The following is a 57,671-nucleotide window of genomic DNA, read 5'->3' as shown; positions in this document are numbered from 1 at the left end:
TCTGAAGCGGCTTCAGGAAAATCTGGATCGTCTGCGTTTCGAGGCAAAGCTGATCGAGGGTAATGCGGGCGAATATAAGCCGGCCGAACTGTTCGATGCGGTGCTTCTCGACGCGCCCTGTTCCTCCACCGGGACCGCCCGCCGCCATCCGGACGTTCCCTGGACCAAGGGCCTGGACGATGTGCGCAAGCTTGCGGGTGTGCAGGAACGGCTGCTGCGCCACGCACTAACCTTGGTCAGGCCGGGCGGAATTGTCGTCTTCTCCAATTGTTCGCTCGACCCGATCGAGGGCGAGGACATGATCGAGGGCCTGTTGCGGAGTATGCCAACCGTGTCCCGCGTTGCCGTTCAGGCTTCGGTTTTGCCGGGTCTCGCTGAAGCGATCACGGCCAAGGGCGAGGTGCGGACGACGCCCGCGATGCTCGCCCGCGACACAACGGCGGCGAGCGGCATGGATGGTTTTTACGCCTGTGTGCTGAAGCGCGACAGCTGATGCCGGACGTTGTCTCCGGATTGGCTAATTTACCATCAACAGCTCTTCCCTGCGTCCTGAATTGACGCAACGTCGGATTATGCCTAGGAATCCTGTTCGGATGCGCAAATGTTGCAGGTGACAACCTGGAACGGTCGCGCTGATCTTCTCGCAATTGAGAACGCATAGCCGCTCCGCGCCTTCGCGGAAATTGTTGTAGAGTTCTGTCAGTATGGCGCCATTGGGCCGCAAGATTCTGTCTACCCTCTACATGAGGAGCGGCATCCGCCAAGTCCATCAGGCGGCAAATGGTGGCGTTTTCCGTTTCCGCCAGACCTTCAGGAAGGCGCCGGAAAAGCTGCTCGTCGCACCCACCGACCTGCGCGCCTCTGACCCCTTCATCGCCGAGGAAATCTTCAACGGGCGATTTACGCTGGCTGGCCGAACGCTCGACGCCAGCAACGAATCGGTTTTCGATCTCGATCCGCCCTCGCCCGAATTCCAGACACGTCTGCATTCCTTCGTCTGGCTTCGCGATTTTCGCGCGACGAAGAGCGACAAGCATTACCAGCGTGCGCAGGAATTGACGCAGGACTGGATCGCCCGCCATCGGTGGCCTGACGACAGCCCCGTCTGGCGGCCGCAGACGGCAGCAATCCGGCTGATGTCCTGGCTTTCACACTCGCCTGTGATCCTGAAGTCGGCACAGCTTGGTTTCTATCGCCGGTTCCTGAAGAGCATCGGTATGCATGTCGATTATCTCCGCTCGGTCGCCCCCACGGCGGGCGACGGCCTGGAGATCATGCGCATTCGCATTGCGCTCGCCATGGCGAGCCTGTCGCTGCCCACCACGCTTGCTGCCGTGCAGCGCGCCGGGGCCAGCCTGGACCGCGAACTCGACCGGCAGGTGCTTCCCGACGGCGGGCATATCTCGCGCAATCCCCGCGCCATACTCGATCTCCTGATGGAACTGCTTCCGCTGAGGCAGACCTATGTGAACCTCGGCTATGAAATGCCGTCGCGGGTGATCCCGGCGATCGATCGCATGTTTCCGGCGCTGCGCTTCTTCCGCCACCAGAGCGGCGAGCTCGGCCTGTTCAACGGAGCGACGGCGACGCTGGCGACCGAGCTTGTCGCCGTGCTGCGCTACGACGAGTCCGCTGGCCAGCCGTTCCGCGCGATGCCTTATATGCGCTATCAGCGCATTGGCACGAGCAGCACGGCGATCATCGTCGATACGGGCTATCCCATCACGCAGGAAACCTCGACGCACGCACATGCCGGTTGCCTCTCGTTCGAATTGTCATCCGGTGGGCATCGTCTGATCGTCAATTCCGGGGCACCGATTTACGGACCGGAGGACTATCGTCAGCTGGCCCGTTCGACTGCTGCGCATTCAACGGTGACGCTGAACGATACGTCCTCCCACAGCTTCGGCCGGCTTTCCGGCATGGGAACAGTGGTGACGGGCGGGGTCAAGCGCGTCGAGGCGACACGCAAGGAAGATCCGCAAGGCGAAATTCTCGTTGCAAGCCATGACGGCTATCTCGACAAGTTCGGCGTCTATCACGAGCGCAGCATCCAGCTCCACCCAAGCGGCACGATCATTCGTGGTGGCGATCGATTCATGGGCAAGGGCGGCGCGGAGCCTCCGGAAAATTGCGGTTTTCAGGCCACGGCGCGCTTCCACATCCATCCTTCGATCCAGATCCGGCCGGTGGATGAAAACGAGGTCCTGCTGGTCGCGCCCGACGCGCAGACGTGGTCGTTTACCTGTATCGACGCCACAATCGAGGTGGGCGAAGACGTGTTCTTTGCCGATTCCTCCGGCATTCGCGGTTCGCGCCAGCTGGAGATTGTCTTCGATGTCGGCAAGCTGCCGGAAATCGGCTGGCGGCTGGAGCAAAAGGGTCGCCTAAAAGCCCGATAATTCGCCCTCTTGCGGTTTTCCGGGACGCGCAACTGTGCTAGGGCGCGGGCAACATGCGCCCCGCGTGAACGGAGCGCTCTTTCCGCCGTCGCAAGAGGTTGAGCCCATGGCTGTCGTTTCCAAGAAAATTCCCGCTCCCGACAAGGTTCGCGTCAAGACCGCGCTTCTGTCCGTCTCCGACAAGACCGGCATTGTCGAGCTCGCCGGGGCGCTGGTGGAACAGGGCGTTGCGCTGCTCTCCACAGGCGGTACGCATAAGGCCATTGCCGATGCGGGCCTCGCTGTGAAGGATGTATCGGAACTCACCGGCTTTCCGGAAATCATGGACGGCCGCGTCAAGACGCTGCATCCGACGGTTCATGGCGGCCTGCTCGCCATTCGCGACGACGAGGAGCACAAGGCGGCCATGGCCGCCCATGGTATCGTCGATATCGATCTCGCCGTGATCAATCTCTATCCGTTCGAAGAGGTTCGCTCCAAGGGTGGCGACTATCCGACGACGGTCGAGAATATCGATATCGGCGGTCCGGCGATGATCCGCGCGTCCGCGAAGAACCACGCCTATGTCACCGTGATCACCAATCCCGCCGACTACGACGCCCTGATCGGCGAGTTGAAGGCGAATGCGGGTTCGACGTCCTATGATTTCCGCCGCAAGATGGCCGCTGCTGCTTACGCCCGCACGGCGGCTTACGATGCTGCGATCTCGAACTGGTTCGCCGATGAACTGAACCTCGGGATGATGCGTCATCGCGCCATTGGCGGCGTGCTCAAGGAAGAGATGCGCTACGGCGAAAACCCGCATCAGGCGGCCGGCTTTTACATTACCGGCGAAAATCGCCCCGGTGTTGCGACGGCAGCGCTTCTGCAGGGCAAGCAGCTTTCCTACAACAATATCAACGACACGGATGCCGCTTACGAGCTGGTGGCCGAGTTCCGCGCCGAGCAGGGTCCGGCCTGCGCCATCATCAAGCATGCCAACCCCTGCGGCGTGGCAACGGCCCCGAGCCTTGCGGACGCCTATCGCCGGGCACTCGCCTGCGACAGCACCTCGGCCTTTGGCGGCATCATTGCGCTGAACCAGGAACTGGATGCCGAAACCGCGCGGGAAATCGTCAAGCTCTTCACCGAGGTCATCATCGCCCCGTCGGTGAGCGATGAGGCCAAGGCCATCATCGCCGCCAAGCCGAACCTGCGCCTGCTGGCGGCCGGTGGCCTGCCGGATCCGCGCAAGGGCGGGATCACGGCCAAGACCGTTTCGGGTGGCCTGCTTGTCCAGTCGCGCGACAATGCGATGGTTGAGGACATGGCGCTGAAGGTGGTGACGAAGCGTGCGCCGACGGCGCAGGAACTCGAAGACATGAAGTTCGCCTTCCGCGTCGCCAAGCATGTCAAGTCGAATGCCGTGGTTTACGCGAAGGACGGCCAGACGGCGGGCATTGGTGCCGGCCAGATGAGCCGCATCGATTCCGCCCGTATCGCCGCCATCAAGGCCGAAGAGGCCGCCAAGGCTGCCGGCTGGGCCCAGCCGATGACCAAGGGCTCTGCGGTGGCTTCCGAGGCTTTCCTGCCCTTCCCCGATAGCTTGCTTTCCATGGTCGCCGCCGGCGCCACCGCGTTGATCCAGCCGGGCGGCTCGATCAAGGATGCGGACGTGATTGCGGCGGCCGACGAGGCCGGCGTCGCCATGGTCTTCACCGGCATGCGGCATTTCCGACATTGATGCCTGGCTAACGAACGACGTAGTTCAAGCAAAAGGGGCCTTCCGGCCCCTTTTTCGTGAATTCCTGTCAAGCGTGATTCACGTGAAACCACAGTTATCTGACATCAGCGGTTAGCCAGGATGTCATCCAGTGACTCGATGAGGCGGTCGCATTCCGCTTCAGTGCCGATGGAGATGCGCAAATAGGGGTCGATGCGCGGCTTGGCGAAGTGGCGGACCAGGACAGCGCGGTCGCGGAGCTTTGCTGCCAGATCCGTACCGGCAAAGTCCGGATGCATGGCGAAGACAAAATTGGCGAGCGACGGCAGGACGCGGAAACCGCGCTGTTCGAGGCCCGAAACGACGCGCGTGCGGCTGTCGATGATGCGATTGCGGCAGGTCTCGAACCACTCCACATCCTCGATGGCCGCTGTGGCGGCGACCTGCGCCAGCTTGTCGAGCGGATAGGAGTTGAAACTGTCCTTGACGCGCTCCAGCGCATCGATCAGCGGGCGCTGACCGATGGCGAAGCCGACGCGCATGCCGGCGAGCGAGCGCGACTTGGAGAAGGTCTGAACGACCAGCAGGTTCGGATATTTCCGGGTCAGAGGAATGGCGCTGTCGCCGCCGAAATCGACATAGGCTTCGTCGATCACCACCGGCTGGTCCGGATGGGCGGCGACGAGCGCCTCTATCTCGGAGAGCGGCAGACCGATCCCTGTGGGGGCATTCGGGTTGGGCAGGATGATCGCGCCACAGGGCTGGCCGTAATCCGATAGCCGGATTCCAAAGTTCTCATCGAGCGGCACCTGCCGGCTCTCGATGCCATAGAGCAGGCTGTAGACCGGATAGAAGCTGTAGGTGATGTCCGGATAGAGAAGCGGCGCGTCGTGGTTCAGCAGGCCCATGAACGTATGCGCGAGAACCTCATCCGAGCCATTGCCGACGAACACTTCGCCGGCGTCCACGCCGTGCAGGCGGGCAATCGATTCTCTCAGTTCCAGCGCGACCGGATCGGGATAGAGCCGGAGACGGTCATCTGCGGCGTTGCGGATCGCATCCAGCGCCTTGGGCGAGGGACCATAGGGGTTCTCGTTGGTGTTCAGCTTCACCAGATTGGCGATGCGCGGCTGTTCGCCGGCGACATAGGGCTTCAGCGTCGAGACGATGTGGGACCAGTATTTGCTCATCAGTCAGTTTTTCCGGTTCGCAACAAAGCGGGCGGCGGCTTTCAGCACGTCGGTCTTCTCGCCATAGGGTGAAAGCAGGGTTTCGGCCTCGTCGACAAGTCGATCCAGCCGGGCGCGCGTCCAGTCGATGCCATGGAGCGCCGGCAGCGTGCCCTTGCCCTTGGCGGCGTCCTTGCCGGCCGCCTTGCCGAGCGTGGCGCTGTCGGCGGTCAGATCGAGAAGATCGTCGGCGAGCTGGAAGGCAAGGCCGATCTTGCGGCCGAATTCGGCCAGTCTCGCGGTGTCCTCCTTCGAGGCACCGGCAAGAATGGGGCCGGCTTCGCAGGCAAAGCGGATCAGCGCGCCGGTCTTCATCGCCTGAAGGGTGACGATGCCGGCTTCGTCCGGTGTCTTTGTTTCGGCTTGCAGGTCAAGCATCTGGCCGCCGGCCATGCCGCCGAGACCGGAGGCACGCGCGAGTTTCAGCGTCAGCGCGACCTTTGCCTCTGCCGGAAGAGCGGTCGCCGTGTCTGCGAGAATATCGAAGGCATAGGTCAACAGCGCATCGCCGGCGAGGATCGCTGTTGCCTCGTCAAATGCCTTGTGGACCGTGGGCTGGCCGCGGCGCAGGTCGTCGTCGTCCATGGCTGGCAGGTCGTCATGGACGAGCGAATAGCAATGGATGCATTCCAGTGCTGCCGCGACGCGGAGCGCTGCCTCTGCCGGGCCGTCAAAGAGACGCGCTGTCTCCAGCACCAGAAACGGGCGCATGCGCTTGCCGCCATTGAGCACGCCGTGGCGCATCGCGGCCATCAGGCGCTCGGGGCGCGCCGTTTCGTCCGGCAGGATGCCGGTGTCAAGCAAATCGGACAGGAGTGTCTGTACGGATTGCGCTGCGGCGTGCAGCCGCTCATCGAAAATTGCGTCTGGTGCTATCATGCCTTTTCATTTGCACTTCGTTTTCGTCGTGGCAATGGCAGGCAAACCGCTTGGCCGCAAAATTTTCTCCGCCACTGGAATTGGCGAACATCAGGCGTTATGCATTTTGTCATGGGGATGATGGAAGACGAAATCCCGGCGCCAGCTGAGAGCGAACGCCAAGAGGCAGAGGTGAGAACCCGCAAGCGACTGATCGACTGGATCTGGCCGCGTGGGCCTCTCTGGCTTCGCGTTCTGAGGCTTCTCTTCGTCGTTCTCCTGCTTCCCTACGCGCTGATCCTTCTCTACTGGCTGCCCTTCGTTCATCCTGTATCGACGCTGATGGTTTCCGATCTGGCGCTTTTCAGAGGCTATGATCGGCGCTGGGTGGATCTGGAGAAGATCGCGCCCGTGCTCGTCAAATCGGTCATGATGTCGGAGGATGGGCAGTTCTGCAGCCATTACGGTGTCGATCTCGTTCAGCTGAAAGGCGTGATCGATGATGCACTCAATGGCGAAGAGACGAGGGGCGCGAGTACGATCCCCATGCAGACGGTGAAGAACCTCTATCTCTTCAACGGCCGTTCCTTCATCCGCAAGGGGTTTGAGCTGCCGCTCGCTTTTGCCACCGATTTTGTCTGGTCGAAGGCGCGGATCATGGAAGTCTATCTGAACATTGCGGAGTGGGGGCCGGGCATCTACGGCATCGAGGCGGCCGCGCAGACCTATTTCAAGGTGCCGGCTTCAAAGCTCTCGGCAAGCCAGGCGGCGTTGCTCGCCGCTGCTCTGCCCAATCCTTACGTTCGGGTGCCGAACAGGCCTTCGCGGGGCATGCGCGCTATTGCCGGCATCATCGCGCGGCGGGCGGCGGCGTCCGGTGAGTATGTGCGCTGCGTCTACCCATGATCGGCGGATGTGACCGCATCGCGACAAAAATTGTTGCGGGGTCTAGCCAAAGTCCACAGCTTTATGTATAAGCGCGCCAATTTCCGACATCGGCAATGTCCATACGGCCAGTCAAACCGGCCTGTGACAGAGCTTTGCCTGACACATTGGAGTACGTTAAATGGCTGTTCCGAAAAGAAAAACTTCCCCGTCCAAGCGCGGCATGCGCCGTTCGGCCGATGCGCTGAAGGCTGCGACCTACGTTGAAGACAAGAATTCCGGCGAACTTCGCCGTCCGCACCACATCGACCTGAAGACCGGCATGTACCGTGGTCGTCAGGTTCTGACGCCGAAGGAAAGCGCATAAGCGCTTCCCATCTGCTGATGGATTAGAAGCCGGCTTTCGAGCCGGCTTTTTTGTTGCCCTGAAGACAGTTACGACCAAAGAAAAACGCCGCGCACCCGAAGATGCGCGGCGTTCTCAGTCGAATCTGTCGCGTCTCAAGCGCCGTAAACGATCAGCAGGTCCTTGGCGTCGATCTGGTCGCCGGTGCGCACCAGAACTTCGGCAATCGTGCCGTCCTTCTCGGCGTGCAGCGCGGTTTCCATCTTCATCGCTTCAATGGAGAGCAGCACGTCGCCGGCCTTGACGGCCTGGCCCGAAGAGACGGCGACCGTCGAGATGACGCCCGGCATCGGCGCGCCGAGATGGGCAGCATTGCCGGCTTCCGCCTTGCGGCGGATGGCACCGCCGGAAGCGCCGTGCGCGCGATCCGGCACCTTGATGCGGCGCGGCTGGCCGTTGAGTTCGAAGAAGACGGTGACCATCCCCTTCTCGTCCGTCGCGCCTTGCGCCTGGTTCAGGATGACGAGTGTCTTGCCTTTTTCGATATCGATAAAGACCTCTTCACCAACTGGTAGGCCGTAGAAATAGGTCGGCGTCGGCAAGGCAGACACCGGACCGTAGAGTTCCGAGGCGGCGGCAAAGTCTGTGAAGACCTTCGGATACATGAGATAGGAGGCGAATTCGTATTCCGAAATCTCGCGTTCCAGCTTCTCTTCGATCGCCTTGCGCTCTGCGGCGAGGTCGGCGTCTTCGAGCAGCGAGCCCGGACGAACCGTATAGGCGGCATCGCCCTTCAACGCCTTCTTCTGCAGCACTTCCGGCCATCCGCCCGGAGGCTGGCCCAGATCGCCCTTGAGCATCGAAACGACCGATTCCGGGAATGACACGTCCTTGGCCGGGTTCTCGACATCTGCGACCGTCAGGTCCTGGCTCACCATCATCAGCGCCATGTCGCCGACCACCTTGGAGGAGGGCGTTACCTTGACGATATCGCCGAACATGCGGTTCGCATCGGCATAGGCCTGCGCCACTTCGTGCCAGCGGGTTTCGAGACCGAGCGAGCGGGCCTGTTCCTTGAGGTTGGTGAACTGGCCACCCGGCATTTCGTGCAGATAAACTTCAGAGGCCGGACCCTTGAGGTCGCTTTCAAAGGCGGCGTACTGGTTGCGAACGGCTTCCCAGTAGAAGGAGATGCGGCGGATCCAGCCGGTATCGAGGCCCGGATCGCGTTCGCCACCCTTCAGCGCCTCGACAATCGAGCCGAGGCAGGGCTGCGAGGTGTTGCCGGAGAGTGCATCCATTGCAGCGTCGACAGCGTCGACGCCCGCATCGACCGCCGCCAGCACTGTCGCGGCAGCAATGCCGGACGTGTCGTGCGTGTGGAAGTGGATCGGCAGGTCGGTCGCTTCGCGCAGGGCCTTGAAGAGCATGGTGGCGGCCGCCGGCTTCAGGAGGCCCGCCATATCCTTCAGCGCGATGATATGTGCGCCGGCGCGTTCCAGCTCGCGGGCGAGCTCGACATAGTATTTCAGGTCGTATTTCGGACGCGCCGAGCTCAGGATATCGCCGGTATAGCAGATGGCTGCTTCGCAAAGCTTGTTCTCTTCCGCCACGGCGTCCATCGAGACGCGCATGTTTTCGACCCAGTTGAGGCAGTCGAAGACGCGGAAGAGGTCGATGCCGCCGGCGGAGGCCTGCTTGACGAAATGCTTCACCACATTGTCGGGATAGTTCTTGTAGCCGACGCCGTTGGCACCGCGCAGCAGCATCTGAAGCAGCAGGTTCGGCGCGCCTTCGCGGATGAGCGAGAGACGCTCCCACGGGTCTTCGGTGAGGAAGCGCATGGAGACGTCGAAGGTCGCGCCGCCCCAGCATTCGAGCGACAAAAGGTTCGGCAGGGCGCGGGCATAGGTGCCGGCGATGCGGGCGATGTCATAGGTGCGCATGCGGGTTGCGAGCAGCGACTGGTGGCCGTCGCGCATGGTCGTGTCGGTCATCAGCACGCGCTTTTCGGCGCGCATCCATTCACCGAAGCCCTTCGGGCCGAGCTTGTCTAGCAGCTGCTTCGTGCCGTCCGGCACCGGGCCGTCGATGAAGGGGAGGATGGGGGCCGCGGCATCTTCCGGCGGTCGGGCGCGGCCCTTGGCTTCCGGATGGCCGTTCACGGTCACGTCGGCGATATAGGTCAGCAGCTTTGTGGCGCGGTCCTGGCGCTTGACCTGCTGGAACAGTTCCGGCGTCGTGTCGATGAAGCGCGTCGTATAGCTGTTATCGCGAAATTTCGGGTGGCCGATAATGGCTTCGAGGAAGGTAAGGTTCGTCGCCACGCCGCGAATACGGAATTCGCGCAGCGCGCGCTCCATGCGGTGGATCGCCTCGTCCGGGTTGGGTGCCCAGGCGGTTACCTTTTCCAGCAGCGGATCGTAGTAACGGGTGATCACTGCGCCTGAATAGGCCGTGCCGCCGTCGAGGCGGATGCCGAAGCCGGTCGCGCCGCGATAGGCGGTGATGCGGCCATAGTCCGGGATGAAGTTCTGCTCCGGGTCTTCGGTGGTGATGCGGCACTGCAGCGCATGGCCGTTGAGGCGGATGTTTTCCTGCGCGGGAACGCCCGATTCCGGCGTGCCGATGGCGAAACCGTCCAGAATGTGGATCTGCGCCTTGACGATATCGATGCCGGTGACCTGTTCGGTGACCGTGTGTTCAACCTGGATGCGCGGATTGACTTCGATGAAGTAGAACTTGCCGGTATCTGCATCCATCAGATATTCGACGGTGCCCGCGCCGATATAGCTCGTCGCTTCAGCGATGCGAAGCGAGTAGGCGGCCAGTTCCGCGCGCTGCTCGGCTGAAAGGTACGGGGCAGGAGCGCGCTCGACGACCTTCTGGTTTCGGCGCTGGATCGAGCAGTCGCGCTCGAAAAGGTGGACCACATTGCCATGCGTGTCGCCGAGAACCTGGCTTTCGACGTGGCGGGCGCGCTCGACGAGCTTTTCGAGATAGACTTCGTCCTTGCCGAAGGCGGCCTTGGCTTCGCGCTTGCCTTCGTTGACTTCACGCAGCAGGTCATTCGGGTCGCGAATGGCGCGCATGCCGCGCCCGCCGCCGCCCCAGGAGGCCTTGAGCATGACCGGATAGCCGATCTCTTCTGCCAGACGCTTGATCTGTTCCGGATCGTCGGGGAGCGGATCGGTTGCCGGAACGACCGGAACACCGATCGAGATTGCGAGATTGCGCGCAGCAACCTTGTTGCCGAGCTGGCGCATCGTCTCGGGCTTGGGACCGATGAAGATGATGCCGTTTTCGGCGCAGGCTTCCGCAAATTCCGGGCTTTCGGAGAGAAGGCCATAGCCCGGATGGATGGCATCCGCGCCGGAAAGCTTGGCAACACGGATGATCTCGTCAATCGAAAGGTAGCTTTCGATGGGACCCAGATCGCGTGCAAGATGCGGCCCGCGACCAACCTGATAGCTTTCGTCCGCCTTGAAGCGGTGAAGCGCCAGCTTGTCTTCTTCCGCCCAGATCGCCACGGTCTTGATGCCGAGTTCGTTTGCAGCGCGGAAGACGCGGATTGCTATTTCAGACCGGTTTGCGACGAGAATTTTGGAAATCGTCAAGGCAGTTCCCCATTTTTGGCAGCTCCCATGCTGCACCCGCTAACAAATTGTTAGCTGCTTGCGAGGGGAAGTTCAACGGGACTCTTTGACGGACTGCAACTCAGGAGACGAAGCCCTGCCGGAAGGCCAAAGCGACAACGTGCTGGCGATTCTTCGCCTGCAGCTTTTCCTGGATGCCATTCATGTACCAGTCGACGGTATGGCTCGAAAGATTCAGGACCTTTCCGATTTCCTGCGACGTCATTCCCTCGGCCAGGAAGTGCAGAACCTCGAGTTCGCGTCGGGTCAGCTTGATGTCGGAAGATGGTGCCGTCTCGCCGTCGGCACCTTCCGCCTTGGCCCGGAACCGCGACAGTTCCATATACATCAGCTTTGCGACCTGCTCGAAAAGTGAAAGCTCGACAGGCGTCAAATCCACCGTCAGGCCGCCCAATGTCATGTTACCCAGCAGACCCTGCCGGCCATGGATCGGGAAAATATACCCATCGTCAAGTCCGAACCGGGCGGCCTCCTTGAACATCTGGTCCATCCGCCGCTTCTGGGGATCCGATTTGAGAGCCTTTCGCGCATCTTTCCAGCGAAAGGCGCCTGCTGCTCTGCCCAGAAAGCGGATTGTCGGGTCAACCAACACGAAACGGTTGGCTATGTAAGTCTCTGGCCAGCCGGCTGGCCAGCGGCCAGCCAGCACCAGCGTCATCGGGTCCTGATGCGGGCGCGGCTGAATGAGTACGCCATAATATTCGAAACGATATTGTTTCAGAAGATGTTCGAAATCCGCGATCAGGGTCTTTGCGTTTTCGTGTTCCCGTCCCATGACCAGAAACTGGACGATCGCGTTTATGCTCATCTCGGGACCCGCCGATCGACCTTTGAAACAGATACGACCTTCAAGCTATCGAACCTCTGTCGCAGTCGCAGAACTTGCAGCCCCCGGATTGCACATGCCTTGCTGCCACAAGCGGCATAGCGCTTGACACCCGATGCTGGACCTATAGAAAGAAACATATATAAAACTCAATGTCTTAGTGTTTTTATGAACGCTAAATACGGTTGCGTCAAGAACTGGCCTCCGTGATTCTTCATGTATTTCACAACTTAGGCGCGCGATATGTCCGGCACGGATTTGTGAATGCGGAGCCACGTCTCAAACCTGGTTTGCAGTGGCGAAAGCAAGACGGGTGTAGATTTCGAATCGCACAAGAGACGCGAATGATGTACGTGAACAACTCCATCTCATATGTCACGGTGCTTCACTCAGGTTCTGTTCATCTGCGCTGACTATTCTATTGTAGTGCGCAGTTGCTTCTGCGGCGGCATTGGGGTGCGAATACACCCCCGCCATCGTGAACAGGCGCCGGGATAGGCGCTTTGTCGAATAAGTGCTTGAAAAGTCCATTGCTGGCCGGTTTGCGAGATATCGTGCTTCGGTCGGACCGAAAATAAAAGGGAAAGGCAGACGCAACGTGTCGCTTACCAAAGTCTATCTCAGGGCCCTTCGCTATCTTGCTGAAGAGCGCCTGAGAGTTTCGATCGTCGTCATCAGCAATATCGTTCTGGCCCTGGTCGCCATCACGGAGCCGATCCTCTTTGGCCGCATCATCGATGCAATGTCGACGGGGTCCAATTCCATGCCGGTTCTGATCGCCTGGGCGGGGCTCGGCATTTTCAACACGGTGGCTTTCGTTCTCATCGCGCGCGAGGCGGACAGGCTTGCGCATGCGCGTCGATCCGGACTTCTTGCGGAAGCCTTTGCCCGCATCATTTCCATGCCGCTCTCCTGGCACAGCCAGCGCGGAACCTCGAATGTCCTGCACACGCTGCTGCGTGCCACCGAGACCCTGTTCGGTCTGTGGCTGGAATTCATGCGCACGCATCTCTCGACGGCCGTGGCGCTTGTTCTGCTTGTGCCGGCGGCTCTGTCGATGGATGTACGGCTTTCGATCGTGCTCCTGGCTCTGGGCGTTCTCTACTGGCTGACCGGGCAGGTGGTCATGAACCGCACGCGCGAAGGCCAGGCCGCCGTCGAGGAGCATTATCATCAGGTCTTTTCGCATGTCAGCGACACGATCAGCAACGTGCCGGTCCTGCACAGCTACAACCGCATCGAACGCGAAACACAGGCGCTGAAGGAATATACGGGCCGGCTCCTCTCGGCGCAGTTTCCGGTTCTCGACTGGTGGGCGCTTGCGAGCGCGCTGAACCGCATTGCCTCCACCATCTCGATGATGGCCATCCTGATCCTTGGAGCGATCATGGTGAAGAACGGGCAGATCAAGGTTGGGGACGTGATTGCCTTTATCGGCTTCGCCAACCTGCTGATTTCCCGCCTCGACCAGATCAAGGGTTTTGCGAGCCAGATTTTCGAGGCGCGGGCAAAGCTTGAAGAGTTCTACAAGCTTGAGGATTCCGTTCGCGAACGCGAGGAATCGGTGGAGGCGGAAGACCTCGGAAAGGTGGCCGGCAAGGTCGAGTTCCGCCATGTCTCCTTCGATTTTGCCAATACGACGCAGGGTGTCCGTGATGTCTCCTTCACGGTTCAGGCAGGCCAGACGGTGGCCATCGTCGGCCCGACCGGTGCGGGCAAGACGACGCTCATCAACCTTCTGCAGCGGGTCTACGATCCGCAGCAGGGCGAAATCCTGATCGACGGGATGAATATCACCAAGGTCACGCGCAAGTCGCTGCGCCGGGCCATTGCGACCGTGTTCCAGGATTCGGGTCTGTTGAATCGCTCGATCTCCGAGAATATTCGCATTGGCCGCGAAGATGCGACCACCGACGATGTGATCGAGGCCGCCCGCGCTGCGTCTGCCGATGATTTCATCGAAAGCCGTGTCGCCGGTTACGATACGGTGGTCGGTGATCGCGGCAACCGGCTCTCCGGCGGCGAGAGACAGCGTATCGCGCTGGCGCGTGCGATCCTGAAGGACGCACCCATTCTCGTACTGGACGAGGCGACATCTGCGCTCGACGTCGAGACGGAGGCGCGGATCAAGACGGCCATCGACCGGCTTCGCGCCAATCGCACGACCTTCATCATCGCCCACCGTCTCTCGACGGTGCGGGATGCCGATCTGGTCATTTTCCTCGATCATGGGCGGATCGCCGAGCAGGGGTCTTTCGATCACCTGAGCCACAGCAATGGCCGGTTTGCGGCCCTGCTGCGAGCGTCGGGCATTCTGACCGACGATCTGGTCAAGAGTTCAGCGCATCCGGCAGCGGAGTGAACGTCAAACGAGCGTGTCCGGTGGGCTCTGGTTCACCGGACTTCGTTGCCGGGCAGAAACTCCCCAAACTCGCTTTCCAGTGTTGAATACGTCATGAAGAAGTGCCTGCTCTTATCATGGGGGCACACGCAGGAAGCCACAGAGTGCGATCAAACGGATCGCTTTCGTTTTCATTGATACGCTACCTAGGAGAAGGGGACGGGCACTTACCCGCACCGCGCCCCCGAAAGCCGATAGATAAAAAGCCGCCGCATCTGAACAATGCGGCGGCTTTGTCACGTCTAGTCCCAGTCTAAACGTCCAGGACAGTGTCGAAGGAGGGGCATTTGCCCGCCTTCAGATTGTCCGGGCTCAATTCGCCTTTGACGGCGCGCGGCCCTTCTTGCCGCTGACGCTGGTCTCGATCTGGCCCGTGCTACTCCGCGTCGCCTTGACCTCGACCGACCTGCCCGGTAGCTCGATCCGGGCCGTGAAGCCGTTCCAGGCGGCAGGCAGCGCTGGCGTCGAAACCAGATCGTCGCCGTTGCGCTCGATCCCCAGCAGGCCTTCAACGACTGCGCGGTAAATCCAGGCCGCAGAGCCCGTATACCAGCTCCAGCCGCCTTGACCCCGCAAGGCGCCCTCACTGTAGATATCGGCCGCGACCGCGTAGGGCTCGGTCCGATAGCGTTCGGCGCTCTCCCGGTCCATGGCATGGCGGATCGGCAGCAGGCAATCGAGGCACTGCATGGCCTCTTCCGGCCGGCCGGACTTGGCTAGCGCGAGCGCCAGCCATGCGCCGGCATGGGTGTATTGCCCACCGTTTTCACGGATGCCCGGCGGATAGGCGCGGATATAGCCCGGATCCCTATCCGTCGTGGCATAGGGCGGGTTGAAGAGACGCAGGATGCCGCCATCGTGCTCCAGAAGGTTGGCAAGTGCAGCGTCGAGCGCCTGCTTGCTGCGTTCCGGATTGCCCTGGCCTGAGAGCACGCTCCAGGACTGGGCGATCGAGTCGATCCGGTTCTCGTCGCTTTCCGCCGAGCCCAGCGGCGTACCGTCGTCGTAATAGGCACGGCGATAGTAGTGGCCATCCCAGCCGGCGGTTTCGATCGCGTCGCGCAGGCGTTCCAGATGCGTGCGCCAATTGTTGGCGCGGGACTGGTCGCCACGGCTTTCTGCAACGGCGATGAAGCGCGACAGCGTGCCTGCGAGAATCCAGGCGAGCCAGACGCTTTCGCCCCGGCCGGCCACGCCGACGCGGTTCATGCCGTCATTCCAGTCACCGCCGAGGATCAGCGGAAGACCGTGCGGGCCTGTTCTGGAGAGAGCGAGATCAAGTCCGAGAGCCGCGTGCTCATAGATGCTCGCCGTCCGCTCTGACGTCTCAGGCCGGAAGAACGAGTCGTGCACATTTTCTGCCAGAAGCGGGCCCGAGATGAAAGGAACATGTTCATCCAGGATTGCCGTATCGCCGGTTGCGGTCGCGTACTGATCGACCGCATAGGCCAGCCAGACGACGTCGTCGGAGATATGCGTGCGAACGCCCGCGCCATTTTCGGCAAGCCACCAATGCTGGACGTCGCCTTCTACGAACTGACGGCCGGCCGCAGTGACGATCTGGCGGCGCGCGATCGACGGATCGTGGAGCATGAGCGCCAGCGAATCCTGCAACTGGTCGCGGAAGCCGAAGGCGCCGCTGGCCTGATAGAAGGCGGACCGCGCCGTGATGCGGCAGGACAGCATCTGATAGGGCAGCCAGCCGTTCAGCATGTGGTTCAGGGCGCGGTCCGGCGTATCAATGTGGACCTTGCCCAGGAACGTGCTCCAGCGCGTGCGGTTGGCCTCGAGCGCACTGTTGAAGTCGGCAGCGATGGCTTCCGCGGAAAGGATTTCCGCAGCGGCATCGTTGTCGCTGTCACCCAGTATGAAGGTGAATTCGCGCGTGTCGCCCGGCTGCAGGATGATGTCGAGCGCGAGCGCTGCGCAGGGATCTCCATCGTGGCTCATCTGTCCGGAGAGTTCCTTTGCGGCGGTCACCGAGCCCGGCCGGCGAATGTCGCCCCAGCGTCCGATGAATTCGCCGCGCGACGCCGTTGCGCTCGAGACATCCGCATTGACCGCAAAGAAGGCCGTGCGGCCGGAATGCGTGATGCTGTAGGGGTTGGAGGCAAAGAGAACATGGTTGTTCTCCGCTGCCCGGCAGGTGACGAAGGGTGCCGTGCGGTTCGGGTTGTTGCCGAGCATCCATTCGACGTAGCCGTAAATGCGGAAGCTGCGCGAGATCGAGCCCTTGTTGGAGATCGTCAGGCGCGACAGCTTCACCGGCTTGCCGGGAAGAAGGGTCTGGGTCAGTTCGATGCCGACCTGCTCCTGCACGCTGCGGAAGGTCGAGTAGCCGAAACCGTGACGGGTTTCGAACTCGACGGATTCGCGTTCGCTCAAGGCCGCGAAGGGGGTCAGAACCGCACCGCTGTTCAGATCGGCGATGTAGAAGGTCTCGCTCGGCCGGTCGATGACCGGGTCGTTCGACCAGGTCGTCAGCGGATAGTCGCGGGAGTTCTTGCTCCAGGTATAGCCACCGCCTTCAGCCGCGACGTGGAAGCCGAAGTCGTTTTCGGCAATCACGTTGATCCACGGATGCGGCGTCGATTCACCGCCGCGCAGACGGATGACATATTCGTCGCCCTGGGTGGTGAACCCGCCATAGCCGTTCCAGAATTCCAGCCCGTCGCCGGAGAGCGTTCCCGCTTCCTTGATGGCCTTGGACCGATAGCGTGGCGCTTCCGGCGGGGCTTCGAGAACGCGGTTTTCGAAGAGCGAGACGGTGCGGGCGATCTGCTCGGAAATCGCGCCGTTGCGGGCATGGAAGACCGCGCGGGAGGAGGCGAGCAGCGAGGCCCAGGTCGCATCGTCCATCAGATCGCGGCGCACCGCGAAAATGTGCTGGCGCGGGCCGTCGGACTGGCCGCGCAGACGGGCGTTTTCGCACATGGAATCCAGCGCGTGCTGCATGTCCTGCGCATAGGAGCTGGCGCGTTCGTTGACGATCACCAGATCGGCGGTGACCCCGCGCGAGCGCAGATATTCCTGCGCACGGAGCGCACCCCAGGCGACGTTCAAGTCGACGTCATCGTTGATGCGCAGCATGAAGATCGGGAAGTCGCCGGAGATCGCCAGCGGCCAGAGCGCAGTCTGCGAGGCGGCCATGGCTTCTGCCGAACCGGCATCCGCGCGCAGCAGCGTTTCCGGATAGACCAGGTAGCGGCCGAGAATCTGGAAGGCGGTCGCCTCCTGCGGCGATGCACCGACATGACGCATCTGCACCTGGCTGCGCGTCCACGAATGAATGTATTCGTGGCCGAAGGCATCCGGATGACGATAACGGTCGATCGCCGCGTCGATCATGTCGCGGTTGGCAGCTGCGATCGTCCAGAAGATGGCACTGACCTTCTTGCCGGCCGGAATGCGGACGACACGGCGCAGTGACAGGATCGGATCGAGCGTATAGCCGTCCGTACCGGAGAGCGTTGCGCCGGCATCGAAGGCCGTTGCGTCGGCAAGCGAACGGCCACGGCCGATGAAGTTGCGGCGGCTCGTCTCGAATTCCGTCGGACGCGTCTCGCCCGTCGGATCGGCGATCAGGTGCGCGATATGCGTGCCCGGATCGTTCGGCGTGCGCTTGTTGCGCCATGCGCGGATGACGTCGCCGCGGCGGCCGATTTCCGTGCGGAGGAACATCTTGGAGAAGAGCGGATGAGCGATATCCGCCTCGTCCGTCGAGATGACCGGTTCCAGATAGGAGGTCAGCTCGATGTGACGATCCTCGGTGCCGAGGTTGGTGATGGTGATGCGTCGGCCTTCGGCGTCGTGCTCGGTGCCGGTGATGACTTCCACATGGCTCATCAGCGTGCCGACGGTCTTGTAGAATTCCGCACGGTCGTCGCCGAAGATAACCTTGTTGACTTCGCCCTTGGCGCGGCGCGGTTCGACGGTGGAGGACCACCATTCGCCACTGTCCATGTCGCGCAGGAAGATGAAGGTGCCGTGGCGATCTTCGGTCGGATCGGGCTTCCAGCGGGCGACTGTCTGGCCGTTCCAGCGCGAATAGCCGGAGCCGCCAGTCGTCAGCATGACCGAGTAGTGGCCGTTCGACAGGAACACCGTCTGGCGATCCTTGACTTCCGGATTGTCGATGGTGCGGATTTCCGGACGCGGCAGGTTGTCGCCGACATTGTTACCGGGCTGGTTGGCCTCGTGCTTGGCGCTCATGACCGGGATTTCACGCGGCGCCTTTTCCTGCAGCAGGAGTTCGGCCGCCTCGATCACCGGATCGGAGTGGAAGAGTTCGCGCAGATGGCCGTTGAAGGCGACGTTGGCGACAGCGGCAATCGACATGCCGTGGTGGTGGGCCATGTAGTTATAGACCACCGCGCAGGTCTGGCCTTCCGGCACACGGGTCGGCGTGAAGTCGACCGCGTCGTGGAAGCCGTAGCGGCCGAGCGCGCCGAGCTTGCGCAGGCGCTGGAGGTTTTCGAAGGACTCCACCGGCGCATACTGGCTCGCCAGTAGCGATGCATAGGGCGCAATGACGGCATTCTGGCCGAGACCGCGCTTCAGACCCAGAGTGGGTACGCCGAAATTGGTGTACTGGTAGGTCAGCTCGTGGTCGCGTGCGTTGAAGGCAGCTTCCGAAATGCCCCACGGAATGCCGCCGAGACGGCGGGCGTGGTTCATCTGTTCCTTGACGACGAGGTTCGACGTCTGGTTCAGGACACCGCCCTGACGTTCCTGCATGACGAGCGGCGGCATGAGATATTCGAACATCGAGCCGGACCAGGAGACCAGCGCACCGCGCGAGCCGACCGGCACGACCTGACGGCCGAGCTTGAACCAGTGTTCCGTCGGGAGATCCCCCTTGGCAACGGCGAAGAGGCTGGTGAGACGGGCTTCCGAGGCCAGAAGGTCGTAGCAGGCCTCGTCGAGTTCGTTCGAGGCGACGCGATAGCCAATGGAGAGCAACCGGCGTTCCGGACGGAACAGGAAGCGGAAGTCCATGGCAAAGGCCAGCGACCGCGTCGTGTCGCGTAGCACTTCTAGGCGCTTGCGCAGCGCATCGATCATGGCGAAGTCGAATTCGCTGTCGGCCACATGGGCCTGGCAGGTGCGCGACAGGGCCGTGGCCCACCAGGCTACCTCGCCGCTCTTTTCCGAGCCGATCTCGTGGTCGAGATTTGCGGAGAGCTTTTCGAGGTCTTCGGCGAGCTCGGCGAGACCCGTGATATGGATCGTCGCGGGCTCGTTTTCGCTGCGGGCTTCGTTCAGAGTCTTCATGAAGCCGACGGTCAATTCCTTGATGCGCTTGCGCAGCGGGCGGACTGTCTTGCGGTCGTCCGGCAGCTCGGCCAGCGATTCCTGGAAGATCATCACAGCATCGGCAATGCCGTCGAGGCTCGATTGCAGATGCGCGGAGGGGGCTTCGGCCCAGTCACGGCATTGCGAGGAGACCGCGATCAGGTGGCCGGCAAGATTGCCGCTGTCGACCGCCGAAATGTATTGCGGACCGAGCGTTTCCAGGGTTTCGGTGTAATACCAGTTGAACAGGTGGCCACGGAACTTCTGCATCCGTTCGAGTGTTGCGACCGTCTGTTCAAGACGGCTGACTGTGTCCTCGAAGCCGATCCAGCCGAAGTCACGGGCGGAAACGACAGAGAGAAGATAGACGCCGATATTGGTCGGCGAGGTTCTGGCCGCGATGACCGGGTTCGGCGTTTCCTGGAAGTTGTCCGGCGGCAGGAAATTCTGCTGCGGTGTGACGAAAGTCTCGAAATAGCGCCAGGTACGGCGCGCGATCAGGCGCAGGCCCTGCACGACATCGGCCGGCGTTTCCAGCCGGTCCTCGGTTTCGGCCGACTGGCTGACGCGCCAGGCGATATAGGGCGAGAGCATCCAGGCAATGCCGAGCGGCAGGCCCGCATAGACGTGGTAGATGCCCTTGGTGCCGGCAAAGCCGAGCGCAAGGGCTGCCAGAACGGGCGCCTGCCACATGGAGCGGTAATAGGCGTGAACGTCGCCCTGCGCGCCGCTCTGGACCTGGGCGGCCGTGCGCCATTCCAGAAGCAGCTTGCCGGAGACGATCGAGCGATAGAGCGCGCGGATGATCGCGTCCGTCATCAGATAGGCGTTGTGCGCGATGAAGGTCGCGCGCAGCGCCACCATGGCGGAGGCCGAGCGGATTTCGTCCTGCAGGCGCTGGAAATGCCCTCGCATGACAATGTCCGTGCGGCGCGGCATGACGATGGAGAGAAGCGACAGCGTCGGCGAGATGGTCAGCGTCAGGATAAGCGCGATCTGCCAGAGAACGGCATACATCGGCGTCATCAGCAGCCAGCCCCAGACGGCGGCCAGCGTCCAGGCAGCGGGCGTCAGCGAGCGGCGCAGGTTGTCGAGCATTTTCCAGCGTGCAAGGCCATTCACGCCCGAGCGCGGATCGAAAATGTAGGGCAGGAGCTGCCAGTCGCCGCGCGCCCAGCGATGCTGGCGCGAGCTTTCGACCTCGTAGCGGGTCGGAAAGTCTTCAACGAGTTCGACATCGGTCACGAGGGCGCAGCGCGACAGCGAGCCTTCGAGAAGGTCGTGGCTGAGAACGCGGTTTTCCTCGATGCGGCCCTTGATGGCGGCTTCGAAGGCGTCGACGTGATAGAGGCCCTTGCCGGTAAACGTGCCTTCGCCCGTCAGGTCCTGATAGACGTCGGACACGGTGAAGACGTAAGGGTCGATGCCGCGATTGGCGGAGAAGATGCGCTGGAAGGCGGATGCTTCCTTGCCGGTGGTCAGCGACGGCGTAACGCGCGGCTGCAGGATGCCATATCCTTGCGTGACGCGACGGGTCTTCGGGTCGATGACCGGCTTGTTGATTGGATGGGCGATCTTGCCGACGAGCTTGGTGACGGCGTCGCGCATCAGGCGCGTATCGGCATCGAGCGTCACGACATATTGAACGCCTTCCGGCACCTGGTTGGCGCCGGTCATGAAGCTCGTGTCGTGGTCGCCGCGCAGCAGCAGGTTCAGTTCGTGCAACTTGCCGCGCTTGCGCTCCCAACCCATCCAGCAGCCTTCTGCCGGATTGTACTGGCGGCGGCGATGCAGCAGCATGAAGCGGTTGCGGCCGTCATAGGCGTAGCGGGCGGCGAGCTTGGCCACTTCGCTCTTGGCATAGTTCAGCACGTCGATATCGGCCTGCGTTTCTTCCTTCTGGGCATCGGCCCAGTCGGAGAGAAGGGCGAAATAGATTTCGCCATGCGGGTTGGCGAGGTAGTGAACCTCGAGATTGCGGACGAGTTCGTCCACCGTGTCACGGCTCGTGATCATGCAGGGGACGACGAGCAGCGTCCGCTCTTCGGCCGGGATGCCGTCCTTGTACTCGTAACCCGTCAGGCGTGACGGGGTCAGGACGAAGGACGAGAGCGTGTTGAAGAGACCGATGGCACCTTCCGAGGAGGGAAGCGCAAAGAGGACGGCAAGCGGCAGAATGTGCTCGTAGGGCACACCGGCATGGGTCAGGAACCAGGCCATGAAGGCCATGACGAGCAGCGTCAGCACACTCACCGGCGCGGCAATTGCCAGCCAGTCGAGCTTGCGCAGCCAGATACGGCCATAATCCAGCACCGAATTGCTGTAGCCAATGGCTTCCTTGAGTTCGCCGATCCGCTTTCCAGCGAGGAATTCGCCTACATTGGCATTGTGGCTACCGGCCAGCTCCATGGCCTTTCCGGCTATTTCGATTTCGCTGAAGCTTGAGCGCTTTGCCAGTTCCTCGACCGTGTCGCGATACTGGTTGCGGGAGCCGAAATCGAGGTCGTGATAATCGGTGCCTTCGCCGAGCAGCTCGTCGACCTTGCTGACGCTTTCGACCCAGACCGGCCATTCGCCGTCATCGATTTCGCGTAGCGAGCGGATGATGCAACTCATCGTCGCATTGCCGGAGGAGAGGCGATTGTGTTCGCTGACGATGACCTCTTCGCCATCGCTGCCGCGCTTTTCCAATTCCGCCTCGAGCCAGGCGATGGCCACGCCGGATGTGTGGCTGCCGTCGCGCAGACGATAGAGGAACTGGGCAGCGAACGTGTTGTCGCGCGCCGGTTCTTCCAGCGTCTTCAGCTTTTCGGCAAGCCGCGCCGGGTCCTTGATGCGCAGAAGCTGATCAGCCTCGTCATTGGCCCACTTGCGCATGCGCCGGGAGTTTTCGACGCGCGTGGAGATGCGGGCGAGGTTTTCGACCAGCACGAAGCGGACCATGGACGGAATGGCCCAAAGCTCGCCGATCGAGAAGGTTTCGAAGGTCTGGAAGCCCTGGACGAGAGCGGTCAGCGTCTCGCGGGAGACGGTGGAATGGGTGTGGGCCACATAGAGCCAGGCGAGCGCCAGCGTGCGCGGGATCTCGACGTTGCCGGCAAGGCGCATCAGGGTGAGTTCGCGATAGTAGCGCTTGGGGAAGTCGCGGCGGACCTCCTGAATGGCCTCTTCGATGATATAGTGGTTGTCCAGCAGCCATTCGGCGGCGGGCGTGATCGAGGCGCCGTTTTCGACGTCGCGCGCAGCGGAGCGATAGACGCGCAGAATCTCGCGTTCGTTTTCCTTGTTGCGCGCAAAGAAGTCGAAGGGCTCGAAGACGGGAAGCGTGTTGATCTCGCCGGTCGCAAGCCGCTCGCCAACCTTGGCAAGCCCGTCAATCGGCAGATAGTCTGCACGAATGGCGTTATTGTGCTCGATCCGCCGGGTCTCGGTTTCCGATTTGATCCGGCGCGGCGTGTTCTGAAGAGTTGTCGTGTCCAAGATAGCTTCCGTCATTGTGCGGCGCTGCCGCTCATTTGCCCGCAAGCCCTTACCGTCTGCAGCCGTCGGAAATAGGGCATCGCGTGGGATACCCGTAGTCGAGCGAATCTGAATGATGGATGAAGAAAAGCAGGACGACGCATAGAAACAACGTCTTATGCCGGTCAGGCGGGCACTCCACCCTCCGGCCATTCTTGCCTGACGTGCAGGCTCCCCCGATTCCGCAGCCACCCGCAAGGGTATTGCAGTTTTGCCGTGATGTAGAAAAATGGCAATTTTGCGCCTAAAAGGCAAGGTGACTTTAAACGTTTAAAAATGGTTAAGCGCTAAGCTTCCGGCATGAGAGTCATGGCAAATATAATGGCGCGAAAATACCGCGGCCGCTTGAGTCAACCCATCGATTTTTTCTTCGGTTGGGAGTGCAAGGCGAAGGGCGCCGCAGAGCCGCTGACCGATCAGGAAAACTTCTGCTCTATCCGGCTCAATTCGCCGATCATGCGGTTGAGATTGTCGCGGATGCGCTGATCGAGAACGACGGCGACCTGCGGGAATTCTTCCATCAGGCGTGAAAAAAGCGAGCGGGTGACCTGCAATACTTCGCAGTCCTCGACCGCGACTGCCGTCAGGCTGCACTCATGCTCACTGATCAGCGCGAGTTCGCACAAAAGCGAGCCCGGACCGGCATCCTCGATCCGCCGGTTTCCCTGCCGGTTCGGCACGGCCAGCCCGATCGTGCCCGACGAGACGACGAAGGCGGTGGAGACACGGGTTCCGGGGGTGAAAAGCGTGTGCCCGCGCGCCAGTTGCCGCTTGTCCGCGCCGAAGGCCAGCAGGCGCAGTTGCTCGTCATTCATGCCCCGAAAGAGCGGCACGCGAGAGAGCAGGTCGATATCGGACTTCAGCGACATAGCGTATTTTGCATCCTTACGGAATGATCTTGTAGCCGCCGTTTTCGGTGACAAGGATTTCGGCGTTGGACGGATCGCGCTCGATCTTCTGGCGCAGGCGATAGACATGGGTTTCGAGCGTATGGGTCGTCACACCCGAATTGTAGCCCCAGACTTCCTCCAGCAGGACATCGCGGGTCACGACCTTCTGGCCGGCGCGATAGAGGTAGCGGATGATCGCCGCTTCCTTTTCCGTGAGGCGAATTTTCTGGCCCGCCTGATCGACGAGAAGCTTCTGGCTGGGCTTGAACGTGTAGGGTCCGACCGTAAAGGTCGCATCTTCGCTCTGTTCGTGCTGGCGCAACTGCGCCCGCATGCGGGCCAGAAGCACGGCGAAGCGGAATGGCTTGGTGACGTAGTCGTTTGCGCCGGCCTCCAGGCCGAGGATCGTATCGGAATCGGTGTCGTGCCCGGTCAGCATGATGATCGGGGCCTTGAAACCGCCGCGACGCAGAAGCTTGACAGCCTCGCGCCCGTCCATATCCGGCAGGCCGACATCCATGATCAGGAGGTCGATCGGATTGTTGCGTGCCGCCTGCACGCCTTTCGTCGCGGTCTTTTCCTGAAGCACGTGGAATTCTTCATAAAGCCCCAGTTGCTCGACCAGCATCTCGCGCAGGTCGTCATCGTCATCCACCAGCAAAATCGTCCGGGTGCCCATTAGCCAAAAGCCCTTGCATCAAACCTGAACAGGTTTCTAAATCATCGGCGCAGAAATGAAAACAATTGCCCAATCGATTTCCAATGCCGCCCGAATAGGCAGATTGTCGATCACGGGCAAGCCAAGAGGTCGTGAAGGGCCGGCATGCAGTCATTGGAAGTCAGACCGTCGGCGCGCAATCACCGGCAGGGGGTTATGAAGATCGGGCCGCTGACCCTGAAGGTCGCGCTCGGGCGCTCAGGCGTTGGCTCGTTCAAACGCGAGGGCGATGGTCATACGCCACGCGGGCCGCTGCGGCTGCTTTACGGGTTCTGGCGCAGCGACAGGATCGCCCGGCCTGTCACGCAGCTACCGATGCTCCCATCGCGAAAGACGATGGTCTGGTGCGATGATCCGAAAAGCCCCACCTATAACCGGCTATCGCGGCTGCCGCTGAAGGAGAGCCACGAAACGATGTGCCGCGCTGACCAGCTCTATGACATTGTTATCGTCATGGACTGGAACGTGTCGTCGCGCCGGCGCGGCGCGGGCTCGGCGATCTTTCTGCATCTGGCCCGTCCGGGCTTCATGCCGACGGAGGGTTGCATAGCGGTGAGGGAGCGCGACATGCGGCGGCTTCTCGCGGTGGCCGATGCCCGAACGGTGATTCACGTGAAATGACGGGTTCCTCTCACCCCGCGAGCCGGGTTAAAGTCGCAATCGAATCGGTTTAAATGAGGGGGATCGGCATGAACGGCAAGGAAGAGGCGCGCTCCGGCAGGGCCGGCTATTTCACCCGCGAGCGCATGGCCGTCTCCACCCTCTTCTTCATCAACGGCCTGATCATGGGCGCCTGGGCGCCGAAGATCCCTGAATTCGCGAGCCGTCTGGGGCTCGATCCCGGCGCTCTCGGGATCATGATCCTGATCATGGGCGTCGGATCGCTGACCCTGATGCCCGCAGCGGGAACACAGATAGCACGCTATGGATCGACGAAGGTCACAAAAACGGCCACGATCCTGTTTCTGCCGACCATCCTGCTCCTGAGCCTCGCGCCGAATATCTGGCTGGGCGGCATCGCCATCTTCCTCTTCGGTGGGCTGACAGGGGCTATGGACGTTTCGATGAATGCCAATGCCGTCGAGACGGAAAAATCCATGCGTCGTTCGATCATGTCCTCCTGCCACGCCTTCTGGAGCCTCGGCACCTTTGTCGGTACGATGAGCGGCGGATTTCTGATCGAAGCGCTCGGAACTGTCGGGCATTCGATAGTGCTGACGGTCGCCGGTTTCGTTCTGCTGGCGGTGGTCTGGTCGCATCTTTTTCATGACGTGCCGCATGTGAGCGAAGCGCGCGAAAAGGTAAAATTGCCACTCAGTCCGCTGCCCTGGCTGCTCGGCATCATGGCGCTGTTTTCAATGATCCCGGAGGGATCGGTGCTGGATTGGGGTGCCCTCTACATTCGCCGCGAACTCGGCGCGTCGCTCGCTTTTTCCGGCTTTGCCTTCGGCGCTTTCGCCTTCACCATGACGATCATGCGCTTTGCCGGCGATCTGGTGCGGGACCGGTTTGGCGCAGTAAAGACCTTCCGCTTCTGCACGGTCATGGCGATTATCGGGCTGGTGACGGCAGGTTCTGCGCCGAACATGCTCGTTGCCTTCATCGGCTTTGCCATCTGCGGCATCGGCATTTCGAACATGGTGCCGATCGCCTTCTCGGCAGCCGGCAACCTGCCGGGCTTTGCGCAAGGCGTGGCGCTGTCGGTCACGACCTTCCTTGGCTATTCCGGCATGCTGTTTGCGCCGTCCGCCATCGGTTTTGCCGCCGAGCACACGAGTTTTTCGACCGTTTTCCTGACATTGCCGGTGTTCCTGCTGGCGGTGCTTGCCCTCTCGGGACTGGCCCGTTATGCGGACGCCGTCAAGAATTGATCAGGCCGAAAGCGGCATGGCGGTAATCGCCTCGCGCAGGAAATTCATCACCCGGCGGATTTTCAGGGAGGTGCGCAATTCCTCATGCGAGGCTAGCCACATGGGGAGTGCCGCGATCTTCAGCTCCGGCAGGATTTGCCGGAGTTGCGGCGTTTGCCGCCCGAGCCAGAGCGCTCCAAAGCCGATGCCGGCACCCGCCTTGACGAGTTCCCAGTAGGCAACCTGGTCGTCGGTGCGGAAGGTGAAGAGCGAGCGGTCGCCCTGAATTCCCAAGGCCTTCATACCGTTTAGGATCAAAGTGTCGCGGTCGTAGCCGACCATCCGGTGGCCAAACAGGTCTTCCATCCGTTGCGGCGTCCCGGCTTTCTCCAGATAGCGTTCATGCGCGTAAACGCCCATGGCGAAATCGTTGACCTTCACGGCGACGAGGTCGTTCTGTATCGGTCGCGTCATGCGGATGGCGATATCGGCGTCGCGTGCAAGGAGGTTGGCGACCGTATTGGAGGGCACGAGTTCGATATCGATGCCGGGCTCCGCCTCCTTCAGCGCCACGAGGATCGGCGGAAGAAGATAGGTCGCGACGATATCGCTGGCGGTGATCCGCACGGGGCCGGAGGCCTCGCTGGCGCGACCGGAGGCGCGCAGCAGAAAGTGGTCTGCCTCCTTCGCCATGCCGCGGGCATCGTCCAATAGCGAGAGGCCGGCTTCCGTCAGGGACATGCCACGGCGCCCGCGGATGAAGAGGGTGAGCCCCGTTGCCGCTTCCAGTTCGTCGATATGGCGGCCCACGGTTGGCTGGCTCAGCCGCAACGTTTCGGCAGCGGCAAGGAGCGTACGCTGTTCGGCGACGGCGAGGAAGGTCTTGATAAGGTTCCAGTCCATGGTGTTCAAATTCGTATAGTTAAGATCCAATCTTGTCCATATTCACAAAGAAAATTCGGGAATAGCGTCTTCTCATTGAAACCGGAGCGAACGCGCCGAAGCGGCGGCTCCTGCAATCGAAGAGGATAGACACATGAAAATTGCAGTTCTGGGCGCCAACGGACGTCTCGCCCATGCCGTCGCCAAGGTCTTTCTGGCCCGTGGTCACGAGGTCATCGCCGTCACCCGCGGCGGGCGGTGTGACGGCCTTTCGGGCCGCGTCGAATATCGCGCGGCGGATGCCATGGACCGGGCGCAGGTCATTGCCGCCACGATGGGCGTCGACATGATCTTCAATGGTCTCAACCCGCCCTACGACAAGTGGGAAGGCACTGTCCTGCCGATGGCGCGCAACGTCATGGCGGCGGCGAAGGAAAACCGCGCCGTGCATCTCTTCATCGGCAATGTCTACAATTACGGGAAGGAGATCGGGCTGAATGTCGATGACGATGCGCCGTTCGCACCGACGACGGAAAAGGCGCGCATCCGCATCGAGATGGAAGCCCTGTTCAGGGACGCGACGACCGAAGGCGTCAAGACGGTGATCCTGCGCGCCGGCGACTTCTACGGAACAGACAAGATCGGTACCTGGCTCGACCAGATGATCGCGACGAAGATCGACAAGGGCGCGTTCTCCTGGCCGGGTCCCTATGACCTGCCGCATGCCTTCGCCTACCTGCCGGATCTGGCCGACGCCTTCGTGCGGCTGGCCGAACGGGCGGACGAACTGCCGATGTTCTCGCAGTTCAATTTCGAGGGTCATACGCTGACGGGCGAGGATTTCGCCCGCGCCGCCGAGCTTGCGGCAGGGCGGCAGCTCGCCCGCAAGAAGGTCTCCTGGGCGCTGCTCAATGTCGTCGGACTCTTCTCGCCGATCGTGCGCGAGGTCGTGAAGATGAACTATCTCTGGTTCACCCCGCATTCGCTGTCGGGTGAAAAGCTCGAAGTGTTTCTCGGCACCGTCGAAACGACGCCGGCCGACGAGGCGATTGCGCAGGCGCTGGTCGATCACGGTTTCGTCAATCGGCCATATGCCAAGGCGGCTTGATCAGACCTTCTTGACGAACTCGGACTTCAGCTTCATCGCGCCAAAACCGTCGATCTTGCAATCGATATTGTGGTCGCCCTCGACAAGGCGGATGTTCTTGACCTTGGTGCCGACCTTCAGGACCTGCGAGGAGCCCTTGAGCTTCAAGTCCTTGATGACGCTGACGGTGTCGCCGTCGACCAGCGTGACGCCGTTGGCGTCGCGGAAGCTGGTCTCTTCGGCTTGCGCCTCTGCACCGGGCGACCATTCATGGCCGCATTCGGGACAGATCATCAGTCCGCCATCCTCATAGGCAAAGGCGGACTGGCATTTCGGGCAGGGCGGGTTCTCGCTCATGGCGGTCCTTTCAATGCCAAAGCCTCCGGAAATCCCGGAGGCTCAAGCAAAAGTTCAAATGGGATGACCGCCCTCCTAGCGCCTCCGCCACAACTTGTCGAGCGGTTGCGCACGTCATCTGATAGGCGACGTGCTTCAGACGAAGCTGACTTCGCCATTGAGAGGCATGGACCGGATCCGTTTCCCGTTGAGCGCGTAGATCGCGTTCGCCAGCGCCGCCATGACCGGCGGCGTGGCGGGTTCGCCCGCGCCGCCGAGATGTCCGGAATTTTCCAGAATCTCGATCGTGATATCCGGGCACTGGTTCATGCGCATGGCGTCATAGTCGCTGAAATTCGATTGTTCCGGCGCGCCGTTCTTGAAGCTTATCTGCTGGCCGATGGCGGCGGAGAGGCCATAGATCGCGCCAGACATCATCTGCGCCTTGAAGTTCAGCGGGTCGAGCGCCATGCCGGGATCGGCGACGATCCAGACCTTTTCGACGCGGATCGCCCCGTTCTCGTCCTTGACCTGAACGACCTCGCCGACCCATGTGCCGAAGGAAATCGTAAAAGCGATGCCCTGCGCGCGGGTCTTGTCGATGGGCTTGCCCCAGTCGGAGAGTGTCTTGAGCCTGTCGAGGATCGCAATCGCGGTCGGATAATCGGCCATCAGCTTGCGGCGGAACTCCAGCGGATCGATTTTGCCGGCATGGGCCAGCTCGTCCATGAAGCTTTCATACATGAAGGCATTGAAGGAATTGCCGACCGAGCGCCACGATGCGACAGGCGTCGAAAGCGGGGCCTTGTAGCCGTCGATGCGGAAATTCGGGATCGTGTAGGGCTGGTTATAGGCCCCGTCGACGATGAGATTGTCGGGACCGGCGGTCGGCAGGCCCGGCATGATGCGGCCGACCATGCCGGCCATGACGGAGGGCGAGGCGACCGAGCCGTGAACGGCAACGGGCAAGCCGTCATTGCCGAGGCGGGCGCGGTATTTCGCCAGCGCTGCGGGGCGATAGGGCCCGTGGCTCATGTCCTCCTCGCGCGTCCAGGTGACTTTCACCGGGCGGCCTTCGGTTTCCATGGCGATGCGGATCGCGTAGTCGGAGAAATCCGGCTCGATGCGCCGGCCGAAGCCGCCGCCGAGGAAGGTGGTGTGGACATTGATCTTGTCGTCCGCGAGATTGGTCAGCCGCGCACCGATGATCTTGATGACGCTGGGTGCCTGATTGGGCGACCAGACATCGAGCACGCCGTCTTTCAGCCGCGCCGTGGCGTTCATCGGCTCCATCGTCGCATGCGACAGGAAGGGTGCGTAATATTCCGCCTCGACCAGCTTCTCGCGCGGGGCATCCGCGAAAGCCTTTTCCGGGTCGCCCGAGGAACGCAGCGAGAAGCCGCCGCCGGCGGCAATTGTGTCGGCAAGGATTTTCTTCGCCTCCGCATCGTCGCGTTGGCCGGGGCCGTCGGCCCAGATAACCTTGACCGCATCAGCCGCCTTGAAGGCGCGCCAGGTGTTGTCGGCGATGACCGCAAAGCCCTTGCCGTAGAGGCTATCGATGGCGATGACCTTCTTCACGCCGCGCATCTTGAGCGCTTCGGAAGCGTCGAAACTCTTCATCGCGCCGCCCGGCTGCGGGTTCATCTTGACCGTTGCATAGAGCATGTCTGGGAGTTGCACGTCGATGCCGAAGATCGGCTGGCCCGTGACCTTCGCCGGCATGTCCTTGCGCGGCTGCGGCTTGCCGAGAAGATTCCATTGCGACCGCGGCTTCAGCGCGACATCGGACGGCGGGTCGATCTTCGCCGCATCGAGCGCCAGTTCGCCGTAAGTCAGGCTCTTGCCGGACTTGGCGTCGATCACCTTGCCGGCTTCGGTCTTCAGCGAGGCGGCTGGAACACCGAGCTTTTGCGCGGCGGCGGCTTTCAGCGTTTCGCGGGCGGTCGCCCCTGCAAGCCGCATCTTTTCGTAACCGTCGGCCAGCGAAGACGAGCCCCCGGTCATCTGGAGCGCCAGAAACTTGCCAATGACGCCCATGGCGTTGCGGACAGTTTCGGCTACCATGGAATGGTCGAAGGCGGGGAAGGGCGCGCCTTCTCGGAGTGCGGCGTCATTGTAATAGGCGGGGGCTGCTGGCCCATGTTCGATGGCGATCTGCTCGAGCGTGACATCCAGCTCTTCCGCGACAAGGGCGGCGAGCGTCGTGAACGCGCCCTGGCCCATTTCGGCGCGGGGAACGATGACGGTGATGCGGTTGTCCGTGCCGATCTTGACGTAGGGGTTAAAGGTCGCCTCGCCGTCGGCGAGCCCCTTCTTCAGCGGGTTTTCAAGCGGCTGCTTGTATTTGTAGTAGCCGAAGGCCACGCCGCCGGCGACGGCGGCAGCGCCAACAAGAAACGTGCGGCGGGCGATTTTTCCGATGGATGCCATGGTCTCAAGCTCCCGTCTGCTGGCCGGCAGCGGCGCGCTTGATGGCGGCGCGGATGCGCGGATAGGTGCCGCAACGGCAGAGATTGCCGCTCATGGCGTCGTCAATATCCTTGTCGGACGGCGTGGGGTTGGCTTCCAGCAGGGCGACCGCATTCATGATCTGGCCGGCCTGACAGTAACCGCATTGCACGACCTGCTCATCGAGCCATGCCTGCTGGACCCGATGCAGCGCATCCGGCTTGCCGAGACCGTCGATGGTGCGGACATTGGATTTCACCTCACCTGCGGCAGTCTGACAGGACCGCATTGCCTGTCCGTCAATGATCACCGTGCAGGCCCCGCAAAGGCCCGCACCGCAGCCGAATTTCGGGCCCTTGATGTTCAGTTCGTCGCGCAGTGCCCAGAGCAGCGGCATGTCAGGCTCGATGTCGAGCTCATGGACGGTTCCGTTGACTTGCAGTTTCATTTTTGCGCACCCTCCCTGTAACATTGGACCGAAGCAGTCAGTCCTTGACAAAATAACGAAAAATGTCAGTATGTCAATCATGCAAGCCAAAGACCGCGATCCGAAGGCTGCGGCGATCCTTGATGCCGCCTTCCAGACCTTTTTCCAATATGGCGTGAAACGCGCCACGATGGACGATATTGCGCGCGCGGCCGGCATGTCGCGGCCGGCGCTCTATCTCGTCTACAAGAACAAGGCCGACATTTTCCGCGCCTGCGTCCTGTCGATGATGGACGAACTCCGCGAACGGCTTGCCGGCATCGCCTTGTCTACGGGGTCGGCGGAAACGCGGATCATGGCGGTAGCCCGCACAGGCATTGTCGAGCCGCATGAGACCATCGGGGCATCTGCCCATGCCGAAGAGCTTTTCGCGCTGAAATCGGAAATCGGGGCCGATCTCTTTCGCGACTGGATGAAGCTGATCGAGGTGACGATTGCCGGAATTCTTGAGCAGGAGGCGTCTGCGGGCCGGGTTACGCTCGCGGTGGCCGGCGTGAGCGCGGCCGAAATTGCGGCGATGATCACGGACGGCGCAGAAGGGTTCAAGCTGCGGATGACCTCAGCAGAGGAGCTCGCCCGGCGGCTGGAGAGTTTCGTGCGGTTGATGATCGGGCCGCTTGCCGCACAGGCCGGCTGATTGGGTCAAACTTCCGGCACCGCTGCCTTGTCACGATGTTGACATCGCCCCATGTTTGATCCACCTGAAAACCAACACTCTCCGTTGAAAGCCGAGCCATGAGCAATCCGTTCGATCCGAAACCGCGCCGCGCCTCCGTTGCCGTTGAAGTGGGTGGCGTCATTGTCGGTGGCGGTGCGCCGGTCGTCGTGCAGTCGATGACCAATACCGATACGGCCGATATCGATGGTACGGTGGCGCAGGTCGCCGCGCTTCATCGCGCAGGCTCCGAAATCGTCCGCATCACCGTCGACCGCGACGAGAGTGCGGCGGCCGTGCCGAAGATCCGCGAGCGGCTGGAGCGGCTGGGCCTCGATGTGCCGCTGGTCGGCGATTTCCATTATATCGGCCACAAGCTGCTCGCCGATCATCCGGCCTGCGCCGAGGCTTTGGCGAAATACCGCATCAATCCCGGCAATGTCGGCTTCAAGGACAAGAAGGACAAGCAGTTCGCCGAGATCGTCGAAAAGGCCATCACTTACAACAAACCGGTGCGCATCGGCGTCAACTGGGGCTCGCTCGATCAGGAATTGCTGACCCGGCTGATGGATGAAAATGCCGCCAATGGCTCGCCGCTGACGGCGCGCGAGGTGACGCGCGAGGCCATCGTGCAGTCGGCGCTGCTTTCTGCCGAACTTGCGGAAGAAATCGGCCTGCCGCGCAACAAGATCATTCTCTCGGCGAAAGTCAGCCAGGTGCAGGACCTCATTGCCGTCTATTCGATGCTGGCGGAACGCTCGGATCATGCGCTGCATCTGGGTCTGACGGAAGCCGGCATGGGCTCGAAGGGCATCGTCGCTTCGTCCGCCTCCATGGGTTATCTGCTGCAGCAGGGGATCGGCGATACGGTCCGCGTTTCGCTCACCCCCGAGCCCAATGGTGACCGCACCCGTGAAGTCATCGTCGCGCAGGAACTCCTGCAGGTCATGGGCTTCCGGCAATTCCTGCCCGTGGTGGCCGCCTGCCCCGGCTGCGGCCGCACGACCTCCACCGTTTTCCAGGAGCTTGCCCAGAAGATCGAGGGCGATCTGCGCAAGAACATGCCTGTCTGGCGCGAGAAATATCCGGGCGTTGAAGCCCTCAACGTCGCCGTCATGGGCTGCATCGTCAACGGGCCGGGCGAGTCCAAGCATGCCGATATCGGCATTTCGCTTCCCGGCACCGGCGAAACGCCCGCCGCCCCCGTCTTTATCGACGGGCAGAAGGCGATGACGCTGCGCGGGCCGAATATCGCCGCCGAGTTCGAGGGGCTGGTGGCAGACTATATCGAGAAGCGGTTCGGGCGGAAGACGGAAGCGGCGGAGTAAGCTGCGTTCGGTTCCTGTCAGAAATTCAAAGGCGGCCTTCGGGTCGCCTTTTTCGTTTTAGTCCCTTGCTGGATAGGGCGTCGCCAAAAGGAAGCCGAGGCCGACCACCAGGAAGACGATGATGGTCGCCATTCCGAGATGCGCCGAGCCTGTTGCAGCGGTGACGATCGAGAAGGCAAGCGTTGCCATGAAGCTCGTGGCGCGGCCGGAGAGTGCGTAGATCCCGAAATAGCGGCCTGCTTCCTCCGGCTTGATGCTGCGCGACATGAAGGATCGCGACGAGGCCTGGACGGGGCCGAAGGCGATGCCGATGAAGAGGCCGTACAGGATGAAGATCTTCTCGGCGGCGGTGCCGAACAGGCCGCCGGAATCCGTCGTCGACAAGGCGATGAGGCCGAAGAGAGTTGAATCCTTTGCCGTCGAAATGATGCCGATGGTGGCGAGAAGAAGACTGATGAGGCTTAACACCACGACGCGCTTGGAGCCGAGCTTGCCGTCGAGCCAGCCGGCTATGACATTGCTCGCAATGGCGACGATGTTGAGAATGATACCGTAGATGCCAATCTCGATCGTCGCCCAGCCGAACATGCCTGCCGCGAAGGCGCCGCCGAGAACGATGACCGCATTGACGCCGTCCTGATAGATCATGCGGCCGATGAGGAAGCGGGCGAGGTGGCGCCGGGTGCGCGTCAGTTCGGCCAGGGAGAACTTCAGTTCGAGGAGGCCATCCTTCACGGCCTTCGCCATGCTGACCCCGGTGCTTTTCACGTCGGGCGTGAAAAAGAACATCGGCAGGATGAAGATGAAATACCAGAGGGCGGAGAGCGGGCCGGTGATGCGGGCGTCCTCGCCGAGCGCCGGGTCGAGGCCGAAGAGCGGCGTGATCCCGATCAGAGTCTTGCCCGTCGAAGGGTTGCCGGCAAGCAGTAGAATAACGGCGAAGAGGGCAATCATGCCGCCCAGATAGCCAAGCCCCCAGGCGAGATTGGAGATCTTGCCGACATCCTTTTCGGGGATCAGACGCGGCATCATGGAATCGTTGAAAACAATGGAGAATTCAGCCGCCAGCGTCGCGAAAATCCAGAAGATCATCGGATAGATGATCGGCGAGCCGGGCGCGGCGAACCAGAGCATCGCCAGCGAGACGATCTGGATGACGGCGAAAAAGCCGATCCACTTCTTCTTGGCGCCAGTTGCATCGGCAATCGAGCCGAGGATTGGCGAAAAGATCGCGATGATGAAGCTCGCTATCGTTGCCGCATTGCTCCAGTGGGTCTGGGCCGATATCGGATCGTCGGTCAGCCGCGAGACGAAATAGGGACCGAAGATGAAGGTGGTGACGACAGTGAAATAGGGCTGGGCCGCCCAGTCGAAAAACATCCAGCCGAGAATGCCCCGGCGGGTGGTTTTCGGTGCGTCCTCAATGACTTTCACCGCTTCGCTCACCATGTTTTTATCCCCGCAACCCCTCTGGACTTGCGGGGACTGTGTCATGCCGCCTTGCCGACCGCAAGGTCGTTGAGGAGGCTCGCCGCCAGCACGTAGCGGGCCAGCGTCAGGTCGCCGCTTTCGGTGATGGCCGAAAGCTGTCCGGTGATGCGGGCGAGCGTCGCCTCATGCGTCATCAGCCATTGATGGAGCGGCGCTTTGCCGCCCTTGCCGTCGGTCAGAACCTGCACGGCGATGGCGCGCCGTGCCGCTGAAATGTCGTCGAGGCTGCGGGCCAGCGCCTGCTCCTCGTACATGTCCGCAGCGGTGACCGGATTGGCGGGCGAAAGCAGCCGGCCGATGCGCAGGGTCTCCGTCACACCGGTGAAGGTGTCGGCAGCGCGCTCGAGGTTCTCGCCCGAGGCTTCCGCAACCTGCGCAATCTCCGGCACGAGAACGAGGGCTCTGAGGCCGGTCAGGTCGTTTGCCAGCGCTTCCGGAACGCCGATCTCGGTCAGACGCGCCTTGTTGTCTTCAGCATCGCGGCGGGCAGCGGGGGAAAGCAGCGTCAGCGCCTTGCCCTTCAGCGCCTTCATCGTCTTCTGCAGGCGGTTTGCGGCCTCTTCCAGCGAGCCGGACATCATGCCGGCCTTGAGAACCAGGCGGGTCGCCGCGCGATAGACCTCTTCCGTGAGCGCATAAAGCTCGTTCTGCCGGTTGCCGGGGATGACCGTGTCGAGCGCATCGATCTCGCGCCAGATAGCGGGAAGGCCGAAGCCGTCGCGCACGATGATGGCGGCCTTGACGATGTCTGCGGGGCTTGCGCCGGTGGCATCCGAAAGGGTCGTGATGAAGGCAGGGCCGCCGCGGTTGATCACATGGTTGGCAAGCACGGTTGCGATGATTTCGCGGCGAAGGCGGTGCTTTGCGATATCATCCGCATAGGCTTTGCGCATGCCGGCGGGGAAGTAATCCGAGAGGAGGCCGGCGAGCCAGGGATCGTCGGGAAGATTACTCGCCACCAGTTCGTCAAACAGCACGATCTTGGCATAGGAGAGCAGAACTCCGATTTCTGCGCGGGTCAGCGGGTGGCCCGAGGCATAGCGCTCCGTCATCGTCTGCTCGTCTGGCAGGTTCTCGACCTTGCGGTCGAGCTTGCCGTCGGCCTCCAGCCGGTTCATGAAACGCGCCAGCTCGCGACCGTTTCCAAGACCGCGCCGTCCGGTTAGGGAAATTGCCAGCGATTGCAGGTAGTTGTTGCGCAGCACGAGTTCGGCGACCTCGTCGGTCATCGAGGCGAGCAGCTTGTTGCGCTTCGGGCGCGGCAGGCGATCCTCGCGCATGGCGCTGGAGAGCGCGATCTTGATGTTCACCTCGACGTCGGAGGAGTTGACACCTGCCGAATTGTCGATCGCATCCGAATTGCAGCGTCCGCCCTTCAGTCCGAAGGCGATGCGGCCCTTCTGCGTTACGCCGAGATTGGCGCCTTCGCCGATCACCTTGGCGCGGACCTCTGCCGCAGCCACGCGGATCGGGTCGTTGGCGCGGTCGCCGACTTCGGCATCCGTTTCGGAGGCCGCGCGGATATAGGTGCCGATGCCGCCGAACCAGAGAAGATCCACGTCCGCCTTCAGGATGGCCGTCATGATTTCAAAGGGTGTTGCCGAGCCCTTCGAAAGGCCGATGGCGCTGGCCGCTTCCGCCGTCAGCTTCACGGATTTCTCGTTGCGTGAAACGATCATGCCGCCCTTGGAGAGCTTTGCCTTGTCATAGTCCTGCCAGCTCGAACGCGGCAGCGCAAAGAGCCGCTGGCGCTCGGCGAAGGAGGCCGCCATGTCCGGATCGGGGTCGATGAAGATGTCGCGGTGGTCGAAGGCGGCGATGAGGCGAATCTTGCGCGACAGCAGCATGCCGTTGCCAAAGACGTCGCCCGACATGTCGCCGACGCCGGCGACGGTGAAGGGGGTCGACTGGATGTCGATGTCCATCTCGCGGAAATGGCGCTTGACCGCTTCCCACGCACCGCGCGCGGTGATGCCCATCTTCTTGTGGTCGTAACCGGCCGAACCGCCCGAGGCAAAGGCGTCGTCGAGCCAGAAACCGGCTTCCTGCGCGAGACCGTTGGCGGTGTCGGAGAAGGTTGCGGTGCCCTTGTCGGCGGCGACCACGAAATAGGGGTCGTCGCCATCGTGGCGGACCGTCTTTTCCGGCGGCACGACGTCTGCGCCTTCCAGATTGTCGGTGACGGAGAGAAGCGTGCGGATGTAGGTCTTGTAGGCCTCCGTGCCGGCGGCGAAAACGGCGTCGCGGCTCCCGCCTGCCGGAAGGCGTTTGGGATAGAAGCCGCCCTTGGCGCCAACGGGCACGATGACAGCATTTTTGACCTGCTGCGCCTTCACGAGGCCGAGAACTTCCGTGCGGTAATCCTCGGCACGATCGGACCAGCGGATGCCGCCGCGTGCGACCTTGCCGAAGCGCAGGTGAATGCCTTCGACCTCTGCACCATAGACGAAGATTTCGCGGAAGGGCTTCGGCTCCGGCAGGCCGTCGATCTCGTGCGGATTGAGCTTGAAGGCGAGCGTTGCGCGCGGCAGGCCGTAAAGCCCCTTCTGGAAATAATTGGTTCGCAGTGTTGCGCGGATCACGTTCATGTAACGGCGGAGAATGCGGTCGTCGTCGAGGCTCGGCACGGAGGAAAGCTGTTCCTCCAGCTCGGCGACGATCTCGTCTTCGCGCTTGCCGCGCTGCTTGTTGGAGCCCGAGGGGTCGAGCCGGGTGACGAAGAGGCTGAAGAGGCGCGAGGCAATCTCGGGGTAGCGGACGAGGGTGTCGGCGATATACCCTTGCGAATATGCGATCCGCGTCTGGCGCAGATAGCGCGCATAGGCGCGCATCACCACCACTTCGCGGGCCGTCAGGGCGCTGGTCAGGACGAGCCGGTTGAAACTGTCATTGTCGATGGCGCCGCTGAAGGCGGCCAGGAGCGCCTCTTCGAGCGGCTTGCGTTCAGCCGCGAGATCGATTGCGCGGCCACCGGCGTGGGCGAGTTCCATGTCATGCAGGACAACGGGCGAGGTCTCGGTGCCATCGCGCAGCATGAACTCGTAGGTACGCTCCGCAATCACCTGGAAGCCGAGATTTTCGAGAAGCGGCACGCGGCGCGACAGCGAGAGCGGTTCGCCGGCGTGGAAGATCTTGAGGCTGACTTCCGAGGCTTCGCCGACGGTGCGGTAGAATTCCACCGAAACGTCATGGGTGACGGCTTGCTTGATCTTCGGAAGATCGGCAAAGGCATCCTTCGGTTCGAAGGCGGCCTGGAAATCCGGGCCGGTTGAAAGTGCACACTCGTGGCTGCCGGCGAGCGCGCTGAACCGCTCTTCCCAGGAGGTCGCGATGTTGCGCACTTCGCGTTCGAGTTCGGCCTGCGCGATGCGTGGCGTCTTGCCGCCAGAGCGGCCGATGATGAAATGGACGCGGGCGACGCCACCTTCCGGGAAGGCGGGGTAATAGGCGGAGACGCGGCCGTCATAGACGGTCTTGAGATAGTTGCCGATCCGCTCGCGAACGTCCGAATCGTATTGCTCGCGCGGCACATAGACGAGGAGCGAGACGAAGCGGTCGAAATGGTCGATGCGCGGCAGAGCGCGAACGCGCGGCCGGTCGGCGAGATCCATGATCTGCTCGCAGAAGCCGGCGAGCAGGCTGCTGTCGATCTGGAAGAGGTCGTCACGGGGATAGGATTCCAGCACGTTCATCAGCGTCTTGCCGGAATGGCTGTCAGGCGCGTAGCCGAAATGGCGCACGACCTTCTCGACCTTGGAACGCAGAAGCGGGATCTGTGAAGCGGCCTGCGTATAGGCGGTGGAGGTAAAGAGGCCGACGATGCGCAGTTCGCCAATGACATCGCCATGCTTGTCGAAGCGCTTGATGCCGACATAGTCCATATAGGCGCGACGGTGGATGACCGACTTCACATTCGCCTTGGTGACGATCAGATAGTCCGGGCCTTCGAGGAATTCGATGATTTCCGGTGTCGTGGTGACTGCGTCCTTGCCGAGGCGCAGAACGCGCACGTCCGGATCGGAAAGAATGCCGAGGCCGGCGCCCTTGCCGCGTTCGACGGTCGCGTCGGCACCCTTGCCGGAATAGGTGTATTCACGCATGCCGAGGAAGGTGAAATTGTCGGCGCGGAGCCAGTCGAGGAAGGCGAGCGATTCTTCCTTTTCGCGGCGTTTGCCGTCCTGTGCGCGAATGCCGGCGACCGCGTGATCGAGCGTGGCGACCATGTCGCGCCAATCGCGCACCGACAGGTGAACCTGTTCGAGAACGTATTCTATGCGTTTGACAAGTGCCTTTGCCGCGTCCGGTGCGACGCGCGTCAGATGGATCTGCATGTGGCTGACGCGGCTTTCTGGATCGCTGCCGTCGTCACTGACGTGAAGGCGGGGCTCCTTGCCTTCTTCCACGATCAGGATTGGGTGGACCACCATGAAGATATCGCGATGCGTGCTGGTCAGTTCGCCCATGACGGAATCGAACAGGAACGGCATGTTGCGATCGGTGATGGAAAGCACCGAGCAGGCGATACCCTCGGGCGCGATGGCGTCGACGGTCGCAACTGACACGCGTGCGCTCTTGCGGTCCCAACCAGCAATTTCGGCCGCCGCATGCGCGCTGCCGGCCACCAGCATTTCGGCGCTATAGGCTTCGATATCATCCGCGCTTGCGCGGCCGTAGAGCAGTAACGGGTCGATGATGGCGGCCTTGGCAGACTTCGCGGTCTTGCGGGCCGCCTCCAGAACCTTGTCGCGTTTGGGGTTGCTGCGGCCTGCCATGAAACGTCCTCCCGGTGATTTGCGCGGAACAATATCAGAAATCCTGGATTTTTTGAGCTGAATGTGAAAATCGCTCAAATTTGTAATTTTCAGACGGTTTTTACTCCAATTTCATGACATTTCTGGCGATTCCGCTGTCGTTTTCAGCATTTTTGCGTTCGGTCCCGCACTTTTTGCCGGATTTGCAATAAAGTGGAAACGTTGACATGAGACGTCAGGCGGGTGAACACAAAAGCCCTGAAGCAGAGGTGCGCGTTTGGACCAGCAGAAGACAATCCTGTCGATTTCGAGCCATGTCATGCGCGGCGGCGTGGGCAATCGGGCTGGTGTTTTCGCGCTGGAATCGCGCGGGCACGCGGTCTGGTCTGTCCCCACCGTCATTCTGCCCTGGCACCCTGGCCACGGACGCTCGACACGCATCGCGGTGGAGACGACGGCTTTTGCAAGCGCGCTTGCGGATCTGAAAGGATCGAAGTGGCGGGGCGAGGTTCGCGCCGCCATGACCGGCTATTTTGCCGATGCGGGGCAGGTGCATGCTGCGGCCGAACTCATTCGTGCGTTGAAGGCGGACGATCCGTCGTTTCTCTATCTCTGCGATCCAGTGATTGGCGACGCGGGCGGACTTTACGTTGCCGGGCCTGTTGCTGCCGCCATTCGTGACGAGTTGATGCCGCTGGCCGATCTCGCGACGCCCAACCGCTTCGAGCTTGGCTGGCTGGCTGATGCTTCGGTTGATGACAATGCGGGCATTGTGGCAGCCGCGCGGCGCACCGGCATTGCCCGTGTTGTGTCCACGTCGGCGCACGCCATGATGAAGGGTGCGATCGCCAATCTCCTCATTGACGGCGACAGGCAGGTGCTGGCCGAGCATCAGGCGCTGGAACACGCGCCCAATGGGCTGGGCGATCTGTTTTCTGCACTTCTCCTGTCGCATGTTGTCGAAGGCCGATCGGCGGAAGAGGCGCTTCGCCTGTCCACCTCCAGCGTCTTCGAGATTGCCGCGCGCTCGATCCGTGCCGGTGCCGATGAACTTCTGCTGCAAGTCGAGGCAGCGTCACTCAAGACGCCAATGGCAAGCGTTGCCATCCGGCATCTGGTGAGCCCTTCCTCTGGCCGCAAGCGCGCTGCCGTGATAGCCCCGCTCGATAACGAGCCCGCGCCTTGATTGACGTTTGCTGCAGATGCTAAGGAAGACTGGCTTCAGTCCAGCAAAGGCGGGTCCCCCTTGGCGCAGTTTCCTGACGAACTTCTGAACGGCTATCGCAACTTCATGAACGGCCGCTATGTCGAAGAGAGCGACCGCTACCAGAGTCTCGCGAAGGAAGGGCAGAAGCCGAAGGCGATGGTTGTCGCCTGCTGCGATTCCCGTGCCGCCCCCGAAACGATCTTCGACTGCGGGCCGGGTGAGCTTTTCGTTGTGCGCAACGTTGCCAATCTCGTGCCGCCCTATGAACCCGACGGGAACTACCACTCCACGTCGGCGGCTCTCGAATTTGCGGTGCAGGGCCTGAAGATCCGCGACATTGTCGTCATGGGTCACGGACGTTGCGGCGGCATCAGCGCTGCCCTTGCACCGTCCTCCGAACCGCTTTCGCCGGGCGATTTCATCGGCAAGTGGATGGGCATGCTGGACGGGCCGGCGGAACAGATCAGAAGCGCTGGAATTCTAACGGCGGCGGAGCGGCAGCGGGCGCTGGAGCGTGTCTCGGTTCGCAATTCTCTCCAGAACCTCCGGACGTTCCCTTGCGTGAAAATTCTGGAGGATGCCGGCAAGATGCGGCTTCATGGCGCCTGGTTCGACATTTCGACAGGCGAGCTCTGGATCATGGATTCGGCGAGCGGCGATTTCATCCGTCCGAAGTTCTGAGCCTATCAAGACTTTGCCCAAATGAAAAAACCGGCGACCCGAGATCGCCGGTTTTTCTAGAGCATTTCCGATGAAAACCGGATCAACTGAAATGCTCAATCTCTTTGTTTTTTCGCAGTCCGAACGCAAAACCGCTGACGCACTTTTGCTGGACGTGCTCTCGTATGTGCCGTGAAACCGTTCGGGGGTCAGTTGCCCTCGATCTGCTTGCCCATGATGGCGATGGCCTGCTGGTAGACGGTTGCTGCGTTCCAGCCCTGGATCGCGGAGAAGTTCGGTTCGCCCGGCTGGTAGCCGGCCCCTGCGCGCCAGCCGTGGCCCTTCAGGAAGTTGGCTGTGGAGGCCAGTGCATCGGCCTTGGAGCCGGCAAGATTGACACGGCCGTCGCCGTCGCCGTCCACGCCGTAAAGCAGGACGTTCTTGGGCAGGAACTGCGTCTGGCCAACTTCACCATGAGCCGCGCCCGTCGAACTGACGGAGAGCGTTCCGGCCTGCACGAGCTTGAGAGCCGCGTAGAGCTGATCGGTGAAATAGTCCTGGCGGCGGCAGTCATAGGCGAGTGTCGAGACGGCAGAGAGCGTATGCTGGTCGCCCATGAAACCGCCGAAGCCGGTTTCCATGCCCCAGATCGCGATCAGCGGACCGGGCGAGACGCCGAAGCGGCTCTGGATGCTGTTGAACAGTGCGGCATTGGATTTCAGCATGGCGCGGCCGCGGGAGACGATACCGGCGGCGCCGCGCTTTTTCATGAAGGAATCGAGCGAAAGCTTGAAGCTGTGCTGACCGCGGTCGGCGCGAATGGTGGGCACGTTATAGTGGACATTCGAGAAGACGCTGTCGAGGACGGACGGCTTGATGCCGTTCTTTGCCGCCTCCGCCTTGAACTCCTGCACCCAGGCCTGAAAGCCCGCGCTGTTGTTTCCGCATTTGGCCGCGAAGGCAGGATCGGCAAAGGTTGCCGTGACCAACAGTGCAGCGGAAAGGCCCAACCATTTCGTGAATTTCATTCAACGCCCCCGTTCTGAAGAATGGCGCGGATGCGCGCCTGATTTTCGCAAATGACTGTCGATTAACCGACTCAAGATTCGCAGGAAGAATGCAGCGCCTTCATTGAGCGAAAATGGAGGCTTTTCGCAACCTGGTCTGCCGTGGAGGCGATCAAATTTCGGTGACCCGCCGCCCCGCTGACAAAATGCCGCGGGGCGGTGAGCCAAAATTGTCCGATCAGGCGGCCTTCTTCTTGGCCTTGATCAGGCCGCGGTTGACGAGAAGCTCGGCAATCTGGACAGCATTGAGAGCGGCACCCTTGCGCAGGTTGTCAGAGACGACCCAGAGGTTGAGACCGTTTTCGACGGTCGCGTCTTCGCGGATGCGCGAGATATAGGTCGCGTCTTCGCCGGCGCATTCGTAAGGCGTGATGTAGCCGCCGTTTTCATGCTTGTCGATGACGAGGCAACCCGGCGCTTCGCGCAGGATGTCGCGGGCCTGGTCGGCCGTGATCTCGTTTTCGAACTCGATATTGACCGATTCCGAATGGCCGATGAAGACGGGAACGCGCACGGCCGTGCAGGTCACCTTGATCTTCGGGTCGAGCATCTTCTTGGTTTCGGCCAGAACCTTCCACTCTTCCTTCGTGTAGCCGTCTTCCATGAAGACGTCGATGTGGGGAATGACGTTGAAGGCGATGCGCTTGGTGAACTTCTTGGATTCCACCGGATCGGCGACAAAAACGGCGCGGGTCTGGGTGAAGAGTTCGTCCATGCCTTCCTTGCCGGCGCCCGAAACGGACTGGTAGGTCGAAACGACCACGCGCTTGATCTTCGCATAGTCGTGCAGCGGCTTCAGAGCCACGACGAGCTGGGCGGTCGAGCAGTTCGGGTTGGCGATGATGTTGCGCTTGGTGAAGCCTTCGACCGCATCCGGGTTGACTTCCGGAACGACCAGCGGAACGTCCTGATCGTAACGCCATGCGGACGAGTTATCGATGACGACGCAACCCTGGGCGCCGATCTTTGGAGACCACTTCTGCGAGATCGTCCCACCAGCCGACATCAGGCAAATGTCGGTATCGGAAAAGTCGTAATTCTCAAGGTTGGAGACCTTCAGGACCTTGTCGCCGAACGACACTTCCGTTCCCTGAGACCGGGCGGAGGCGAGCGCCACCACTTCATCGGCCGGAAAGCCGCGCTCGGAGAGAATGTTCAGCATTTCCCTGCCGACATTGCCGGTTGCGCCGACGACTGCAATCTTGAAACCCATTTTCCTGCTCTCTTTCTTTTCTCTCCTCGTCCGGTGAGGGGGGAACCTGATCACGCATCAGGTATCCTGTCCCCGGCCGGGCCGGGGAGAGAGCGGCAGGCCAGAGACGTCAGACGGTTTTCGTCGTCGTTTTGGCCTTGGTTTTGGAAACGAAAGAACGGAAGCGTTCGCAGTCGCAAAGCGCTGCGTCGATCATGCCGGACATGTGATGGTCACACGAAAGCATAGGCCCGTCCTTTTCCGCTGCTGCTCATACGCTCTTTTAGGCGAGAGTCAAGATTTGCAAGGGTGCGGAGGCGACTAAAATACGAAGCGGGCGATGACCGGAACGTGGTCGGAGGGCTGCGCCCAGCCGCGCGCCTCGCGCAGGATTTCGATTTCTGTGACATGGGGGGCCAGGTCCGGCGACGACCAGATGTGGTCGAGGCGGCGGCCCTTGTCGGCGGCGTCCCAGTCCTTGGCGCGGTAGCTCCACCATGTGTAAAGCTTCTGCGGTTCCGGGAACTTTTCGCGCATGAGGTCCGACCAGCCGCCCTCGGCGATCACGGCCTTGAGCCCGTCCGTCTCGACCGGCGTGTGGCTGACGATCTTCAGGAGCTGCTTGTGCGACCAGACGTCGTGTTCCAGCGGTGCGATATTGAGGTCGCCGACCAGGATTGACGAGCGGCCAGTGCCGTCGAGCGCGCGCATAGCCCGCATTTCCTCGATGAAATCGAGCTTGTGGCCGAATTTCGGATTGATCGTGCGGTCCGGTTCGTCGCCGCCGGCGGGCACGTAGAAGTTATGCAGGCGGATGTTGCGCCCGGCGTGTTCGAAATCGACTGAGAGGTGGCGCTTGTCGCCCACGCCGCAGAAATCGCGGGTCTCGTGGATGTCGATCTTCGCCTTCGCCACCGTGGCGACGCCGTGATAACCCTTCTGGCCGCTGACCGCCATGTGAACATAGCCCAGCGCGCGGAAGGCCTCGTACGGAAATTCCTCGTCGCGGCACTTGATCTCCTGCAGGCAGAGGATGTCGGGCTGGAAGCGGGTGAGGAACTGCGCAACGATGGGCATTCTCAGCCGCACGGAGTTGATGTTCCAGGTGGCAAGCGTGAAGGTCATGACAAAAAGGTCCTGCGGGGTTCTCCCGGCAGGACCTATTCGGTGATGGCCTCGATGTCCAACGAATTTCGCGAGGTTTACTTGCCCTGCGCCGTGGGCTTCATCTGGTCGTAAGGCAGCGCGAACACGCTTCCGGCAAAATCGACACCGGCCTTGACGTTGTAGATCATGACCGATGTTTCTTTCCCTTGCGCATCCGTGATCGTCCACTGGCGCAGGTCGTTCGTGGCGGGGTCGAACATCATGGTGATCGACGAATCGCCGAAGACGGACTTGTCGCCAAGAACGATGGTGACGAGATCCGGGTCCTGCTTGACGCTGCGGACCATCTTGCCGGTCAGGTCGATCTTGTCGTCGAGCAGAAGGGCCAATGGTGTCTTGGAAAGCGGATACTGGTCCCAGGTGCCGAGCTTGATGTTGCCGACGACGAGGGTGCGGCCGTCGGAGATTACGCGCATGGGCGAGGGAGCGTCATAGTTGAAGCGCACCTTGCCGGGGCGGGCAATATAGAATTTGCCGCCGGTCTGGTCGCCGCGCGGCCCGAACTGGACGAAATCGCCCATCATCGTCTTGATGCTGGAGAAATGGTTGGCGATCTCCTGCGCCTTGCTGTTGGCCTGCTGGGCGCCTGCCGGCGCAGCACCGAGACCAAGCGCAAGCGCCATGGCGGGAAGGATCATGCCGAGCGGGCGCTTCAATCCAGATATGCCCGCCAAAACTTTCAGGAATTTCATTCTCGTCTCCTCGAATCTTCCTTTGTCTCTCAGGCAAACGCGGCGCCTTCAAGGCGGGTTCCTTGAGAGGTTATACGCCACCGGTAATGTCTGATTCGGTTGGAACGAGGATTTCGCGTTTGCCGGCGTGGTTTGCCGGGCCGACGATGCCTTCCTGCTCCATCCGCTCGATGATCGATGCGGCGCGGTTGTAGCCGATGCCGAGGCGGCGCTGGATATAGGAGGTCGAAGCCTTCCCGTCGCGCAGAACGACCGACACGGCCTGATCGTAGGGATCGTCCGAATCCGCAAGGTTCGACGTACCGGCCGGGCCGCCGCCACCTTCGCCGTCGCCATCCTCGTCGTCCGCCGTGATGGCGTCGAGATATTGCGGCACGCCCTGTGTCTTGAGGTAGGCGACGATGTCCTCGACCTCGTGGTCCGACACGAAGGGGCCGTGGACGCGCTGGATGCGGCCGCCGCCGGCCATGTAGAGCATGTCGCCCTGGCCGAGAAGCTGTTCGGCACCCTGTTCGCCCAGAATGGTGCGGCTGTCGATCTTCGACGTGACCTGGAAGGAGATGCGGGTCGGGAAGTTCGCCTTGATCGTGCCGGTAATGACGTCGACCGACGGACGCTGCGTCGCCATGATGACGTGAATGCCGGCGGCACGGGCCATCTGGGCGAGACGCTGGACAGCACCTTCGATATCCTTGCCGGCGACCATCATCAGGTCTGCCATTTCGTCGATGATGACGACGATATAGGGCAACGGCTTGAGTGCGAATTCTTCCGTTTCGTAGACGGCCTCGCCGGTTTCGCGGTCGAAGCCGGTCTGCACCGTGCGGGTGATCGCGTCGCCCGAGGCGAGCGCCTGCTCAACGCGGGTGTTGAAGCCATCGATATTGCGGACGCCGATCTTCGACATCTTCTTGTAGCGGTCTTCCATCTCGCGCACGGTCCATTTCAGCGCGACGACGGCCTTCTTGGGGTCCGTCACGACGGGCGAGAGCAGATGCGGAATGCCGTCATAGACGGAGAGTTCGAGCATCTTCGGGTCGATCATGATCAGACGGCACTTTTCCGGCGACAACCGATAGAGCAGCGACAGGATCATCGTGTTGATGGCGACCGACTTACCCGAGCCGGTGGTACCGGCCACGAGCAGGTGAGGCATCTTGGCAAGGTCGGCAATGACCGGCTCGCCGCCGATCGTCTTGCCGAGCGAAAGCGCCAGCTTGCCCTTGGCGTCGTGGAATTCCTGGTTTTCGATCAGTTCGCGCAGGTAAACCATCTCGCGCTTCTGGTTCGGCAGTTCGATGCCGATGGCGTTGCGGCCCTGCACAACGGCGACGCGGGCGGCGATCGCGCTCATCGAGCGGGCGATGTCGTCGGCAAGCCCGATGACGCGGGAGGATTTGATGCCGGGAGCCGGTTCCAGTTCGTAAAGCGTGACGACCGGGCCGGGACGGACATGGATGATCTCGCCCTTGACGCCAAAGTCATCGAGCACGCCTTCCAGCAGGCGGGCATTGTGCTCCAGCGCTTCCGGCGAAAGCGTCGAATCGCGGCCGGTGGATTTCGGTTCGGCAAGCAGCTCGGTCGAGGGAAGGATGAAGCTGTCACTGCCGCGCGGCGTCGGGGCCGGCGCACGCATGGTGGTGCGCACAGCGGCAGGCTGATGCTGGGGAGCTGCGGCGCGCTGCGGCTGTGGCGGCATCGATACCCGCGGGCTCGCGGCGGCGGGGCGGCTTTGGGGCACATCAATATCGAAGGGTGCGTCGTCGTCCTCATCGAAATAGGGATCGGCGGACGGCGCGGCAATCACACGGCGCTGCACGGGCGCAGCGTGAGCCATCTGCTCTTCATGCGCGGGCGAATAGGGGGCTTCGTCGATTTCGGCGGCGGCCGGATCAACGGATGCGTCTTCATATTCGTTGAAATCGTAAGGCTCTTCGATCTGGCCGCCGTTGCGGCTGGAGGCCTTCAGGCCGAAGATGCGGCGGAAGCGGGCCTGCCAGTTATACCAGTGGTGTGCGGCGGCGCCGAAGAAGACGGCGATCGGAGAATAGCTTTCGTCTTCTTCTTCGTCGTCACGGGCATCCGCCTGGCCCTGAGCGACAGTTCGAGCATTGGAAGCAGCGGATGTCTTGGGCGCGCGCTCCGGCGGGTTGCGCAGCAGAAGCCCGCAGGCGACCATCAGCAGCCAGGCGGCCGGAACCAGGAGAATGATGGCGAGGATCAGGCCGAAGGTTCCGCTCGGATAGGCACCGGCGAAAAGTGCAGGCAGGCGGAGAATCAGGTCGCCGGCCACGCCGCCGGCACCATTGGGAAGCGGCCAGGTAATCGGCGGCGGCACGCAGCCGACGGCGGCTGACGCGAGGACTGACCCGCCAAACCAGGCAGCAAAGCGCTGCGGCAGGCGGTTGATGCTGCGGTGGAACATGAGCGCTATGGCGAGGCAGAGCGGCGGCAACAGTGAAATCACGCTGGCGAGGCCAAAGAACTGCATGATAATGTCGGCGAAGATGGCCCCCGGATAGCCGAGAATGTTCGTCGCCGGCTTGCCGGTGGCAAAGCTGAGGCTCGGATCCGTAACATTCCAGGTCGACATGGCGGCAACGCCAAGCATCAGCAAGACGAAGATCGCAATGCCTGCAGCGAGGCCTGCCTGCCTGATGATGAAGGTCGAAAGTGCAAAGCCCTGCGGCCTGCCGTCCAGCGCTACCGTCGTCCGTGCCATGGAATCCAGCTCGTTTACTCAAATCACAATCGCGCATCGCCGGTCAAAGCAATGCCATGTTGAGCCGACGTTAGCAGGCGGAGAGTTAAAGCCCCTTTAACCATCCGCCTTCAGAAACTGTTTTCCTTTCGAAAGTCGCACTTGTTAGAAGATCAGCGGATCTCGGCTTCCGGGGAGGCGCCGATCTTATGGATCGAAAGATCAGCCCCGCGATATTCCTGTTCCTCGTCCAGACGAATGCCGATTGTGGATTTCAGGACGCCGTAAACGGCAAAGCCGGCGACCGCGCCGAAGGCGGCCACGACAAGCGAGCCGACAATCTGCGCGACCGGCGATACGCCGCCCATGCCGCCCAGACGCTCGAGCCCGAAGATACCGCAGGCAATGCCGCCCCAAAGGCCGCAAAGGCCATGCAGCGGCCAGACGCCCAGGACGTCGTCGATCCGCAACCGCTCCTGACAGATATGGAAGCCGCGTACGAAGATGATGCCCGCAATGCCGCCCGTGATGAGCGCGCCGATGGGGTGGAAAACGTCGGAACCGGCACAGACGGCAACAAGGCCGGCCAGCGCACCGTTGTGGACGAAGCCGGGATCGTTGCGCCCCGCGATGGCGGCCGTCACGATGCCCCCCACCATAGCCATCAGCGAATTGATGGCGACAAGGCCGGAAACACTGTCGAGCGATTGCGCACTCATGACGTTGAAGCCGAACCAGCCGGTGCACAGAAGCCATGACCCGAGCGAAAGCCAGAGGATCGACGACGGCGGGAAGGGATGCGAGCGGCCGGCCGCGGTGTAGCGGCCCTTGCGGGCGCCGAGCGTGATCACCGCGCCAAGCGCCACCCAGCCGCCAAAGGCGTGGACGACGAGCGAACCGGCAAAGTCATGCAGTTTCGCGCCTGTGAGCGATTCGATGGTCGCCTGGATGCCGTAGTTTCCGTTCCAGATGATGCCTTCGACCAGAGGATAGAGAAGGCCGACAAGGGCGAGCGTTGCGATGCTCTGCGGCAGGAATTTCATGCGCTCGGCGACGCCGCCGGAAATAATTGCCGGGACAGCGGCGGCAAAGGTCGCAAGGAAGAAGAATTTCACCAGTGTGAGCCCTTGCGCGCCAAAGACGTTTCCGCCCGCCAGGCCTGCCAGTTCATGCGCGCTGACGAAGAAGGAAATGCCATAGGCAATGGGAAAGCCGATGGCGAAGTATGCGAGTGTCGACAATGCGAAGTCGACGAGGATCTTCACCAGCGCATTGACCTGGTTCTTGTGCCGCACGGTGCCGGCTTCCAGGAAGGCAAAGCCGCCATGCATGGCGAAAACGAGAATGGCGCCCGTCAGCAGAAAGAAGACGTCGCCGCCGATATGTGTATGCTCCATGGCATCCGCCCAATTTTTGTTCTCTTGTTGCGGCAGATGTAATCAAAATGCATGCCAAATGGGCATTGCCTGCAAAATCGGCGCTTTCGGAGCGCGATCGACATTTCCCTGTTGAAATTTTGTGCATGTCGTGCCGCTGGTTTCGGCATGTGCAAATAAAAAAGCCCGGACCGTGCGGTCCGGGCCAAACGTGCAATCCGAAGACTGCGACGGGATGGAGAGGGGCGGGAAGTGTTCCCGCGACCCTTGGTCTTAGTTGTGGTACGCGGCTTCGCCGTGGGACGAGAGGTCGAGACCTTCGCGTTCGGCTTCCGGAGCAACCCGCAGGCCGATGATGAGGTCGGTCACCTTGTAGAGGATGATCGAGCCGATACCGGTCCATGCGATCGTGGTGAGAACGGCTTCAATCTGAACCCAGACCTGGTGACCCATGGTCACACCATCTGCATAGCCGACGCCGCCGAGGCTGGCGGAGGCGAGAACGCCGGTGCCGATGGCGCCGAACATGCCGCCGATGCCGTGGACGCCGAAGACGTCTGCGGTGTCGTCATAGCCGAACTTGTTCTTCACGACGGAGACGAAGAAGAAGCAGAGCGGGGAGACGAGAAGGCCGAGAATGATCGCGCCCATCGGGCCGGCAATACCGGCGGCAGGGGTGACCGCAACCAGACCGGCAACCATGCCGGAGATGGCGCCGAGCATTGAAGCCTTGCCGCGGACGATCTTTTCAACCAGCGACCAGGAGAGTGTTGCAGCAGCCGTTGCCACGAAGGTGTTGACGGTTGCGAGCATGGCACCGCCCGAAGCCTCGAGGTTGGAGCCGGCGTTGAAGCCGAACCAGCCGAACCAGAGCATCGCGGCGCCGACCATGGAGAGCGTCAGCGAGTGCGGGGCCATCATGTCCTTGCCGTAGCCGAGGCGCTTGCCGACCATGATTGCGCCGATCAGACCGGAAACACCGGCGTTGATGTGAACAACCGTGCCGCCGGCGAAGTCGAGCGCGCCAAGCTTGAAGAGAAGGCCGTTCGAATCCCAGACCATGTGGGCGATCGGGAAGTAGACGAACGTGACCCAGAGACCGCAGAACAGAACGGCAGCGCCGAACTTGATGCGTTCGGCAAAGGCGCCGAGGATCAGGGCGGGCGTGATGGCCGCAAAGGTCATCTGGAAGAGCATGAAGATCATTTCAGGAATGACGACGCCCTTGCTGAACGTTGCCGCCGTCGTCGACGTGGTCACGCCGGCCAGGAACATCTTGGCGGTGCCGCCGAAGAAGGCGTTCGTGCCGCCGCCGAAGGCGAAGGAATAGCCGTAGACGACCCAGAGGATCATGACCACGCAGGCGACGACCGTCGTCTGCATCAGGATCGACAGCATGTTCTTGCCGCGAACCAGGCCGCCGTAGAAGAGCGCCAGGCCAGGAATGATCATGAACAGAACGAGCAGCGTCGAGATGAACATGAAGGCAGTGTCGCCCTTGTTCGGGATCGGATCAGCTGCGGCAGCCGCTGCGGCTGCAGGGGCCGCTGCATCCTGCGCAAATGCAACGACGGGCGCCAGAAACGCCGTCGCTGCCAGGCCTGCGCGGCCGAGGATGGAAAGTTTCGAAGAGGACATAGATATTAACTCCCTGAACGCAACGCTTAGAGCGCTTCGGAATCGGTTTCGCCGGTGCGGATGCGAACGGCGTGGTCAATCGAGTAGACAAACACCTTGCCGTCGCCGATCTGGCCGGTCTTGGCGCCTGAAACGATCGCTTCGACCGCCTTGTCGACGAGGTCGGAGCCCACGGCGACCTCGATCTTCAGCTTCGGGAGGAAGCTGACCGCATATTCGGTGCCGCGATAGATTTCGGTGTGTCCCTTCTGGCGCCCGTAGCCTTTGACTTCGGTCACGGTCAGGCCCTGGATGCCAACAGCTGTCAGGGCCTCACGGACCTCGTCCAGCTTGAACGGCTTGATGATGGCCATCACAATCTTCATCTGGTTTCCCATCCTTCATGTGTACGCCCCAAGAGGAGGGGCAACGCGTCATGCCGCCGGGCGGAAAACCGTCCGGGACCGCTGAGACACATTCAAGGTCCGTGCCAGATTCGAAATTAAGTGGAACTTACTGTTTTTATTAAGAAAAAATGACCGCTTGAGTTCCTGGCCAAAAATTGGCGAAAATGTGGAGCGAGTGATCGCCCAAATATTGTGCATAAATTAAAAAACGCCCATAATTTATGCAGTTGCACGTTTCCGAATCAAACCTTCCTGCGCCACTGATGCGATCAGCGCGCCGGACCGGGAATAGATGCTGCCGCGCGTCATCCCGCGCGCACCGGACGCGCTGGGGCTGTCCTGACCGTAAAGCAGCCAGTCATCCAGCGAGAAGTCGCGGTGGAACCACATGGCATGATCGAGGCTCGCGACCTGAAGGCGGCTGTCAAACACGGAGGTTCCGTGCGCGTACAGCGAGGTATCCAGCAGGGTCATGTCGGAGAGATACGCCAGGATTGCCGCGCGCAGACGGCGATCGTCCGGGGAGGGGCCGGTGGTTCTGACCCAGACGTTCTGCACCGGCTCGAGCAGTTCGCGTTTGAAATAGTCTTCCGGATAGGCAGGGCAGAATTCGATCGGTCTCGGGCGCAGCCAGTAGCGGCGGATCGCTTCGGGTGCGTTCTCCACGTAGCGCGACACAATGTCGCCCTCGCCGCCCAACTGTTCCGGCGTCGGAACCGGCGGGATCGCCTGCTGGTGCTCGAAGCCGTCCTCATCTTCCTGGAACGAGGCCGAAAGCGAGAAGATCGCCTTGCCGTGCTGGACGGCGACGACGCGGCGCGTGGTGAAGCTCTTGCCGTCACGAATGCGATCGACTTCATAGACAATCGGGATCGACGGGTCGCCGGGCCGCATGAAATAGGCGTGCAGCGAGTGGACGAAGCGGCTTTCGTCGACGGTGCGCTGCGCGGCGACCAGTGCCTGGGCAATCACCTGTCCGCCGAAAACGCGCTGCCAGCCGACCTGCGGGCTGGTGCCGCGAAACAGGTTTTCTTCCAGTTTTTCCAAATCAAGCGTGGCGATCAGTTCCTGCATGGGCGAAAAATTGCCTGCTTCGGCCGACATGTTTGATCCTTCTCAAGTAGGAATGGCGTACTCCATCCTCTATATAGGTCACGAAGTTTGCTCAAGGGCAGGAATACCAGCGAGGTTGGCACGATGATCGATATCTTTATTGCGGGTGGTGGATATGTCGGGCTTTCGCTGGCGGTGGCGGTCAAGTCGGCGGCCCCGCATCTTGACGTGCGCGTTTACGATGCAGCGCCCGAAGGCGTGTGGGAAAGGGACGAGCGCGCGTCTGCGATTGCTGCCGGTGCCAAGCGTCTTCTGACGGTTCTCGGCGCCTGGGACGAGATCGCGCCGGAAGCAGAGCCGATCCGCAAGATGATCATTACCGATTCGAAGACCGCCGATCCCGTTCGCCCCGTCTTCCTGACCTTCGACGGCGAGGCGGAAGCCGGCGAGCCCTTCGCCTATATGGTGCCGAACCCGGCCATGGTGCGTTCGCTGAGAAAACGCGCCGGCGCGCTTGGGGTCGAAATCCGCCAGGGCGTTTCTGCCGTCGATTTCAAGACAGGTGATGCCTGGCAAACGGTGACGCTCTCCAATGGCGAGACTGTCGATGCCCGGCTGCTGGTGGCCTGCGACGGGGTACGCTCCAAGCTTCGCGACATCGCCGGCATCAAGACCGTGCGTTTCGATTACGGCCAGTCCGGCATCGTGACCACCATCGAGCATGAGCGGCCGCATGAGGGGATTGCGGAAGAGCATTTCCTGCCTGCGGGTCCGTTCGCGACGCTGCCGCTCAAGAACAACCGCTCCTCGCTGGTCTGGAATGAGCGGACGGCGGATGCGGACGCGCTTCTGAAGGCGGATGATCTGGTGTTCGAGGAAGAGCTGGAGCGCCGCTTCGGCCACAAGCTTGGTGCGATCAAGGTGGTCGGAGGCAAGCGTGCCTTCCCCTTTGCGCTGACGCTGGCGCGCGAGTTCGTGGCACCCCGATTTGCGCTGGCCGGCGATGCGGCGCATGGCATTCACCCGATTTCAGGCCAAGGCCTCAATCTTGGCTTCAAGGATGTGGCGGCGCTTGCCGAGACGATCGTCGAGGCGGACAGATTGGGGATCGATTTCGGCCAGCTCAACATTCTGGAGCGCTATCAGGAATGGCGACGTTTCGACACGTTCCGCATGGGCGTGACGACCGATGTGCTCAACCGCATGTTCTCCAACGACTTCACGCCGATGCGCATGGCGCGCGATTTCGGATTGAGCATTGTCGATCGGCTGCCGGGACTGAAGAACTTCTTCATCCGCCAGGCGTCCAATGTCGGCGGCTCGGGCGATCCGCGCCTGCTGGGCGGCCAGCCGCTCTGAAAAAGAGTGGGAATCAGTCTTCGATCTTGCGGGCTTCCGACATCAGCATGATCGGAATGCCGTCGCGCACGGGATAGGCGAGTTTCGCCTTTTCGGAGACGAGTTCGTTGCGCTCCGCATCGAAGCTCAGGCGGCCCTTGGTGAGCGGGCAGACGAGCAGTTCCAGCATTTTCGGGTCGATGCCGTTGGTGCGTGCGCTCATCCGGCGCTCCTATTGCAGGATTGCGCCGCCATCTGGGGCGGCCTTCGCGAGCGCGATTTCGGTGATGGCGATCAGCGTTTCGGCACGGGTCTTCAGGTCCTGCGCTTCGAGCAGCGCTTGCTTCTCCGCGGGGCCATAGGGTGACATCATCGACATGGAATTGACGAGCGTGGAATTGCTGGCCCGAGAAATATTGTCCCAGTCTGCTTCCAGACTGTTGGCGTCGAGATAATCGCGGAAGGCCTGCAGCAGACCCTTGCGATCGACGCTCTCCTCATCCACCGGTGCAAGATCGGTGAGGAACGGGGCCAGCTTGACCTGCCGGTAAGGCGTCATGACCGAGAGTTCTTCCAGAACGCGGAAGCGCGCCACACCTGTCAGCGACAGGATATAGCGCCCGTCGCCCGTCTCGCCAAAGGAGGTGATGCGGCCAATGCAGCCGACCTTGGCGAGTTCCGGCTTCGGATCGGCCTCAGACGCATCCAGCGCCGGCTGGATCATGCCGATGAGCCGATGGCTTGCCAGCGCATCGTCGAACATGGCCAGATAGCGCGGCTCGAAGATGTTCAGCGGCAATTGCGCGCCGGGCAGAAGCAGCGCGCCGGTGAGCGGAAACACCGCCAGCGTTTTCGGAAGATCGTTTTCGGTCAGATAGCGTGCGTTACCGACTTGCATCGTCACTCCTTGCTACGCCCAGCTCCGAGATCGAGGGCGTCAAGAAAACAGGATCGAGGACATCTTGCGCCGCGCGTATGCAGTCGCAGGCTCCTTGGGACCCCAAACCTCGAAGAAATTCAGCAGTTCCCGCCGCGCGCCGTCATCTTCGTAGGTGCGGTCCTTCTTCATGATGTAGAGAAGGTGGTCGGCGGCATCCTGGCGGTTGCCCTGAACGCTGGCGATCTTGGCAAGCTTCATGCGCGCCTCGTGATTGTCCGGGTTCAGCGACAGTTCATGCTCCAGCGCCCGCGGATCGCCCAGCTTGCGGGCCTCCTCATACTGTTCCAGCGACTTCCGTACGGCGAGAATGGCAGGATCCGCCTTCTTCTCGTCGTCCAGACTGTCGATGAGGCCGAGTGCGCGGTCGTGCTGGCCGGCGAGGATCATGCATTGCGCCATGCCGGCAAGGGCTGCGATGTTTTCCGGCTCGGCCTGAAGGACTGCCGCATAGAGCGAGGCCGCACCGCTGGCATCGCGGGCGGCGAGCAGCTCGCCGGCCTGCGCGAGCGTTTCGGCAATGGCTTCGGCCTGATCGTCGCCGGGGGCAGCGCCTGCGATCTTGTCGATGAACTGACGGATCTGGCTTTCCGGGATCGCGCCCATGAAGCCATCGGCCGGGCGACCGTTGACGAAGGCGACAACGGCCGGGATCGACTGGATGCCCATCTGGCCGGCATATTCCGGGTGGTCGTCGATGTTCATCTTGACGAGCTTGACGCGGCCGCCGGCTTCCTTGACCACGCGCTCGATGATGGGGGTCAGCTGACGGCAGGGGCCGCACCAGGGCGCCCAAAAATCGACCAGGACCGGCTGGTTCTTCGATTCCTCGATGACGTCGCGCGGGAAGGCCGCCGTCGTCGTTTCCTTGATCAGGTCGCCGCCGCCGGCCGCAGCAGGGGATGCCGCCGCTGGCTTGCCGCCATAGGAGGCGGAGCCGCTCATCGTGCTGCCGTAAGAAGAACCATAGGGGTTGTTGCTGCCGCTCATCGAAGTGCTCCCTCCGCGCCGTCGCGCAGACATTTTCTGTGCTACAAATCGTATGTCACTCGGTGACTTTCAAGACAATGGCCTCATGCCCCGTCGCTTCCATGAAACGCAGCAAATCGTCGCGCTTGATCGACGTGGTCGCGCTGTTGCGCAGCGGATGGCAGTTGATGATCTCGCTTTGCATCAGGTCGGCGTCGAGAATGAACGTCACCTGATGTTCGGTGTCATTGATTGCGCCCAGCGCGGTCACCGAGCCCGGCACGACGCCAAGATATTCCATTAGCTTTTCTGCCGAGCCGAAGGAGACGCGGCCTGAGCCACCGATGAGATTATGCACCGACTTCAGGTCGACGGTTGCATGTTCTTCGACCGTGAGCAGGAAATAGCGGCTCTTCTTGTCCTTGATGAAGAGGTTCTTCGTATGCCCGCCGGGGATCGCGTCGCGCAGGTCCTGGCCTTCGGCCACGGTAAAAACCGGCCGGTGTTCGTGGTTGACATAGTCGATGCCAAGGCCGTCGAGGAAGTCGAACAGATCCTTGTCGGTTTTCGGCGTGCCGCTCATCAATGAAGTCCCGCGCATGAAGTTTGCAATTGAAGCATCCCAATAGGCCGCAAAGCCTTCTGATGCAATCGTTCCGCACCTTGCCCGGTTGCCCTTGATCTTCCTTCACAAATCGCTCGCGTCAAAAAATCTTCACCGAAAGCAATTTTCCCTGTTGCAATTGAAAAGGCCTTGGGTCATATAGCGCCCGTCGCCGCAAGTCGGGGACGCTTCCACGGCCACTTATTTACCCAGGCCGTTTGGTTGAGCGGGTGTAGCTCAGGGGTAGAGCACAACCTTGCCAAGGTTGGGGTCGAGGGTTCGAATCCCTTCGCCCGCTCCAATTTTCCCGGTTATTAAGATGAGTTGTGATGCCCGACTTGGGTTCGGTGGCGTTGATTATGGTTTTGATCTGAAATCATCACTCTCTTTCTTTGATGGTTGATTCCTCGAAGGCAAAAATCCTTTGTCAATTGAAAATTGGCGAAGATAGGGATATCTTGTGAATATGAATTTTTTCCTTGACGGGATTGGATTTGATTCTCGCTAAAGGGATAGTCGGGATCGCGCGCATGACATACGAACCTCGGAAGGCAGCGCAGTTGATCGCTTACCTGATACTAAAATCGGGTAGAGACAGGCTGAATGTTCTCAAAGCCATTAAGCTCGTCTATTTGGTAG

Annotated in this window: 41 protein-coding genes and 1 tRNA gene (2 of these 42 cut by a window edge); 16 read left to right on the top strand and 26 right to left on the bottom strand. The window is 61.5% G+C overall.

The features are described from left to right. The 3 genes from ABID16_RS19125 to purH form a co-directional block, all read left to right on the top strand. Positions 1–493, top strand: partial view of an RsmB/NOP family class I SAM-dependent RNA methyltransferase gene (locus ABID16_RS19125; RefSeq protein WP_435532447.1) — the 3' end only. 890 nt of this gene lie to the left of the window's left edge; 493 of the gene's 1,383 nt are visible here — the last part of the coding sequence; its start codon lies off the left edge, out of view; it ends in the stop codon at positions 491–493. 211 nt (positions 494–704) lie between these two features. Further along, complete coding sequence (locus ABID16_RS19120; protein WP_354557953.1) at positions 705–2,402, top strand: heparinase II/III family protein; 1,698 nt, start codon at positions 705–707, stop codon at positions 2,400–2,402. A gap of 106 nt (positions 2,403–2,508) precedes the next feature. Then, on the top strand, positions 2,509–4,125 hold the full coding sequence (purH, locus tag ABID16_RS19115) for a bifunctional phosphoribosylaminoimidazolecarboxamide formyltransferase/IMP cyclohydrolase (RefSeq protein WP_354557952.1): 1,617 nt from the start codon (positions 2,509–2,511) through the stop codon (positions 4,123–4,125). Between the two features lie 104 nt (positions 4,126–4,229). Here purH and hisC read toward each other — a convergent pair whose 3' ends face one another. Both hisC and ABID16_RS19105 read right to left on the bottom strand, forming a co-directional pair. After that, positions 4,230–5,294, bottom strand: coding sequence for a histidinol-phosphate transaminase (hisC, locus tag ABID16_RS19110; protein WP_354557951.1), 1,065 nt, complete (start codon positions 5,292–5,294; stop codon positions 4,230–4,232). A 3-nt stretch (positions 5,295–5,297) separates the two neighbouring features. Continuing rightward, positions 5,298–6,212, bottom strand: coding sequence for a polyprenyl synthetase family protein (locus ABID16_RS19105; RefSeq protein WP_354557950.1), 915 nt, complete (start codon positions 6,210–6,212; stop codon positions 5,298–5,300). Positions 6,213–6,323: 111 nt separating this feature from the next. On the opposite strand from ABID16_RS19105, the gene mtgA reads away from it, so the two are divergent. Next, the gene (mtgA, locus tag ABID16_RS19100) at positions 6,324–7,097 is read left to right on the top strand and encodes a monofunctional biosynthetic peptidoglycan transglycosylase (protein WP_435532446.1); all 774 of its coding nucleotides are present in this window, start codon (positions 6,324–6,326) and stop codon (positions 7,095–7,097) included. 160 nt (positions 7,098–7,257) lie between these two features. Beyond that, the gene (gene rpmF, locus ABID16_RS19095) at positions 7,258–7,443 is read left to right on the top strand and encodes a 50S ribosomal protein L32 (protein WP_016556742.1); all 186 of its coding nucleotides are present in this window, start codon (positions 7,258–7,260) and stop codon (positions 7,441–7,443) included. 134 nt (positions 7,444–7,577) lie between these two features. Here the strand turns inward: rpmF and pyc are convergent, their stop codons facing one another. Both pyc and ABID16_RS19085 read right to left on the bottom strand, forming a co-directional pair. Next, positions 7,578–11,039 (bottom strand): pyruvate carboxylase, encoded by a 3,462-nt coding sequence (pyc, locus tag ABID16_RS19090; RefSeq protein ID WP_354557949.1) that lies wholly within the window; start codon positions 11,037–11,039, stop codon positions 7,578–7,580. A gap of 100 nt (positions 11,040–11,139) precedes the next feature. After that, positions 11,140–11,886 (bottom strand): LuxR family transcriptional regulator, encoded by a 747-nt coding sequence (locus tag ABID16_RS19085; RefSeq protein ID WP_354557948.1) that lies wholly within the window; start codon positions 11,884–11,886, stop codon positions 11,140–11,142. 616 nt (positions 11,887–12,502) lie between these two features. Between ABID16_RS19085 and ABID16_RS19080 the strand changes: the two genes are divergently transcribed. Next, entirely contained in the window at positions 12,503–14,266 is a 1,764-nt protein-coding gene (locus ABID16_RS19080; RefSeq protein ID WP_354557947.1) for a glucan ABC transporter ATP-binding protein/ permease, read from the top strand. A gap of 351 nt (positions 14,267–14,617) precedes the next feature. On the opposite strand, the gene ABID16_RS19075 is transcribed toward ABID16_RS19080, so the two are convergent. From ABID16_RS19075 to ABID16_RS19065, 3 genes are all read right to left on the bottom strand, one after another. After that, positions 14,618–23,095 carry a glycoside hydrolase family 94 protein gene (locus tag ABID16_RS19075; RefSeq protein ID WP_354557946.1) on the bottom strand — a complete coding sequence of 2,826 codons (8,478 nt, stop codon included), beginning with the start codon at positions 23,093–23,095 and terminating at the stop codon, positions 14,618–14,620. 440 nt (positions 23,096–23,535) lie between these two features. Beyond that, positions 23,536–23,988, bottom strand: coding sequence for a cyclic nucleotide-binding domain-containing protein (locus ABID16_RS19070; RefSeq protein WP_354557945.1), 453 nt, complete (start codon positions 23,986–23,988; stop codon positions 23,536–23,538). 16 nt (positions 23,989–24,004) lie between these two features. After that, a complete protein-coding gene (locus tag ABID16_RS19065) occupies positions 24,005–24,688 on the bottom strand; it encodes a response regulator transcription factor (RefSeq protein WP_230829976.1) in 684 nt (227 codons plus the stop codon). Positions 24,689–24,832: 144 nt separating this feature from the next. On the opposite strand from ABID16_RS19065, the gene ABID16_RS19060 reads away from it, so the two are divergent. Further along, positions 24,833–25,348, top strand: coding sequence for a L,D-transpeptidase family protein (locus tag ABID16_RS19060; protein WP_354557944.1), 516 nt, complete (start codon positions 24,833–24,835; stop codon positions 25,346–25,348). Between the two features lie 68 nt (positions 25,349–25,416). Beyond that, positions 25,417–26,598, top strand: a complete 1,182-nt coding sequence (locus ABID16_RS19055; RefSeq protein WP_354557943.1) for an MFS transporter — start codon at positions 25,417–25,419, stop codon at positions 26,596–26,598. Here the strand turns inward: ABID16_RS19055 and ABID16_RS19050 are convergent, their stop codons facing one another. Next, on the bottom strand, positions 26,599–27,480 hold the full coding sequence (locus ABID16_RS19050) for a LysR family transcriptional regulator (RefSeq protein ID WP_354557942.1): 882 nt from the start codon (positions 27,478–27,480) through the stop codon (positions 26,599–26,601). It lies immediately after the preceding gene. Between the two features lie 133 nt (positions 27,481–27,613). Between ABID16_RS19050 and ABID16_RS19045 the strand changes: the two genes are divergently transcribed. Continuing rightward, a complete protein-coding gene (locus ABID16_RS19045; RefSeq protein WP_354557941.1) occupies positions 27,614–28,567 on the top strand; it encodes an NAD-dependent epimerase/dehydratase family protein in 954 nt (317 codons plus the stop codon). Here the strand turns inward: ABID16_RS19045 and ABID16_RS19040 are convergent, their stop codons facing one another. The 3 genes from ABID16_RS19040 to ABID16_RS19030 all read right to left on the bottom strand — a co-directional run bounded on the left by ABID16_RS19040 (position 28,568) and on the right by ABID16_RS19030 (position 31,781). Next, the gene (locus ABID16_RS19040) at positions 28,568–28,903 is read right to left on the bottom strand and encodes a zinc ribbon domain-containing protein YjdM (protein ID WP_354557940.1); all 336 of its coding nucleotides are present in this window, start codon (positions 28,901–28,903) and stop codon (positions 28,568–28,570) included. It abuts the gene before it with no gap. A gap of 135 nt (positions 28,904–29,038) precedes the next feature. Continuing rightward, positions 29,039–31,315 (bottom strand): xanthine dehydrogenase family protein molybdopterin-binding subunit, encoded by a 2,277-nt coding sequence (locus ABID16_RS19035; protein ID WP_354557939.1) that lies wholly within the window; start codon positions 31,313–31,315, stop codon positions 29,039–29,041. 4 nt (positions 31,316–31,319) lie between these two features. After that, positions 31,320–31,781, bottom strand: a complete 462-nt coding sequence (locus ABID16_RS19030; protein WP_354557938.1) for a (2Fe-2S)-binding protein — start codon at positions 31,779–31,781, stop codon at positions 31,320–31,322. A 79-nt stretch (positions 31,782–31,860) separates the two neighbouring features. Between ABID16_RS19030 and ABID16_RS19025 the strand changes: the two genes are divergently transcribed. Next, a complete protein-coding gene (locus ABID16_RS19025) occupies positions 31,861–32,457 on the top strand; it encodes a TetR family transcriptional regulator (protein WP_354557937.1) in 597 nt (198 codons plus the stop codon). A 98-nt stretch (positions 32,458–32,555) separates the two neighbouring features. Beyond that, on the top strand, positions 32,556–33,803 hold the full coding sequence (ispG, locus tag ABID16_RS19020; RefSeq protein WP_354557936.1) for a flavodoxin-dependent (E)-4-hydroxy-3-methylbut-2-enyl-diphosphate synthase: 1,248 nt from the start codon (positions 32,556–32,558) through the stop codon (positions 33,801–33,803). Positions 33,804–33,860: 57 nt separating this feature from the next. Here ispG and ABID16_RS19015 read toward each other — a convergent pair whose 3' ends face one another. Both ABID16_RS19015 and ABID16_RS19010 read right to left on the bottom strand, forming a co-directional pair. After that, positions 33,861–35,252: an MFS transporter gene (locus ABID16_RS19015; protein ID WP_354557935.1), complete on the bottom strand. Its 1,392-nt coding sequence runs from the start codon at positions 35,250–35,252 to the stop codon at positions 33,861–33,863. Between the two features lie 41 nt (positions 35,253–35,293). After that, complete coding sequence (locus tag ABID16_RS19010) at positions 35,294–40,066, bottom strand: NAD-glutamate dehydrogenase (protein WP_354557934.1); 4,773 nt, start codon at positions 40,064–40,066, stop codon at positions 35,294–35,296. Positions 40,067–40,322: 256 nt separating this feature from the next. Between ABID16_RS19010 and pdxY the strand changes: the two genes are divergently transcribed. Together pdxY and ABID16_RS19000 are read left to right on the top strand one after the other, a co-directional pair. Then, entirely contained in the window at positions 40,323–41,231 is a 909-nt protein-coding gene (pdxY, locus tag ABID16_RS19005) for a pyridoxal kinase (protein WP_354557933.1), read from the top strand. 105 nt (positions 41,232–41,336) lie between these two features. Beyond that, a complete protein-coding gene (locus ABID16_RS19000; RefSeq protein WP_354557974.1) occupies positions 41,337–41,933 on the top strand; it encodes a carbonic anhydrase in 597 nt (198 codons plus the stop codon). Between the two features lie 188 nt (positions 41,934–42,121). Here ABID16_RS19000 and ABID16_RS18995 read toward each other — a convergent pair whose 3' ends face one another. The 9 genes from ABID16_RS18995 to tesB form a co-directional block, all read right to left on the bottom strand. Next, positions 42,122–42,940: a lytic murein transglycosylase gene (locus ABID16_RS18995; protein ID WP_354557932.1), complete on the bottom strand. Its 819-nt coding sequence runs from the start codon at positions 42,938–42,940 to the stop codon at positions 42,122–42,124. 217 nt (positions 42,941–43,157) lie between these two features. Continuing rightward, complete coding sequence (locus ABID16_RS18990) at positions 43,158–44,192, bottom strand: aspartate-semialdehyde dehydrogenase (protein ID WP_354557931.1); 1,035 nt, start codon at positions 44,190–44,192, stop codon at positions 43,158–43,160. Between the two features lie 300 nt (positions 44,193–44,492). Further along, positions 44,493–45,296 carry an exodeoxyribonuclease III gene (locus ABID16_RS18985; RefSeq protein ID WP_354557930.1) on the bottom strand — a complete coding sequence of 268 codons (804 nt, stop codon included), beginning with the start codon at positions 45,294–45,296 and terminating at the stop codon, positions 44,493–44,495. Between the two features lie 77 nt (positions 45,297–45,373). Continuing rightward, positions 45,374–45,976: an outer membrane lipoprotein carrier protein LolA gene (locus tag ABID16_RS18980; protein WP_354557973.1), complete on the bottom strand. Its 603-nt coding sequence runs from the start codon at positions 45,974–45,976 to the stop codon at positions 45,374–45,376. A gap of 124 nt (positions 45,977–46,100) precedes the next feature. Continuing rightward, complete coding sequence (locus tag ABID16_RS18975; RefSeq protein WP_354557929.1) at positions 46,101–48,752, bottom strand: FtsK/SpoIIIE family DNA translocase; 2,652 nt, start codon at positions 48,750–48,752, stop codon at positions 46,101–46,103. 152 nt (positions 48,753–48,904) lie between these two features. Further along, positions 48,905–50,128 carry an ammonium transporter gene (locus tag ABID16_RS18970; RefSeq protein WP_354557928.1) on the bottom strand — a complete coding sequence of 408 codons (1,224 nt, stop codon included), beginning with the start codon at positions 50,126–50,128 and terminating at the stop codon, positions 48,905–48,907. 252 nt (positions 50,129–50,380) lie between these two features. After that, entirely contained in the window at positions 50,381–51,745 is a 1,365-nt protein-coding gene (locus tag ABID16_RS18965; RefSeq protein WP_354557927.1) for an ammonium transporter, read from the bottom strand. Positions 51,746–51,771: 26 nt separating this feature from the next. Then, positions 51,772–52,122, bottom strand: coding sequence for a P-II family nitrogen regulator (locus tag ABID16_RS18960; RefSeq protein ID WP_330166419.1), 351 nt, complete (start codon positions 52,120–52,122; stop codon positions 51,772–51,774). A gap of 228 nt (positions 52,123–52,350) precedes the next feature. Beyond that, positions 52,351–53,235, bottom strand: a complete 885-nt coding sequence (gene tesB / locus ABID16_RS18955) for an acyl-CoA thioesterase II (RefSeq protein ID WP_354557926.1) — start codon at positions 53,233–53,235, stop codon at positions 52,351–52,353. Positions 53,236–53,292: 57 nt separating this feature from the next. Between tesB and ABID16_RS18950 the strand changes: the two genes are divergently transcribed. Continuing rightward, positions 53,293–54,543, top strand: a complete 1,251-nt coding sequence (locus tag ABID16_RS18950) for a ubiquinone biosynthesis hydroxylase (protein WP_354557925.1) — start codon at positions 53,293–53,295, stop codon at positions 54,541–54,543. A gap of 13 nt (positions 54,544–54,556) precedes the next feature. Here ABID16_RS18950 and ABID16_RS18945 read toward each other — a convergent pair whose 3' ends face one another. From ABID16_RS18945 to ABID16_RS18930, 4 genes are read right to left on the bottom strand one after another with little or no spacing between them, the layout of a single operon-like run. Next, positions 54,557–54,745: a Trm112 family protein gene (locus ABID16_RS18945; protein ID WP_354557924.1), complete on the bottom strand. Its 189-nt coding sequence runs from the start codon at positions 54,743–54,745 to the stop codon at positions 54,557–54,559. A 9-nt stretch (positions 54,746–54,754) separates the two neighbouring features. Next, positions 54,755–55,420 (bottom strand): LON peptidase substrate-binding domain-containing protein, encoded by a 666-nt coding sequence (locus tag ABID16_RS18940; RefSeq protein ID WP_354557923.1) that lies wholly within the window; start codon positions 55,418–55,420, stop codon positions 54,755–54,757. Positions 55,421–55,459: 39 nt separating this feature from the next. Beyond that, on the bottom strand, positions 55,460–56,449 hold the full coding sequence (gene trxA, locus ABID16_RS18935) for a thioredoxin (protein WP_354557922.1): 990 nt from the start codon (positions 56,447–56,449) through the stop codon (positions 55,460–55,462). A 55-nt stretch (positions 56,450–56,504) separates the two neighbouring features. After that, positions 56,505–57,011 (bottom strand): prolyl-tRNA synthetase associated domain-containing protein, encoded by a 507-nt coding sequence (locus ABID16_RS18930; protein ID WP_354557921.1) that lies wholly within the window; start codon positions 57,009–57,011, stop codon positions 56,505–56,507. A gap of 247 nt (positions 57,012–57,258) precedes the next feature. Here ABID16_RS18930 and ABID16_RS18925 point away from each other — a divergent pair. Both ABID16_RS18925 and ABID16_RS18920 read left to right on the top strand, forming a co-directional pair. Then, positions 57,259–57,333: transfer RNA gene (locus ABID16_RS18925), tRNA-Gly, on the top strand. Positions 57,334–57,562: 229 nt separating this feature from the next. Next, positions 57,563–57,671, top strand: the 5' portion of a protein-coding gene (locus tag ABID16_RS18920; protein WP_354557920.1) for a Panacea domain-containing protein. The gene runs 464 nt beyond the window's last position; the window shows 109 of its 573 coding nt (coding positions 1–109); it begins with the start codon at positions 57,563–57,565; its stop codon lies beyond the right edge, outside the window.

The organism is Limnomicrobium aquaticum, assembly GCF_040545545.1.
Taxonomy (GTDB): domain Bacteria; phylum Pseudomonadota; class Alphaproteobacteria; order Rhizobiales; family Rhizobiaceae; genus Ensifer_A; species Ensifer_A aquaticum.
Note: the sequence above shows the minus strand (reverse complement) of the source record. Positions and strands in the feature narration are given on the sequence as shown.

Bases quoted from the DNA above. Each gene is read 5' to 3' on its own strand.
- ABID16_RS18940 (WP_354557923.1), bottom strand. From the start codon at position 55,420: ATGCAAGTCGGTAACGCACGCTATCTGACCGAAAACGATCTTCCGAAA.
- ABID16_RS18965 (WP_354557927.1), bottom strand. From the start codon at position 51,745: ATGTCCTCTTCGAAACTTTCCATCCTCGGCCGCGCAGGCCTGGCAGCG.
- ABID16_RS19055 (WP_354557943.1), top strand. From the start codon at position 25,417: ATGAACGGCAAGGAAGAGGCGCGCTCCGGCAGGGCCGGCTATTTCACC.
- ABID16_RS18995 (WP_354557932.1), bottom strand. From the start codon at position 42,940: ATGAAATTCACGAAATGGTTGGGCCTTTCCGCTGCACTGTTGGTCACG.
- tesB (WP_354557926.1), bottom strand. From the start codon at position 53,235: ATGTCGGCCGAAGCAGGCAATTTTTCGCCCATGCAGGAACTGATCGCC.
- ispG (WP_354557936.1), top strand. From the start codon at position 32,556: ATGAGCAATCCGTTCGATCCGAAACCGCGCCGCGCCTCCGTTGCCGTT.
- ABID16_RS19035 (WP_354557939.1), bottom strand. From the start codon at position 31,315: ATGGCATCCATCGGAAAAATCGCCCGCCGCACGTTTCTTGTTGGCGCT.
- ABID16_RS19065 (WP_230829976.1), bottom strand. From the start codon at position 24,688: ATGGGCACCCGGACGATTTTGCTGGTGGATGACGATGACGACCTGCGC.
- ABID16_RS18945 (WP_354557924.1), bottom strand. From the start codon at position 54,745: ATGAGCGCACGCACCAACGGCATCGACCCGAAAATGCTGGAACTGCTC.
- ABID16_RS19010 (WP_354557934.1), bottom strand. From the start codon at position 40,066: ATGGCAGGCCGCAGCAACCCCAAACGCGACAAGGTTCTGGAGGCGGCC.
- ABID16_RS18975 (WP_354557929.1), bottom strand. From the start codon at position 48,752: ATGGCACGGACGACGGTAGCGCTGGACGGCAGGCCGCAGGGCTTTGCA.
- ABID16_RS19075 (WP_354557946.1), bottom strand. From the start codon at position 23,095: ATGACGGAAGCTATCTTGGACACGACAACTCTTCAGAACACGCCGCGC.
- trxA (WP_354557922.1), bottom strand. From the start codon at position 56,449: ATGAGCGGCAGCAACAACCCCTATGGTTCTTCTTACGGCAGCACGATG.
- hisC (WP_354557951.1), bottom strand. From the start codon at position 5,294: ATGAGCAAATACTGGTCCCACATCGTCTCGACGCTGAAGCCCTATGTC.
- ABID16_RS19050 (WP_354557942.1), bottom strand. From the start codon at position 27,480: ATGGACTGGAACCTTATCAAGACCTTCCTCGCCGTCGCCGAACAGCGT.
- ABID16_RS19040 (WP_354557940.1), bottom strand. From the start codon at position 28,903: ATGAGCGAGAACCCGCCCTGCCCGAAATGCCAGTCCGCCTTTGCCTAT.
- ABID16_RS19120 (WP_354557953.1), top strand. From the start codon at position 705: ATGGCGCCATTGGGCCGCAAGATTCTGTCTACCCTCTACATGAGGAGC.
- rpmF (WP_016556742.1), top strand. From the start codon at position 7,258: ATGGCTGTTCCGAAAAGAAAAACTTCCCCGTCCAAGCGCGGCATGCGC.
- ABID16_RS19015 (WP_354557935.1), bottom strand. From the start codon at position 35,252: ATGGTGAGCGAAGCGGTGAAAGTCATTGAGGACGCACCGAAAACCACC.
- ABID16_RS19025 (WP_354557937.1), top strand. From the start codon at position 31,861: ATGCAAGCCAAAGACCGCGATCCGAAGGCTGCGGCGATCCTTGATGCC.
- ABID16_RS18930 (WP_354557921.1), bottom strand. From the start codon at position 57,011: ATGAGCGGCACGCCGAAAACCGACAAGGATCTGTTCGACTTCCTCGAC.
- ABID16_RS18980 (WP_354557973.1), bottom strand. From the start codon at position 45,976: ATGATCCTTCCCGCCATGGCGCTTGCGCTTGGTCTCGGTGCTGCGCCG.
- ABID16_RS19000 (WP_354557974.1), top strand. From the start codon at position 41,337: ATGAACGGCCGCTATGTCGAAGAGAGCGACCGCTACCAGAGTCTCGCG.
- ABID16_RS19060 (WP_354557944.1), top strand. From the start codon at position 24,833: ATGCAGTCATTGGAAGTCAGACCGTCGGCGCGCAATCACCGGCAGGGG.
- ABID16_RS19070 (WP_354557945.1), bottom strand. From the start codon at position 23,988: ATGTCGCTGAAGTCCGATATCGACCTGCTCTCTCGCGTGCCGCTCTTT.
- ABID16_RS19085 (WP_354557948.1), bottom strand. From the start codon at position 11,886: ATGAGCATAAACGCGATCGTCCAGTTTCTGGTCATGGGACGGGAACAC.
- ABID16_RS19045 (WP_354557941.1), top strand. From the start codon at position 27,614: ATGAAAATTGCAGTTCTGGGCGCCAACGGACGTCTCGCCCATGCCGTC.
- ABID16_RS18970 (WP_354557928.1), bottom strand. From the start codon at position 50,128: ATGGAGCATACACATATCGGCGGCGACGTCTTCTTTCTGCTGACGGGC.
- ABID16_RS19105 (WP_354557950.1), bottom strand. From the start codon at position 6,212: ATGATAGCACCAGACGCAATTTTCGATGAGCGGCTGCACGCCGCAGCG.
- ABID16_RS18985 (WP_354557930.1), bottom strand. From the start codon at position 45,296: ATGACCTTCACGCTTGCCACCTGGAACATCAACTCCGTGCGGCTGAGA.
- ABID16_RS19030 (WP_354557938.1), bottom strand. From the start codon at position 31,781: ATGAAACTGCAAGTCAACGGAACCGTCCATGAGCTCGACATCGAGCCT.
- ABID16_RS18990 (WP_354557931.1), bottom strand. From the start codon at position 44,192: ATGGGTTTCAAGATTGCAGTCGTCGGCGCAACCGGCAATGTCGGCAGG.
- mtgA (WP_435532446.1), top strand. From the start codon at position 6,324: ATGGGGATGATGGAAGACGAAATCCCGGCGCCAGCTGAGAGCGAACGC.
- purH (WP_354557952.1), top strand. From the start codon at position 2,509: ATGGCTGTCGTTTCCAAGAAAATTCCCGCTCCCGACAAGGTTCGCGTC.
- ABID16_RS18960 (WP_330166419.1), bottom strand. From the start codon at position 52,122: ATGGGAAACCAGATGAAGATTGTGATGGCCATCATCAAGCCGTTCAAG.